Raw genomic sequence first — 57671 nt, 5'->3', positions numbered from 1 at the left:
CATTCTTTTTTATCCAGATCTCCAGCAGAGCCAGTTTCATTTCAAAATCCTGGTTTTTATAGGTTCCGGAAACTTTTATTTTTCTTCTGATGCTTGCTGTTTTTTTATACCTCTTGATCTCGGAAAGTTCTGTCTGCTGAATCTCTTTGTAAATGACTTTCTTAGATAAAAAATCTTTTTTGAAATCTTCAAAGTTCTGTATCCAGCCATTGGAATGACCAAAAGATACATCAGGCCTCAAAACATCAATGATCTTCTCATCATTATTCTGTAGATAACTATCCAGAAGTCTAATACTTTCAAATAGCTTTTCATCTTTTTGAGAAGTGTTCACATTCTGGCAGTTCCAAAAAACAAATGAGAAGACCAGGATAAAAAAGGATATTCTTTTCACCTTATTTTCTGTAAATCGTTCTCGGCTCACTCTGTGCACTCGGATAAATAGTCATATCTGAAACCGTCACATGTTTGGGAGCATTCACACAATAAGCAATGGCATCAGCAATATCTTCTGCTTTCAAGGCCTCGTAACCGGCATATACGGTGGCTGCTTTTTCACTGTCTCCTTTGAATCTTACCAGAGAGAAATCCGTTTCCACGGCACCCGGCTGAATGTTGGTTACCTTGATTCCAAATTCGGTCAGTTCCAGACGCATTCCTTCAGAAATTACATCAACTGCTTTTTTAGTTGCACAATACACAGTTCCGTTAGCATAAGTTTGTCTTGCCGCCACTGAACTAATGTTTACAATATGCCCTGAATTACGGTCTTTCATAGAAGGGATGATGGTTTTGGAAACGTATAAAAGGCCTTTTACATTCCCATCGATCATAGAATCCCAATCATCTGTCTTTCCGGCAGAAAGAGGATCCAAACCGTGAGCATTCCCTGCATTATTGATCAATACGTCAATGTTTTTCCATTCTTCGGGAAGAGAACTGACTGCTTTTTCAACTTCATCCAGATTTCTCACATCAAATATTAAACTAAATATTTCGGTATATTGAGAAAGTTCAGATTTTAAAGATTCCAAGACCTCCTGTCTTCTCCCACAGATAATGATTCTGTTTCCCTGTCTGGCAAGAAGCTCCGCAGTAGATTTTCCTATTCCGGAAGTAGCTCCGGTGATGAGTATTGTTTTCATTTTGTTGTAAAATGTATAATTGTACATTGTACAAAGTACCTTCATACTTTATACTTTTTTAGTTGGCATCAAACGCTTCAAAAGCATCAGTTATATGTTCAATCGTGAGTTTCTTTTTATCGTCCGGAAGGACAGAAATAATATCAAACCTCACTTCATTGTTCCTGTTAAATTCTTCAAGATAATGATTGGCTGCAGTAACAATAGATTTAATTTTTGTTTTGGTAACGGCTTCCTGAGGCAGCATAAAAGCATCTGTAGAACGTGCTTTTACTTCTATGATAATAATGAGATCCTCTTTCTCAGCAATGATATCGATTTCAGCTTTCTGAAACCTGAAATTCCTCGTCAGGACTTTATAGCCGTTCTTTTGCAGATATTCAGCTGCAAGATCTTCTGCTATTTTACCGAAATCATTATGAGTGGCCATCTTTCAAGTTTGAGGGTTTGAGAGTAGAAGTATGGGTGATTTTTAAAACTCAATCTTAACCTTATCTCCAATCTTCATCGTAACTTTTCCACCAATAATCAAAGGTCTGTTATCTTTAATATGTCCATTCGGGAATCCGAAAGCAGCAGGGAATTTATACTTTGAAATCCTGTCTGAAATCAGTTGATAGGCAAATTCATCGAAGCTTTCTTCATAGCTTTTATTCTCTTTTTCATCGCCCATATTGGTCATTCCTCCAATGATCAATCCTTTAATCTTTTTGAAAACACCAGCTAATTCCAGGCTCATGATCATTCGGTCAAGAGCATAAAAGTTTTCTCCGATATCTTCAATGAATAGAATTTTATCTTTGAAATCAAAAGAATAAGGGGTTCCCAGAAGGGCATAGATCAGGGCTAAATTACCCCCAACCAATTCACCTTCAATATTACCAGGCTTATTAAATTGATGAGATTTTAAAGCATATTTAGGGCTTTTCCCTTTTAATATATCAAAGATCATATCATAGCCTTCATCTGTCACTCCAAAACTGGATGTTTTGATGGTCTGACCATGGATGGAAGCAAAACCTTTCTTTAATAAATAGCTTTGAATAACGGTATTATCCGAATAGCCGATATACCACTTCGAGTTGTCTGTAAAGTTTTTAAGCTTTAATTGCTGAACCAGATGCTGACATCCGTAACCGCCTCTTGAAGCCCAGACTGCTGAAATTTCTTTATCGTTTAAAGCCCAGTTGATATCTTTTAATCTTTCCTTTTCTGTTCCTGCGTAATTGTATCCGTTTGAAAATTTAGTGTAGAGATGTTCACCCAATACAGGTTCAAAACCTCTGCTTTTTATCATTTCTATTCCCTTTTCAAGTTGGGAAACATCTACAGCTCCGGCAGGGGAGATTACAGCTATTTTAGCACCTTTTTTAAGGGCTTTTGGAAAGATTATTTTTTTCATTCTGTCTTTTGTCCTGTTTTTTGGTATTTGATTTCTTTTTTCTCAGCTTCCTCTAAACGTCTGTCGAACTGATTGAATTTCTTAAAGCTCTGCAGAAAGATAAAGAAACTGAAAACAATAAGAATCCCGCCCACGATCCTTCTGATCTGGTTGGCGAGTTTCTGAGTAAGCTTATCGTGAAACTGTTTTGCTAAGAATATTTTGGCCAGATCAATGCACAGATAAGTGGCAATGACGATACCAACGTAGAGAATAAAACTGCTGGTATCAGGGTACTGATTTCTTACGGAAATGACGGTAACCAGCCAGAAGAGAATCACTCCTACATTTAAAAGATTAAAGAAAAAACCATTGAAAAACGTTTTAAAATAGTTTTGGCCAATGATTTTTTCTTCACCGGGCATGTGCATTTTGGTCTTGGTGACCATCATCACGATGCCGTATACAAAAATAAGTATAGAAGTAATCCTGTAAAAACCGGGATGTTTATCTATTAATGTGACGATATCTGCACTTGCATAATAAGCAGCAACAATGCATAATATATCTGCCGTAATAACTCCGAGATCGAGTGCCAGAGCGTGTCTCGGTCCTCTGGAGAAGCTGGTTTCAATTAAAAGGAAAAAAATAGGTCCTATAAAAACCAGGCTCAGCATAAATCCTAAGACAACGGCAGAAAGTACGAGTTCAAACATTCAATAGTATTTTAAATGAAAAAAAAATTTCATCCCATTAAATACAAAGTTATACTTTATGATTTAATTAATCAACAATCTTAAAGTCTAACTGCTTTTGAATAAGGTTTGCTTTCACTACTTTGATCTGAACCTGGTCTCCCAACTGATGCTTTTTACCGGTTTTGTTACCGTAAACAGCATGGGTTTTCGCATCGTAAGAATAGGAATCATCTACAAGGTCTCTCAATTTGATTAAACCTTCAGCACCGTTTTCAGGGATTTCTACCCAGAAACCGAATTCCGCAACACCGGAAATAACGCCTGTAAATGTTTCTCCAAGGTGTTTCTCCATAAATTTCACCTGCATGAATTTGATAGAATCTCTTTCTGCATCGGCAGCCAGTCTTTCCATAGAGCTGCAGTGTTTGGCTTTGTCTTCCAGTTCCTGCTTGCTTGGCGATTTACCTCCGTCAAGATAATGCTGTAAAAGACGGTGGGCCAAAAGGTCAGGATAACGACGGATAGGAGAGGTAAAGTGGCTGTAATACTCGAAACCTAAACCGTAATGTCCGATAGGCTCTGTAGAATAAACCGCTTTGCTCATACTTCTCATGGCCAGCGTTTCGATCATATTTTCTTCTCCTTTTCCTTTGACATCGAAAAGAAGTTTATTCAGTGATTCCGCTACCTTTTTGGTATTGTCCAGATTCATTTTATATCCGAAAGTAGAGACAAAATCTCTCAATGCTTCCAGTTTTGCCGGATTCGGATCATCATGGACTCTGTAGATAAAGGTATTATTGGTTACACCGCCTTTAGTATTCAGTGATACAAATTCGGACACTTTTTTATTGGCTAAAAGCATGAATTCTTCGATCAGGTGATTGGAATCCTTGCTTATTTTAAAGTACACTCCGATTGGCGAATTATTTTCATCCAGATTGAATCTTACTTCACTTCTGTCAAATGTAATTGCTCCGTTTCTTACACGTTCATCACGCATGATTTTCGCAAGTCTGTCCAGTGTATTGATTTCTTCTGCAAGATCTCCCTGGCCCGTTTCTATACGTTCCTGAGCTTCTTCATAGGTAAATCTTCTGTCTGAATGGATCACCGTTCTTCCAAACCACTGTTTCTGGATTTCTGCTTTATCATTCAGCTGGAAAACTGCTGAGAATGTATATTTATCTTCATTCGGACGAAGCGAGCACACATCGTTACTCAAAACTTCCGGAAGCATCGGAACCACACGGTCTACAAGGTATACCGACGTCGCTCTTTTGTAAGCTTCATCATCCAGCATTGTTCCCGGAACTACATAATGGGAAACGTCTGCAATGTGCACCCCGATCTCCCAGTTTCCGTTTTCTAATTTTCTTATGGAAAGGGCATCATCAAAATCTTTTGCATCCTTAGGGTCAATGGTGAAGGTACAGATATCACGCATATCCCAACGCTTCGCAGCTTCTTCATCGGTGATTCTTCTGTCGATTTTATCAGCATCCAGCTCAACTTCCTGTGGGAATTCATACGGAAGACCGTATTCTGCAAGGATAGAGTGGATCTCGGTTTCATGCTCACCCGGAGCACCCAATACCTGAGTGATTTCTCCCTGAGGATTTTTGTCGCCCGGTCTCCATTCTGTCATTTTTACGACCACTTTATCACCGTTTTCAGCACCTCCGAATTTTGCTCTTGGAATAAAAATATCAGTGTTGATCGTTTTTTTATCACACACGACAAAACCGAAGTCTTTGTGAGCAACTACCTGGAATGTTCCTACAAACTCAGTTCTTGTTCTTTCCAGAACTTCCAGTACGGAGCCTTCCAGTTTTTTACCTTTAAAATGATATGTTACAATCAGAACTTTATCGCCCTGCAATGCATCTTTTACGTTTTTAGAATGGATAAAGACGTCATCTTCCATACCTTCTACGCTTACATAGGCGTTTCCGGACTGGTTGAAATCAATTGTTCCACTCAAAGTTCCCGCAATCTTCAGATTAACGATATACTTTCCTTTTTCCACTTCTTTCACCTTCTCAGAACCCTGAAGTTTGTGAAGGGCCTGAATTACCAGCTCTCTCTGACGTGGATTTTTATAATCAATTCCTTCTGCGATCTGCTTATAATTGTAGATCTTCGTGGAATTAGTATTCATGAAACGCAGGATCAGTCTTCCGATCTCTATAAGTTTCTGTTCGTTTTTATGGCTTATATATTTACCTTTTCTTGGCATTTTTAATATTATTTAATTGTTGTTAATTATAATAATCCAGAAGTGATTCTTTTAAGATCTATGGTCTGGATTATCTGTTTTTTTCATCATTTGTTAAAGGCATCTTTATTCATTTATTTTATGAGTAAGGGAAAAACTCTCTAATAATCCGAATGCCTTAATCTTCATATATTTTTATTTTTTGTTCTTCTTCTTCTTTTGTTTCCATCGCCTTCCAGTCGTTACCAGCATACTGATAGGTGGTATAAACTTCTTTTTTACGGAAGGGTTTGGCTTTATTTATAAGGGTATAAGTATAGTGAACTTTTACAATATTCCCCAATTCATTGGTAAATGTTATCATCAACATTCCATAATGATCTGTAAAACTCTCAGTAGGGCTTCCTTTCTTTAAAGTCTCAAGATGCTTCATCTTCTTTTTGTAAGCAAATTTTGAGATATTTTTTAAACCTAACTCAGCATTATATTCAATATCTATATCCGGCGAAGAAAAACTCTGGTAAGCTGAACCCAATGAGATGTTCTTTTTTAAGAGATCTGAAATTTGGTTAATCGAACCCATTGTCCAAAAGTTTTTACCTTGATAAACCGGTGCCGGGTTTTCACGTCTGCAATCTCCAGCTCTTGCTTCAACTGCGAGAATATGACTGGTAAGAACAATAAGATCTTTATCCGGGTAGAAGTTTTTATCAATCCCCAAGATAATCTTATGGGTGAGCTTTTCAAAATTGACATCCTTAGATTCATTTTTAAAACGCTCAAGTCTCTGCTCTTCTTTTTTATCAGCTTCCGAACAATTACTATGATAGCAGCCATTGGTATTTCCCGTAGGACATGGATCATCTTTATCAGGAATACCATCACCATCCGTATCCGGCCATGGGCAGCCATTATTTTCTGCGGGTCCGTTTACTGTGGGGCAGGCATCATCCTTATCTATAGTACCGTCACCATCGGCATCCGGCCATGGACAACCTTTATTGTCCAAAAGTCCCGCTACTTCAAAACAATGATCATCCGTATCAGGAATACCATCACCGTCTGAATCCGGACATCCTTTAAATTCTGCCAATCCCTGCACGATGGGACATTGATCAAGATAAAACAGAACGCCATCGTTATCTTTATCAGACAGGCAGGTTCTCCGGCTGTTTTCCCTTCTGCATTTTTCAAAGGCATCTTTATCCGTTATTTCCTGGGCATGGAAACAACTTATAACAAAAAATAGTACAGCAGATGCTTTGATCTTCATTCAGTTTGAAATTTCTTTATTAGTCCTACAGCATCAATTTTCTTTCCAAATATTTTTCAATGGAAACTTTAGTTTGTATAAAATTACTACAAATATGGAGAAGAGGGGAGAAAAACCTTTGATTAATATCTTTTAAATATATAAGGTTAGGTATGGAAATAATAGATGGGTAATTTCTATCAGCTGGTGCAAATGTACAAAATAAAAAATAAATAAGGCCTGTAATTTGATTTACAGGCCTTTATATTTTTAACAAACAGCAATTTTATCAACTCTGTTTTGGTGTCTTCCACCTTCAAAATCTGTGGAAAGAAACTTTTCTGCAATTTCTATCGCCACTTCCTTAGAGATAAATCTCGCAGGCATTGAGATCATATTCGCATCATTATGCTGTCTGGCAAGCACTGCAATCTCCGGCATCCAGCAAAGCGCACATCTTATCTTCTGATGTTTGTTGGCCGTGATCTGTACTCCGTTTCCGCTTCCGCAGATCAAAATTCCCAGTTCGTTCTCTCCGTTTTCTACAGAGGTTGCGGCAGGGTGTACGAAGTCCGGATAATCCACACTGTCTGTGGAGAACGTTCCAAAATCCTGTACTTCAAATCGTTCTGAAAGAAAGTTCTTAACAATCTCCTTGTATTCATAGCCCGCATGGTCTGCAGCAATAGCTATTTTTCTTTTCATAATACCTGTATTAAGTCTTTTTAGATTTTATTTCAAGACAAAGGTAAGAATAATAACAAAGTCTGTTAGTTAATCGGGGGTAATTTGTTAAAAGGTCTGTGAATAACTGTGGAAAACTTTTTCCAACTTTCTATTTTTAAAGATGAATTTATTTCGTAATGGAAAATCTATTTCAAAATTTTAGCCACAACTTTCAAATTCTTTTCTTCACTTACTCCCAAGTTTTTCCATAATTAAATAACTAATAATGGATTTGTGGGAAAGTTATTCACATCTGTTAATAAGTGTGTGAAAAAGCAGATTTACAATATCTTACAATGTGAATTAAATATGAATTGAATAAAAATTAATTGTTACCAATTATTTTGATAAAACTTATCCCCGAAACTAACAATACTCAACAACAACTACATTATTCTTTTCTTTAAAGAGAAAAAAATTGTTGATTAGTGGGTGATTGGGTTGGGGGAAAGTTTTCCAAAAGTTTTGTTTTAGGAGATCTGTTGAAAAAGTTTAAAAGCTTACATTTGTGAAACGAAAATTCAACGATACTTATGAAAACAATCAATGATTTCAATTTTAAAGACAAGAAGGCTCTGGTAAGAGTGGACTTTAATGTTCCGCAGGATGATCAGCTGAAAGTGACAGACAATACAAGAATCACGGCTGTAAAACCGACGGTTGAAAAAATTCTTAATGACGGAGGTTCTGTGATCCTGATGACACACCTTGGAAGACCAAAAGGTGAAGTGAAGGATGAGTTTTCTCTTAAGCATATCGTAGATGAAGTTTCCAGCGTTCTTGGAAAGGAAGTGAAGTTCGTGGATGAATGTATCGGAGAAAGGGCTGAAAAGGCTGCTTCTGAGCTTCAGCCGGGAGAGATCCTGCTGTTGGAGAACCTGCGTTTCCACAATGAGGAAGAGAAAGGGGATGAAGGATTTGCTGAGAAGCTTTCTAAGTTAGGTGATGCTTTTGTAAACGATGCTTTCGGTACTGCACACAGAGCGCATGCTTCCACAGCTGTGATTGCTCAATATTTCGAATCAACTAAATTTTTCGGTTTACTAATGGCTAAAGAGCTTCAAGCTATTGATAAAGTTTTAAGAAAAGGAGAAAGACCTGTTACTGCGATACTTGGAGGTTCTAAAGTTTCAACTAAAATTACCATTATAGAAAATATCCTTCCTGCGATAGACAATTTGATCATTGGAGGAGGTATGGCGTTTACTTTTATTAAAGCTTTAGGCGGAAAAATTGGAAACTCATTGGTAGAAGAGGATAAACTTCCTTTGGCTCTTGAGATCTTAGGAAAAGCAAAAGAGCACCAGGTAAAAGTATATCTTCCTTCGGATGCTATCATTGCTGAAGGTTTCAATAATGATGCGGAAAGAAAAGAAGCAGACATCTATGCAATTCCTGAAGGATGGATGGGACTTGATGCCGGTCACAAATCAAGAAATCAGTTCAATGATGTTCTTCTAAATTCCAGAACCATTCTTTGGAATGGTCCGATCGGAGTTTTTGAAATGTCCAACTTTGCAGGCGGAACAATTGCTCTTGGAGACAGTATTGCTGAAGCTACAAAATTGGGTGCGTTTTCTCTAGTAGGAGGAGGTGACAGTGTTGCTTTTGTGAAGCAGTTCGGTTACGGAGAAAAAGTGAGTTATGTTTCTACCGGTGGAGGAGCGATGTTGGAAAGTCTGGAAGGTTTGGAACTTCCCGGAGTTGCTGCCATCAACAAATAGATTTTAATTTTTATTATATAGGAGACCGTCAGCAATGACGGTCTTTTTATTTTTATCTGTAGCAAATTTTTACACTGATCTTTTTTACGGGAATTTTAAATTAACCTTAGCAAGGGAAAAGACATTTGCGTTCATAATGAGTTTAGGGCAAAAGTTTTCATTTGAGCAGTATTAATCATGTCAAGGTTCAAAACCTTGACATGATTAAACAAGACTTAGATATTTTTTAATTGATCTTTTTTCTGATAATTTTAAATTTTATCAGAAAAAGAGGTGATTTCTGAAAATCACTACCTAATTTCAGAATTTGTTAGGAAGATGTGGATATCGGATATTTTTTATTAAATCTTGAAAATTAATTCAAAAAGAGAAATCGTAAATTTTTTTTTGCGTCTTTATTTTTTCACGTGACAGTTTTTTTTGAATGTATCCTAAATTTTAAAAAATTGAGTTGAGTTGCCAGACTTTTGTAAATTTCTATAATTTCCGTCAATTAACTATTTTTCCAATTTATTTTTAAAAATGAAAATTTCAGAAAATATTTAAAAGTCTATAAATTAGAGAAGTCTAATTTTAATTTTATAATTTTTTATAGAGAATGGAGTAGGGGAGTTTTATTTTTTCTTGCCTCAATTTTTTTAGCAAAGCTTAAATGTCAAAAATAAAACCCGGAAAAATCTCCGGGTTTTTGTTTTTTATGTCAAAATAGATGAAAATTGGCCTTCAGAAATGGCTCAAAAATCGATTTTCTATCTTTTTTCGATAATGTATATCAAACTTGAAAATTCGTTCGAAAAAAGCGCCTTTATGTTAGAAATCGTTCCGTAGATGACTGCTTTTAGCCAAAAAAGAGGGGATTTCTTGTATTTTTCGCTCAACATAGAGATGTAAAAGGAGTCCAACACCAAAGGTTTAATTTTTCTCATTTTCCAATCGGGTTTCTTTGAAATTAAATTTTCCATACCATTTTTGGAGAAATGATAAATATGTCGCGGTACATCGTACGCTGCCCAATATTCTTTGTAATGTTTGGCATCATAAGAAGTAGGGTTGGGAACAGCAATTATTAAAAGTCCTTTGTCTTTTAATTTCCCGTGAAATATTTTCAGCATTTCATCCTGATTCTCTACATGTTCAAAAACATGCCATAAAGTGATGGCATCTAAGCTTTGATCAGGAATGGTCTGGATATTATCAATAACTGTTGCTTTAGCTATTTTGTTGAGAGCAGCTTTTCTAGCATCAGCGTCAGGTTCGAAACCAAAAGTTTCAAAATCTTCTTCTATATACTTTACAAATTCTCCGGCTCCGCAACCATAATCCAAAACTTTTGCTCCTTTTTTTATTCTGTCGGCAAGAATATTTTTCTTGTATTGCAGATTAAAGGACTGCAGAAATTTGTATAGTTTTTCTTTAAAGCTTCCTGAATCCTGGTGGTGGGAAATATAATCTTCGCTTTCATAATATTTGGAAATATTGGATGGAATAGGAGTGGTCTTGAAAACTCCTTTTGTTTCTGTTTCTTTTATTTCAAATATTTCCTGTGAAAGAAAATGATCCTTTATTCTCATTGAATTGATATCTTGATATTTTAAAATTAAGGTATTTAGAGATCCGATTTAACGCATATAAATACCTTAATTTTTGCTTTTAATTTACAAATGTTTCACGTGAAACATTTTTGATTTAACGTCCTAAATAGACTAGTAAAACGTTTATATCGGCCGGAGAAACACCACTGATTCTTCCTGCCTGTGCAATGGTCTTAGGTCTTACATTAGACATTTTCTGTTTTGCTTCTGAAGAAAGGCTTGAAAGGCTTTTATAATCAAAATCTTCCGGAATTTTTATATTTTCCAGACGGTTAAGCTTAGCTACATTCTCCTTTTCTTTTTCAATATACCCTTTGTATTTGATATTAATCTCTGCCTGCTCTCTGATTTCATCGTCGTATTGAGAAGAAAACTCCTTAATGGTATCGATGGCATCAAGCTTATCCAGTGTAATATTAGGTCTGGTAAGGAATTGTGCAGCTCTGTAAGCCTGATCTACGGGGTTACTGTCGATAGTTTCCAGAATTGGATTGATAACACCTGGCTTTAAAGAAGTTTCTCTTAAAAATGACTCAAGTTCCTGACTCTTAGTTACTTTCGTTTCAACTTTTCTTAATCTGTCTTCTTTTGCAAGGCCTAGATGGTACGCTTTTTCAGTTAATCTGATATCAGCATTATCCTGTCTTAGTAAAAGTCTGTATTCTGCACGGGAAGTGAACATTCTATAGGGCTCTTCAGTTCCTTTTGTAATCAAGTCATCGATCAGTACGCCGATGTAGGCTTCATCTCTGTTCAGGATAAAATCTTCCTTATCGTGTACTTTATTATGAGCATTGATTCCGGCAATTAATCCCTGGCCTGCAGCTTCTTCATATCCTGTAGTTCCATTGATCTGTCCGGCAAAATATAAATTGTCGATCAGTTTGGTTTCTAAAGTATGTTTTAGCTGAGTAGGAGGGAAGTAGTCATACTCAATAGCATACCCCGGACGGAAAACTTTTACATTTTCAAAACCTGGGATATGTTTCATGGCTTTGATCTGTACATCCTCAGGAAGAGAAGAGCTAAATCCGTTTACATAGATCTCTACAGTTCTCCATCCTTCCGGTTCTACGAAAAGCTGATGTCTTGTTCTTTCTGCAAAACGGTTGATTTTATCTTCGATACTTGGACAGTATCTTGGGCCTAAACTTTGAATCGTACCATTAAACATTGGGCTTCTATCGAAACCTTCACGAAGAATATCATGTACGGTTTCATTCGTATAAACGATATGACAGCTTAACTGTTTTGTTAATTTAGGAGTATCCGTATAACTGAACTTCTGAGGATTTTCATCTCCTTTCTGTTCTTCCATTTTAGAATAATCAAGACTTCTTCCGTCTACCCGGGGAGGAGTTCCTGTTTTCATTCTTCCGGCTTCGAAACCTAAACTTACCAATTGTTCGGTAATTCCGAATGCTCTTGGTTCGCCCATTCTTCCTCCGCCTAATTGTTTATCTCCAACGTGAATCAATCCGTTTAGAAATGTTCCATTGGTGAGAACAACTGATTTACTTTTTATCTCAATTCCTAAAGAAGTAATAACTCCGGTCACCTTATTATTTTCTACAATAAGCTGTTTCACCATGTCCTGAAAAAAATCAAGATTAGGTGTATTTTCTAATGCCAATCTCCACTCTTCTGCAAAAAGCATTCTGTCATTTTGAGTTCTTGGAGACCACATCGCGGGGCCCTTTGAAAGGTTCAGCATTTTGAACTGGATGGCAGATTTATCTGCTATAATTCCGGAGTATCCTCCCATAGCATCAATCTCTCTTACGATCTGTCCTTTTGCGATTCCTCCCATTGCCGGGTTGCAGCTCATCTGTCCGATGGTCTGCATATTCATGGTAACAAGTAGGGTCTTTGAACCCAGGTTCGCGGCAGCTGCAGCAGCTTCACAACCTGCGTGTCCGGCACCTACTACGATTACGTCATATGTATCTGAAATCATTTTTATATTGCTTATTTAAAGCCTTTAATTTTAATATTTTCCATGAATGTTTCACGTGAAACATTTTTAGAGAATGCACTACAGGTGAGTTGTAATTCTATCTAGCTTTAAGCACTTTATGAATTGCTTCTTAAGTGATTCTTCAATTTATTCAGGATTTAAATCTCTGAATTTAGCCAGATAAATATCTTCCATTCTGCGCATCTCTTTCTCCTCTTCTTCTGTCTTATCCTTATATCCTGCGAGGTGAAGAATGCCATGGGCCAGGACCCTTTTTAATTCTTCTTCGTAATCTCTGGATAGAGTAGAAGCGTTGTCTGAAATTCGCTGCAAAGATACGAAAATCTCTCCGCTTATTGTTTTGCCTTTTACATAATCGAAAGTGATGATATCGGTATAATAATCATGCTGCAGATAATCCTGATTGATCTTAAGCAGATATTCGTCATCGCAGAAAATATAATTGATTTCGCCTGTTTTTTTTCCTTCTGAAAGAATGATATCTTCCAGCCATTTTTGATAATCTGTACTGACAGATTTCTGTAAGTTTTCGTAAAAAAATTGTATCATTGTATTAAAACCAGTGTCCTAAAATAACACTGAATATGCCTTTTTGATTGTTTTTAAGTGAATGGCTGAAGTTGACTTTAATCTGCCCGAAAGGAGATTTGTATCCAGCCGTAAGTCCCACTGAGCTATAATTTACTTTAACAGCATCTTCAAATTTGATGTCATCCGAAAGATTGGCAAAGCTGAAGTTTCCACTGATAAAATAGCTTTTATTAAATTTAAACTGAAGATCGTTGGAGATCAATATAACGTTATTAGTGTTCAACTGAGCAAAATAAAAGCCTCCAAAACTCTTGAAGTTAATAAGGTTCTGTTCAAAGATTCCACCCAATCTATACTGGTAAAACTCCGGAAGATTGTCTCCGATCGTAATTCCTCCATAAAGATTCAGACGATAGGTGAATTGCTTTGAAAGCGGAACATTAAGTCGGATATCCGCTTTAACCTGGATGATCCTTTTATCAACTTCAGATTTCAGAAGATCGATAACTTTACCTTCAGCATTGATATAAATCCCTCTGGAAGGGAAGTCTTTGTCGTCCTGGGTATCACTTTTTAAGAATACATACGGGTTTAAGAAACGCATATATCTCTCATGTACACCGTTTATTTCAGCGCCAAAGTAATCGTGGCTTATTCCACCTCCAATGGCGAATTTATCTCTCCATACGGACTGTATATAGGCTTCATTTCTGAACCATTCCCACTTGTCTACGATATTATTGTCTACATTTTTAAGATCGAAGCTCATTCCTGAAGAATAGATACCGAAACCTGGAATATATCCATTATCAATAAAATAGTTCAGATAATATCTTGGTTTATCTCCGACAACTACATCCAGTGAAAGATTTGAATTCTTAAATAAAAGACGTTTTCCCGAATAATTTAAAAGAAGTCCCGTTTTGAAAACTTCATCATAATGCAGTCCGACTTTTAAAAAGTGACGGGCATCGTCTTCCGTAACGTAGAGTTTCAGATAATTCGCATCATTTTCCGGAATGATATCATAATTGATAAAGCGGTAGTTATTGGTGGCTACAAGCTTATCAATTTTCTTATTGATACTGCCATAAGTCTGCAAAGAGGGGAGACGCAGTCCCATTTTCCCCAAAACGTAGTTTTTACCGTAAATACGGCCTCCATCCAAAGAAATACTGTCTATCTTGTATACATTGGAATATATAGGATTTACGCGCTCCCTAAGGCGGTCAAACGAACGTTTTGGCAGCTGATCCAATACGGCGGTATATTTCATGCCTTCTGCGTAGCCGCTGTCGAGAATTTTCTTTTTATCGTCGTAGCTGGTTGCCGTCATTCCTTTCAGATTCGGCTTGATATTAATATCTGTGTATTTGTACTGTTTTCTGGTATCTCTTTTAATTCCGAAATCAATAACCTGATTAAGGATGGATATAATATTGCTTAAATCCTCTCTCGTCGATAAATCCTGATTAAGGTCCACACCGATCACGATATCGATTCCTTTGTCCTTTAACGGCTTTGAAGGATAATTGACGGTCATCGCCCCGTCAATATAAATACTGTCCCCGATTTTTACCGGATCCATAAGAGAAGGGAAGGCCGAGCTGGCCATAATAGACTGTACCAGATCTCCTTTTTCGAAAATCTGCATATTGCCACTTTCAAGATTGGTAGCGACGCACATAAAAGGAATAGGAAGTTTGGAGAAATCGTCAATATTGGAAACGTTTTTGAAAAGTTCTTTGAGAAGATAAACATTTCTCTGTCCTGAACTGATAGAGGAGGGAAGTGATATTTTCCCGTTTTTTAAAGGAATGGATAAAAGATATTTATCGACAGACTTATTAAAGAAAGAAGATTCCTGTCTGGATTTCGGATCCATGATGAGTGAATAGAAATCGGTATCCATCACGATCTTTTCTATTTCTTTCCCGGAATATCCCGAAGCGTAGAGACCACCTACAATGGCACCCATACTGGTTCCGGAAATATAATCTACTTTTACTCCCAATGAGTCTAACACTTTCAGTACTCCTACATGTGAAAAACCTTTGGCACCGCCACCGGCAAGGGAAAGTCCTATTCTGGGATTTTTGGGTATGACCAGATCCTTTTTCACTTGTGAATGGATCATCAGGAGTTGGAATACGAAGAGAAGGATCAGGAGTTTTCTCATAACTAGTCTTTTATATATATCCGTTTCACCCGGGGTGAAATGGATGTTAGCACTTCATAAGTGATTGTTTTGCAGTAGCCTGCGAATTCTTTTAAACTTGGTTTTGCATTAAAAACGGTGACCGTATCACCTTCTTTAACATTGGGGATCTGGTCTACGTTGATCATCATCATATCCATACAGATATTGCCGACAATCGGGGCCAGAATCTTATTAACACCTACATTACCTACCTGGTTTCCGATCAGTCTCGGAATTCCGTCTGCATAGCCTACAGGAATCGTAGCGATCTTTGCGGCATGATCAGGTTTGTATTTTCTGCTGTAACCTACAGATTCTCCGGTATCTACTGTTGATATCTGCGAAATTACAGTTTTAAAGCTTACCACAGACTGAAGTTGTTTCTGTATTTCACTACATGGTGATTCACCGATCATTCCTATTCCGATTCTTACCATGTCATACTGCTGTTCTGTATAACTTGTTATTCCTGAGGAATTTAAGATATGACGGATAGGAGCGTAGCCCAGTTTTTCAATCAGATAACTGGAATTTTTTTCGAAAACTTCAAACTGTCTGAGTGTAAATTCTTTTTCCTCAGGCATGTCAGATGAAGACAAATGACTGAATAGGCTCTGCACTTTTACATTTTTGCTGCTTAAAGTTTCGCTGAGCTGGTCCAATTCAAAATCTTTAAAACCAAGACGGTGCATACCGGTTTCCAGTTTAATGTGAATTGGATATTTTTTATCATAACCGGACTTCTGAACCGCTTCATAGAATAATTCCAAAACTCTGAAACTGTAAATTTCAGGTTCTAAATTATATTCAATAATCGCTTCATAGCTGTGCTGCTCAGGATTCATAACCACGATAGGAGTGGTGATTCCTTTTTTACGCAGTTCTACACCTTCATCAGCATAGGCAACACCCAGATAATCAATATGATGATGCTGTAGAAATTCGGAAATTTCATAACTGCCCAATCCGTAAGCATTTGCTTTTACCATAGCCATCATTTTGGTTTCTGGCTTCAGGAGGGACTTATGATAATTAATATTATGAAGAATTGCATTCAGATTGATCTCCAGAACGGTGTCATGCTTTCTGAGTTCAAGAATATCTTTAAGCTTCTCGATTTCAAATTTTCTGGCTCCTTTCAGAAGAATAATTTGGTTTTCAATGTCTGTAAGACGTTTACTGTCAATTAATTCTTTTGTATTGACGAAAGTAGAAGTTTTAGCTTTAAATAATTCACTGAAACTTGATATTTCATCCCCGATTAAGAATACAGAATCGAAATTCTGATCATTCACCAGTTCGGAAACTTCTTCATAAAGTTCCTGTGAATTGGAATTAACCCCTACAATGTCAGTTAAAACCAGCGATTTTTTAGATTTCTTATATTCATTCAGAAACTGAAGCGCGGTTTTCAAAGAATCCAGATCCAGATTAAAAGAATCGTTGATGACGATATTATTTTTAATGCCTTCAATGGCTTCCAGACGCATTTCCACAGCCTTTAAAGAATTGATTTTTTCGATGATCTTTTGATTATCGATATTCAGTTCTTTTAAAACGGTGATCAAAGCCAGAGCATTCGTCAACGTAGCTTCATCTCTCTGATGAACAGGGAAGGAGATTTCTTCATCAAAATAAACAACCGTAATTTTTTCATCCTTGGAAATACCTTCTTTGATGAAAACCTGGTTGTTCTTTTTAAATCCGTAAGAAATTAATTTTTTAGTGGAATATAATTCCTTTATTTTCTGGTCAACCAATACATTGTCGCCATTGTAAATAATGACTTCAGAACCTTTAAAAAGCATGATCTTTTCATCGATCAGCTCTTCTTCAGATTGAAAATTGGCTGCGTGGGCATTTCCGATATGCGTAAGCAGTCCGATCTGCGGATGGAATATATGTTCCAGTTTTTCCATCTCACGCGGCTTTGAAATTCCTACTTCAAAAATTCCAAGTTCATAGGAACTGTTGATTTGAAGCAGGGAAAGCGGAAGACCGATCTGAGAATTAAAACTTTTCGGACTTTTTACGGTTGGAAACTCATTCCAGAGGCATTGGTAAAGCCATTCTTTTAAAATAGTTTTCCCGTTGCTTCCTGTAATTCCGATAGATTTAAGGTGAGAGTTTTCGAAATGGTACTTAGCCAGTTGCTGAAGAAAATCCACCGAATTTTCAACAATGATCCATGTAATATGGTCAAACTGCGGATACTGATGCTCAGAAATGATCACAGCAATACCGCGATCTATGGCAGATTCAATGAATTTTTCACCGGAATTCTTGTGCGTATTGATCGCTACAAATGCCGTATTTTTCGTTGAATAAATAATTCTGCTGTCAAACGCTATATTTCTGATCACTAAATCCTGATCTCCAATGATCTGTGCATTGGTGATGTCTGCAATTTGTTTTACTGTATAGTTCATTGGTACCCCTTCTGCTTTATTTTGATCTCACTGATGGTAAATTTGGGGGAAGCTGAAACTTTGCCCATTTACCTTTACAAGTTAATTTATTTTTTCTGGACCACTGCAAAGGCGCAAAATAATTAATACAGATACTTTTGTACATGCAGAAATAACTTTGCGCCTTCGAGATCATCCATCCGCTGTGCGGTATTATTTTTTCTTTCTTAAAAGCATTTCGTCAATAAAAACGCGTCGGCTTACTGCTTCATAGCTTTCCGTTTCGCCAAGCTCCACCAGATCATTTCCCTGGGAAATTCTCATAGAGTAGTTGGCCAGATTCCCTGTTCTCTTGCAAATAGCATGCACTTTTGTGACGTATTCTGCAGTCGCCATTAAATTAGGCATCGGTCCGAACGGGCGGCCCAGGAAATCCATATCAAGTCCTGCCACAACCACTCTTACGCCGCTGTTGGCAAGCTGATTGGCAATATCTACAATGCTTTCATCAAAAAACTGTGCTTCATCTATTCCCACCACATCGCAGTTTGAGGCCAGCAGAAGAATTTCATTGGGATTATCTACTGCTGTACTGCGGATTTTATTCTGATTGTGAGAAACAACGTCCTCTTCAGAATATCGTGTATCCAGTCTCGGTTTAAAAATTTCCACGTTCTGACCCGCCATTTCTGCTCTTCGCAATCTTCGGATCAGCTCCTCGGTTTTTCCCGAAAACATAGAGCCACAAATAACTTCCATCCAACCACTTTGTTTGGAATGATTAATTGTATTTTCTAAAAACATTTGTTAAATTAGCCGTATATTTTTAAGATCAAAAGTAAGCAATTTTAATAAGATTCTTATTATGCAGAACATCCAAGATTTAAAGGAAAAAATTTTTTTTGAATCCAAAAATATCATCGATATTTTGGAGAAAATAAACAACGTAGATGAATTACTTTCCAAGCAGGATCTTGTAGATGAGCTTGCGAACAGGATCTCTTTTTTAAGGTTGCTGGAGAAAAATATCGAGTACTTTATTACCGATCATTCTCAGCAGAATACAGAGAGCCAGTACATTTCATCCCTTTCTGATGACGGACATGAGTCTAATCATGAAGTGACGGAAGAGGAGGCGATCTTCAATAATGAGTTCAATGAAATCGATGAAAACGAAGGTGAAAATTATTCAGCTGCATTAGTAGATGAAGAGGAAAAATTTAATCATCAGCTCGATGAGATCGTAGAAAATGAATTCCATGAGAATATCGTCAGTTTTGCAGAGGAAAACTACGGACAAACTCCTGCTGACGAGGCTCAGATAAAAGTTTCTCAGCATGATCTTACGGAAGAAGAAGCCGTTTTTAATAATCAGCTGAACGAAATTGATGAAAATGAATCTTTCAATCCCAATGAAAAAGTCTTAAGCTTTGTGGATGAAGAAAGAATCCTTGCCGATGCGAAACCTGATAATGATGAAGATCTCAATGAAGATTTATTCATCACCGAAACCACAGAAGAGGAGGCGGTTTTCAATCATCAGCTAAATGAACTGGACGAAGATGAAGACAACGTTTCACATGAAACAAATGCTTCAAACGACCCTGAAACAGAAGAACCGGAGCTGCATACTCCTGAAAAAACCAAAGAACAGACTGAAAGAATTCCAAGTATTTTCGACACTGAAATGCTGGAAGACGAAATCCTGATCGAGGAAAACGAAGAACAGTTCATTGCATCCAATGTAACCATCGAGCAGGGAGAAATGCTTACGGAAACGTCTAATGTGGAAGGTATTTTAAGCGAAATAAAAAATGATTTTCCTTTGGAAGAAAAGGAAGAAACCATCCTGGCGGAAGTCTATGACAGAAGAAAAATTGTCGATATAGATAAACCGTTCCCGGAAACAGAAAACCAAAAACTCGCCTCTGATGAGAGCTTCGAAGATCTCGATGCCTATCAGCAGGAGAAAAAAATAAAACTGGCCAATATCAAAGGACTGAAAGCTATACAAACCCTTTTTGACGACGATCATCTGGAAAGGGAAGTGCCACAAGAAAAACCGGCGCCTGAAGTAAAAGAAGAGCAGGGAAGCATTCTGAAAACCAACATTCCTACCCAATTTATGGAGGCTGATAAGGTAAAACCTGAATTCAGACTGGACCTGAATGACAGAATTGCCTTTTCAAAAACGCTGTTCGGCGGAAGCCAGACGGATCTGAACGAAACGGTAGCCCGGTTAAACAGTTTCAGAAACCTGGAAGAAGCAAAAGAATATCTCAGCGACCTTTATTACGACAGAAAGTGGAGTAAAGTAGATGAATATGCCCAGAGACTCTGGATATTGGTAGAAAATAAATTCTTATAATTTTGAGCGGAATCCTATATTTTGTTCCCACACCCGTCGGGAACCTTGAAGATATGACCTTCAGAGCTGTAAAAGTCCTCAAGGAAGTTGACTATATTTTATGTGAAGACACAAGGACATCAGGAATACTTTTAAAGCATTACGAGATTTCGAAACCTTTAAAATCCTATCACCTTCACAACGAGCATCAGGCGACTGAAAAAGTGGTTGCCGATCTTAAAAGCGGTCAGAATATCGCGATCATTACCGATGCCGGAACACCCGGAATATCGGACCCTGGCTATTTATTGGCAAAAGCAGGAGCAGACAACAATATCGAAATGATTTGTCTTCCCGGAGCAACAGCTCTGATTCCGGCACTTGTGGTGTCCGGACTTCCAAATAACGAATTTCTGTTTGCAGGATTTCTGCCTCAGAAAAAAGGAAGACAAACGAAGCTGAAGCAGCTGGCAGAAGAGAAAAAGACAATTGTTTTATACGAAAGCCCGCATAAGATCAATACCACTCTGGAGCAGATCAAAGAATTCTTCGGTGAAGAAACAAAAGCCAGTCTGAGCAGGGAAATTTCCAAAAAATTTGAAGAAACCAAACGTGGAACAATCAATGAATTAATTGAATTTTCCAAAAGCAAAACTTTAAAGGGAGAGATCGTTCTTATTGTCAACAATTCTATTTAAATTCATTGAAAAACTTAGTTTTCGCACTGTGTTCGTCAGTGTGTATGGCCCAGACCAATCAGTATACCAAGATCCTTTTGTCCAAAAAGATAGGGATGGAGGTTCATTCCTACTCAGAAGGCTACGGAACGGTTTATGATTCGAAAAATAAAAAAGAAAGTATTGTAGATTCATTGGGAAATATTACGTTTGAATCTGCTCACAGTATTTCGCATATATTTAAAAACCGGTTCATTCTTACCTCAGGAGAATCCGGTTATAAAACCAAATCTGCCATCATTGATGAAAAAGGAAACGAATTGCTTCCTTTAGACGATCAGAGCTTCAACACACCATGGCTGAGTAAAAAGCGTATCATCTCTTCAAAAGAGGGAAAAGAAGCAGTTTATGACTATCAGGGAAAAGAAATTATTCCTTATTCTGAGAGAATCCTGTTTGTGGCGGAAGACCGTTTTTTCGTGAAGAAAGATAAAGTATGGTTTTTATATGATCTGGAAGGAAAACAGGTCAGTCCCCGTGAATTTAAAGAGGATTATCACTTTGAAAATGGTAAAGCACTGATTATTAATGAAGATAATCAAAGCGAAATCATTGGAAAAAACGGGCAGACTCTTCATAAGTTCTCGACGCAGATTTACAGTTTAGCTTCTTATCCGTATCTGATCACAAAGAGCAGAACAACAGGGAAGTATGGTTTAGTAGATGCCGAAGAAAACATTCTTGCTGAAGAAATCTATGATGATGCTTCACCGGAATATTTTGGAGCGAAAGAGTATGTTTATCTCAGAAAAAAAGGAAAAGCAACCGTTTTCAATAAAAAAGACAGGAAGCTTTATCCAAACAATTTCAAGTATTTAACGCCACTGTTCAACGATTTGTTTAGTGTTTACAGTGATAAATCAAAGAAAACGGGAGTGGGGAACCTTAATGGAGAGATCGTCGTTCCTCAGGAATATGATTTCGTACAGAGCTTCAGCATTTCAGGAAAAGACTTTATTTACCTTAAAAAAGGTCAGGAAGAGCAGTTTCTGAATCAGGATCTGAAGAATATTCTGGATCAAAATACACAGGTCATCGCCTTCTATCCCGACCAGCTGATCATTAAAAAGCAAGACGGTTACTATCAATTTTCTGTCCTCAACAGGTCAACTTCTGTGCTTAAGGACATTGTTGCCATTAAAGAACAGGAGCCGGATTTTTTCAATATTTTTAATCTATATTCGAAACCGGTAGTTTGCAGGAACGCCAGTAATTTATACGGAATCATTGATGGAAAGGGGAAGGAGATCGTTCCTTTTATCTACGATGACATTATTGCATTTGAAAATTCTGAGAATGAAATTGTCGTGAAGAAGCAGGATAAATACGGAGTTGTGAACTTTCAGAACGAGCCACTGAAGGATATTATTTATGATAAATATTATTGGCAGAAGGAAGTTTTGAAGCTGGATAAAGACAAGAAAACGGATATTCTTTATTTTACAAGGTTCAAAAACAGCGGCAGCCGTCTTTAGAATATGATAAAAAACAGCGAAAAATTTTAAGTAATTTGATGATTTGGAATGCATTGAATAACAATTTATAATATCTTTGCGGACTGTTTAATTTGTATAAAATTAAATATACTATATTGCCGTTTTATCAAAAACGGAAGTATTTACTAAGAATATAATTATCAAGAGATATGATGAAACTATTAGAAGGAAAAGTAGCACTAATCACCGGAGCTACAAGAGGAATCGGAAAGAAAATTGCTGAAATGTATGCTGAACAGGGCGCACAGGTAGCATTTACCTATGCCGGCTCTGTAGATAAAGCTCAAGCATTGGAGGCAGCTTTAAGTTCTGTAACGAAGATCAAAGGATATCAGTCTGACGCATCAGATTATGATGCAGCTCAAAAGTTAATCGATGATGTAATGGAAGAGTTCGGAAAGATCGATATTCTGATCAACAATGCCGGAATCACAAGAGATAACCTGCTGTTGAGAATGTCTAAAGATGACTGGGATCAGGTAATGAGAATCAATTTGGATTCAGTATTTAACCTTACAAAAGCGGTAATCAAGCCGATGATGAAGGCTAAATCAGGATCTATTATCAATATGACTTCTGTAGTTGGGATCAGCGGAAATCCGGGACAGTCCAACTATGCAGCTTCTAAAGCCGGAGTAATAGGATTTACTAAATCTATTGCACTGGAATTAGGATCAAGAAGTATCAGATGTAACGCAGTGGCTCCAGGATTCACTGAAACAGAAATGACTGCAGATCTGGATGAGAAAACCCTTCAGGCATGGAGAGACAGAATTCCAATGAAGAGAGCAGGGCAAACAAAAGACGTTGCCAATGCCTGTATCTTCCTGGGAAGCGAAATGTCTTCTTATATCACAGGACAGACCCTGAACGTAGACGGCGGAATGCTGACTTAATCATAAAAAAATAACAGGCTGTACAAGTAATGTACAGCCTGTTTTATTATGTAATTGGATTAAAAATCTGCAGTATCTGCAAATCGGAGTGAGATTTTTTTAATCCTTAAAAACCTGGTTTTCCTGCTCCTGAACCCTTATAAAGGTTGTTCTCTTAGACAATTCTTTAAGTTGGGAAGCTCCCACGTAGGTACAGGTAGAACGTACACCACCCAAAATATCTTTTACAGTCTCCGAAACGGGACCCTTATAAACAGCCTTTACTGTTTTTCCTTCCGAAGCACGGTATTCTGCAACGCCTCCGGAATGTTTATCCATAGCCGTTTTGGAACTCATTCCATAAAACAGACGGTATTTTTTTCCGTTCTCTTCGATGATTTCACCACCACTTTCATCATGACCGGCAAACATGCCACCCAGCATCACGAAATCTGCGCCTCCACCAAAAGCTTTAGCCACATCTCCCGGAACCTTGCAGCCTCCGTCGGCAATAATATGTCCTCCAAGACCGTGAGCAGCATCAGAGCACTCAATAATGGCAGAAAGCTGAGGATAACCAACGCCGGTCTTTACTCTGGTTGTACACACCGAACCAGGCCCGATACCTACTTTGATGATATCTGCTCCTACAAGGAGAAGTTCCTCCACCATTTCCCCGGTCACTACATTTCCTGCGATGATGATCTTATCAGGAAAATTAGCCCTTGCCTTCTTCACAAATCCAACGAAATGCTCAGAATAACCATTGGCTACATCAATGCACAGAAACTCGATTTTTGGGTGCTTTTCAAGGATCAGTCTGAGTTTTTCCTCATCCGCTTTTCCGGTTCCGGTGCTTAAGGCAATATATTGATGAATGCTTTCCGGCTGGCTGTCCAGAAACTGGCTCCATTCTTCAGGAGTATAATGCTTATGAACGGCTGTAATAATCTTGTCTTTGGCCAGTTCTACCGCCATTTCAAAAGTTCCTACCGTATCCATATTGGCTGCGATAAGGGGGACACCTCTCCATTTCTTTTTAGTATGCTTGAATGTAAATTCTCTTTCAAGATTCACTTCTGAACGGGATTTTAATGTAGAACGTTTGGGACGGAACATTACATCCTTGAATCCAAGCTTTATATCATATTCTATTCTCATAATCTGGAAAAAATTAATAAGAATAAATGTAGGGAAAACTTTTAAGGGAAAATTGAAAAGAGGAGGTTTTATAGATTTTTTAACCTGGAAGAGAACTAAAAAGGCTTGAAGATGGAAGCACGAAGAGGGAAGTTCCCGAAGTCAATATAAAAGAGAAGTTTCCACAATCATCTGTGTAAATCTGTGCAATCCGTGGTTAAAAAAAGCTAAACCAACCAGATGAAATCGCAGAGATGAATAACAGGCAGGAACTATTGAGATCAGAAGATGCCCAAAAGAAAAAATTCCATACACCTTTCCGAAAAGATGCAGTAATTTAATCATCAATAGGAGCGGGTTTTAGACCGCTTACATAAGAATCCATATTCATCCGGCTTTAGCCAAACCTTGTATTTAAACAGAAATCTCACAAATCTTTTTCACAAATAACACAATCATCTGTGAAAACCCATACAGACTTTGGGTAAAAAATAAAATAAAAAAGGGCGGAAAATCATCTTTTCACGCCCCATAAGTTTATAGTTCCCCGATGCATAAAACCGAGCTTTTCATATAGTTTTTTCGCGCCTGTATTGCTTTCCGCGACATGAAGAAAAGGTGTTTTCCCGTCTTCAAATATTTTCCCGGAAACAAAAGTCACCAATTGTTTAGCTAAACCTTTTCCCAGATAATCCGTATCTGTGATCACTGCGCTTACCTCCGTCATATCATTCATCTGCATTCTTTCACCTGTAACGGCAACGAGTTTATGATCCTTAAAAATGCCGAAATAACGACCGAGTTCAGGCGTCCTTGCTCTAAAATAATATGGATAGAACTTCATCACAAAAGCCAGAAGCTCTTCATGGTTTTCTTCTTTTAGCTCAATAATTTCTTCAGTCAGATCAAGCTGATTAGGATTTTCCAGAACATACTGATCACAGACAAGTCGTGACAGCTCTGTTTTAAAATTTCCAAGATCAGGTTTCGCTCCGAAAATCAGAAAATCATCACAGATTTTTGTATATTCTGTGATGTCTTTTTCTCTTGAAAGCTGTGCTGCACCGCCAAAGGAGGCTACTTCGGGATTATAAAATTTCGTGTCCCCAAAATTAAAGCAGAACTTTTCATGATATTCATTAAGTGAATGGTAAACAGGATTGTCTAGCTTTCCGTACATCAGTCAAAATTCATTACTTCCTCCAGCGTCTTCATGTATTCATAAGCTGTAAGATCGAACTTCACAGGAACGATTGAAATATATCCGTTTGCCAATGCCGTTTCATCAGCATCTTCAGACTCATCCATATTGTTGAAATAGCCGGTTAGCCAGTAATATTTCTTTCCGTGAGGATTCACCCTTTCGTCAAAGCTTTCTTCCCATTTAGCATTAGCCTGCTTACAAACTTTTACCCCTTTAATTTCTCCGGCGGTCAGTTTTGGAATATTCACGTTCAGAACAATTCCTTTAGGCATTGGGTTTTCCAGGGTTCTTTTTACGATATTCTGGATATATTCTTTGGCTTGTGTAAAATCGGCTTCCCAGCTGAAATCCATCAGTGAAAATCCAATGGCAGGAATTCCTTCCACACCCGCTTCTACAGCGGCAGACATCGTTCCGGAATAGATTACATTGATCGAAGAATTGGCTCCATGATTGATTCCTGAAACCACGATATCCGGTCTTCTTGTCAGAATTTTGTCAAGAGCCATTTTTACGCAGTCTACGGGTGTTCCACTGCATGAAAAATCAGTCTGCGGTCCGTCAAGCGTTACTTCTTCGAAGCTTAAAGTAGAATTGATTGTAATTGCGTGGCCTTTTCCACTTTGGGGAGAGTTGGGTGCTACCACAATAACGTCTCCGATTTCGTTCATAAATTGTATAAGGTTTCTGATACCAGGTGCGGTGATTCCATCATCATTAGTAACCAGAATAAGCGGTCTTTCCATAAAATCAGTTTAATTTAAGAAGGTATAAGGCATTAATTGCCAGTTTGAAAACTGCTCTTTTGTCATTTCAGACATCAGAAAAAAGTTCTCACTCTTCAAATTTAGCTAAAAACTTTTGAAGATAAATGCAATTCAAAAAATATAAGTTTGGGTTCAGGAGGTAGAATTAAACTATTAAAACGCTATGATTCGGGTGATTGTGTAGTTTCCAACGGAATTTGATAGGATATGAAAGCTTTAGTAGGAAAGGATCTTGAAAAGTGACTACAATTATTCTCAATATTGAACCTTTGAGCAAACAAAATAGAGCTTTTCAGCAAAGTATGATTATATTACATTACCGAAATTTGATTAAGCAAATTTTAGAACATGTACATATTGGACATAAAAAACAGTGAAACTTTAATCCAATGAAGAGATTTTTAAGAATACTTAGGCGTACACTAATCTTTCTTTTGTGCGTGATTGTTGTTTTGGGCATTGCAATCTATTTTTATATGAAGCAGCCACAATTCGGAGCTCTGCCGGAAGGAAAAAGGCTGGAAATGATAAAAAGATCTCCTCATTATAAAGAGGGTAAATTCAGAAACCTGGTAGAAAAACCCACCCTGTCGGAAGGGTATAGCTTTACCGGGGAAATCTGGAAAGCACTCACGAAAAAGTATCCCCGTACTGAACCCATCGACGTATTACCTTCTGTAAAAACAAATCTTAAAACAATTCCCGCAGACCGTAATGTCATCGTTTGGTTTGGACATTCATCTTTCTTTTTGCAGGTAGATGGCGTTAAAATTCTGGTGGATCCTGTCTTTAGCGGAAGAATGACACCACTTCCCGGAAAACCCGATGCGTATAGAGGAAGCGATATTTATTCCGTTAATGATATGCCTGAGATAGATTATATGTTGCTTTCTCACGACCATTATGACCATCTGGACTATGAAACGGCTAAAGCATTGCAGCCAAAAGTAAAGCATGTAATTTGTGGTTTAGGAGCTGGGGCACATTATGAAAGATGGGGCTACACAGCACAGCAGATTGTAGAAAAAGACTGGGGAGATCGTGTAGATGTGAAACCCGGATTTGCCATTTTTGCTGAGAATACCCATCACGATGGAGGCAGAGGATTTAAAAGTTCTCAGGCTTTGTGGCTTTCGTTTTTTATAGAATCACCTGCTATGAATATTTATTACAGTGGTGATGGCGGGTACAGCAGTCGTTTTAAAGATATTGCTAAAAAACATTCTCAGATCGATTGGGCCGTTATTGAATGTGGTCAGTATAATAAAGCCTGGCAGTCGGTTCATGAGCTGCCGCAGGAAGTAGCACAGGCAACTACGGAACTGAACGCAAAGAACATGATTCCGGTGCATCATTCGAAATTCACACTGGCAAAACATCCCTGGAATGAGCCATTGAATGAGATCACAAAATATTCTCAGAATAAAAATTACAGGCTGGCGACACCAATGATTGGTGAATTGGTAGACCTGAACGACAACAAACAGGTCTTTAAACAGTGGTGGAAAAATATCAGATAAAAACCATTTGATCTGAACAGAATAAATATCTTAAAAATTTATTTTAATATTCTGATTATTAATGGTTTAATTTAATGTAAGAGAATAGGTAAGAAATAGGCTATAATGCTTTTAGTAAAAAACATTTAAAACTATCCGATAATTGTAAATAAGGTATTAAATTTGATAGTTTGTAACAGCGAATTAATTGCTGCTACTAATTGTAGTATATATTTTTAAAAAAATCAATAAATAAAGACAGTTTATGTGGAAAAATTTCAAACTGAATAAATTTTTACTCCTAATTCCATTGACAAGTCTAATGTTTTGTTTCAACTCGCCAAAGAACGACGACGAAAAGATGCAGACGATCATGGTGAGCGTAAAGAATACACTTTCTTATTTACATTACAGCCCGAAACCCATCAATGATGCCTATTCCAAGGACGTTTATAAACATTATTTCGAACTGGTAGATCCTGCAAAAAGATATTTCCTGCAGTCGGACATGGATGAATTCAACAAGCATGAAACAAAGCTTGATGACTATATCAGCCAGGGAGATCTGACATTCTACAAACTTACGATCGACAGATTGTACCAGAGAGTAGACGAGATCGATAAGATTACTCAGGATATTTTCAGCAAACCAATTAATCTTCAGGAAGATGAATCACTGACGCTGGAGCCGAAGCTTAAAAAAGTACCTGTTAACAAACAGGAACAGTATAATGAGTGGAGAAAGTACATTAAATACAATATTCTTCAGGAAATTGAGTCTATGAACAGCAAAGAGGAAGCTCAGAAGGAGAAGAAAGATTCTGTTCAGAAATATAATTTAAAAGACACGATCAAATATCAGCCGTTAAATCAGGATCAGAAGATCAAAAAAGCAACGGATGAAGTGAAAGACCTTGTAAAAGATACATTTACAAGATTCAAAAAGAGAAAGAAAATGGATTGGTTTACCGTGTATATGAATGCATATACCGAGGTATTCGATCCGCACACTAACTATTATTCTCCAAAAGATAAGGAAGATTTTGATACGCAGTTCACCGGAAAAGTGATTGGTATCGGAGCGCTTATTCAGGAGAAAAAAGGAAATCTGTTCTTAGGAGCTTTAACGATTGGTGCGCCGGCATGGAAGTCTAAACAGCTTTCAGAAGGAGATAAGATCTTAAAAGTAAAATCCAAACCGAAAGAAGATGCGGTAAATGTAGTTGGAATGCTTTCTGATGAAGCAGTAAGACTGATCAGAGGGGAAAAAGGAACACCTGTAACACTGACGGTTCAGAAAAAAGACGGAACGATTAAAGATGTAACGATGATCCGTGAGGAAGTAGCTATTGAAGACACTTTTGCAAGAAGTATCGTGGTGAATTCTCCAAACGGAAAGAAATACGGATTTATCAACCTTCCAAGTTTTAATGCTGATTTTGAGGATGCTAAAGGAAGAAATGCTTCCGATGACATCAAAAATGAAATCATTAAGCTAAAAGAACAAAACATTGAAGGAATTGTTCTTGACCTTAGAAATAACGGAGGTGGATCATTAACTGAGGTAGGGGATATCATGGGACTTTTCATGGAAGCAGGACCTTACGTTCAGGTGAAAGACGGAAACGGAAAGATCCAGACTTTAAAAAATAAAAATGAAACTCCGATTTGGACCGGACCATTAGTGATCATGCAGAACGAGCTTTCAGCTTCAGCTTCAGAAATCCTTGCAGGTGTAATGCAGGATTACGGAAGAGCGATGATCATCGGTTCTCCGCAGTCTTTCGGAAAAGGAACCGTACAGACTTTCGTAGATCTGAACAGATTCTTAAATACCGAAGATGATTTCGGATCTTTAAAACTGACAATCCAGAAGTTCTACAGAATTACGGGAGAATCTACGCAGAGAAAAGGAATCGTTTCTGACATTCAGATGAAAGACTTCTTTACCTATGCAGAAGTAGGAGAGCGTTATGATGATTACGCTTTGGCTTGGGATAAGATTCCTGGAACGAAATTCCAGAAACTGAATTATTTCAACATTCAGGCTCTTGAAAAAGCGAGTGCAGACAGAATGGCTAAAAACAACAACTATCAGCTATTGCTTGAATCTGCTCAGTGGAGAGAAAAATTGGATAAAGAAGAGAACATCACTCTTAATATCAATAAGTTCAATGAACTGATGAAGCAGAGAAAAGCTCAGATCGAGAAATTCAAAGCTTTAAGCAAGTTTGAGAACGGTCTTAAGTTCATGATGTATCCGAACGAAATTGAAAGAGAGAAAAAAGACGAAGCTTTCAAGAAGAAATCTGAAATGTGGATCAAAAATCTTAAGAAAGATCCATATCTGCAGGAAGCAATGAATATCGTTTCCGATATGGGAACTAAATCATAAAACAACAAAAAGGGCGCTGATCGAAGATCAGCGCCCTTTTTGTTGTTTTAGAGAATTACTTAATTTCTACACATCCCACTCTTCCGCCAGCATTTCCTGTAGGCTGAGTATGGAAATCATCTGCGGCAGCATGCACGATAAGCCCTTTCCCGATGATGTTTTTAGATTCATCTGTACAACCCAGACACCATTTAGTCGTTTTGAAAGTCAGAACGGCTTTTCCGGTTTGGTCAGCGGTTAGATTTCCGATATCTCCCATGTGGAAATGTTCGGCGCCCCATTTTCCGTGATCGTCTTTAGCCGGGTTCCAGTGGCCTCCTGTAGAAGTTCCATCGGCTGCAGAACAGTCGCCTTTTTCATGGATATGTACTGCGTGGATACCGGGAGTAAGATTTGTTACTTCAAGCTTCATAACAACCTCGTCTCCTTTCTGGGTGAACTTTGCCGTTCCGCCAGTCTGTGTTCCGCTCTTAGCGTTAACGGCGTACGTTTTTGTTGTGCAGCATGAAGCCGCTAAAAATGCACCCCCCGCCAGTAATGCTATTGTTTGTACTTTCATTTTTAAATGATTTAAAGTGATTATACCGTTAAATTTATAAAACATTTTCCGAAAGACTTTATGATTTCAATCCTTTTTTCGAAAACAGCAATATATGACAAGTGAAATACAGCGTATCTTGATACCTTTACCGATGCACATTCATTAACCATGGAAGAACATAAAAAAAGAATCATAAAAGCCATCAGATACATTGATAATCACCTGGATGCAGACCTTTCTCTGGAAAATATTGCAGAAGTAGCGATGTATTCTCCCTTCCATTTTCACAGGATATTTAAGCTCATTACCGGTGAAACCCTCCAGAACTATATCATCAGGAAGAAAATTGAAAAAAGCGCGTTTTACCTGGCTGTAAAGAAAGAAATGGAGATCAAAGAAATTTATCTGGATCTTGGATTCTCCAATCATTCTGTTTTCAGCAAAACGTTTAAGAAATATTATGGAATAGCACCCTCAGTCTTCAGAAATTCTGCTCCGGAAACTTTTCACAGGATTTTACAAATAGAGAGCAAGAACGGACAACCCGATGCCGTTTTCAGCCAGTACATTTGCCATGTAGAAAATCTGTTAAACTGGACAAAAATGAATTTAAAAATTGAAGTAAAAGAACTGCCGGAAATGAATCTGGCTGCAGTAATGAGTTTGGGAATTGACAATGTGGAACCTTCCTATAATGTCCTTATTGAATGGGCAAAAAAGAAACAGTTGTTCCCCCGCGAAAATGTCAAAATGATCTCTGTTTATCATGACAGTTTCAAAGTGACTCCGCCGGATAAAGTCAGAATTCATGCATGTATGCTTCTGGATGAAAAGCTGGATGGACAAGATGGATTAGTTTTTTCAGAAACGATTGATGCCGGCAAATTTATCGTAGGAAGCGGGGAAGTGACCCTTCAGGACTTTGAACAATGCTGGGTATCCCTGTTTTTATGGATGAATGAACACCATTATTCCATGAGAAAAGCATTTCCGTTCGAGATCTATCATTCGAACTTTAAAGAACATCCGGAGGGCAAGATGATCGTGGATTTCTGTATCCCGATTCATTAATTTCCCATTCAGTAGTCAAAGTATGCCTTTCAGTTAAATTTATTTTAAAGGAAGGCATCTTCCGTATTATTTTTGATCCGAAAATAAAAACCATGAAAACACAGGGAACAAAACTTTTATTACTGATCGCCTTTCTGTCCTTTGTCGCAGGATATGCACAGGTCAGGATCTCAGGAAAAGTCACTTATAAAAATAAAGGAGTCAATGAGATCAATGTCACTTTAAAAGACACCTATGATGGTGCCACCACGGATGCACAAGGTAATTTCTCCTTTGAAACCTCAGAAAAAGGAAATCAGATCCTGACATTTACCCATCCGAAGTATCAGAATATAGAAAAAGCAATTGTCATTGAAAACCAGGATGTTTCTGTCAACGCAGAGCTTAAGGAGGAGATCAGCGAGATCGACGCGGTGGTGGTTTCTGCAGGTTCTATCGAGGCCAGTGATAAAAAGAGAGCAACGGCACTTTTGACACCTATTGACATTTATACTACAGCTGGTGCAGACGGGCAGATTTCTTCAGCTTTAAACTACCTTCCCGGCGTTCAGAAAGTGGGCGAGTCGGAAGGCCTTTTCATCAGAGGAGGAACGGGAACAGAATCCAAGATCTTTATGGATGGAAGTTTGATCAACAATTATTTCTCAAACTCAGTTCCGGGAATTGCAGGAAGAGACCGTTTTAATACTTCTCTGTTTAAAGGGAATATCTTTTCAAGCGGTGGTTATTCTGCCTTATACGGACAGGCACTTTCCGGTGCACTGATGCTGGAAAGTGTGGATCTTCCGGACCAGAGTTCGTTGGATTTTGGAATTTCACCCATATTTTTGAGTGCAGGATTTCAGAAATTGGGAGAAAATAAAACCCATTCTTTTGGAGCTACTTTAGGCTACTCACTCCTGAGCCTTATGCAGAACGTTTTTAATTTTAATACAGATTTTATTGATGCTCCGCAGGGGTTAAACGGTGATTTTAATTTCAGAATCAAAACAAAATCTGGTGGTTTTCTGAAGTATTACGGAATGTATGATTCCAATAAAATGGGAGTGAAAACAGAGAGTTTAGAACCGGGATATGATTCTGCCCTCGTAAGACTGAAAGGAAATAATACCTATCACAATCTTTCTTTTAAACAGAAATTCGGGAAATACCTCCTGAATGCTGCCACTTCTTACTCCTACAACAGATCTGATCTTAATTTTTCTACAGAAACCAATAATTTGGAATCAGATCCATCGAAGCTTTTAACCAATGGAAATTACCTTAATTTTAAAGCGGTTGTTGAAAGAAAAATCAATAAAATAAGTGCCATAAGAGCCGGTTTTGAATTAAATAATACGGATGAAAAACTCAATTTTGGGGAAGTGCAGAAACATTACACAGACTTGATCTCTGCGGTTTTCGCGGAAACGGATCTTGGTTTCAGCAATGCATTATCAGCGAAAATAGGAGTAAGGGCAGAAAACTCTTCCTTTTTAGGGAAAACCAATTTTGCACCCCGTTTTGCACTGGCTTACCGTCTGGCAAAAGACTGGACGACTTCCTTTGCCTACGGATTGTTTTATCAGAATCCTGAAAGCAGATACATCAACGGACCTGCAGATCTGGATTTTCAGAAATCACAGCATTATATTTTCCAGGTTCAGAGAGCGTCAGAGGGGAGAAGCCTGCGTTTTGAAGCGTTTTATAAGAAGTATGACCAATTGATCAAAACATTCAACATTACCCCAAACAATGAGCAGAATCAGCAGGTACAGACCGCTTTGAACAATAATGGAGATGGATACGCCAAAGGACTGGAGCTTTTCTGGAGAGATAAAAAGACTTTCAAGAACATCGATTACTGGTTAAGCTACTCTTTCCTTGATTCTCAAAGAGATTTCATCAATTATCCCATGAGTTTAAAACCAAATTTTGCCTCCGCACATACGCTTTCTGCTGTCGCCAAAAGGTTTATCCCAGAATGGAAATTGGGCGTGAATTTATCCTACACCTATGCAAAAGGACGGCCTTATTATGATATTGCAACGAAAACCGAGAACAGCAATGTGGTCAATTACATTAGAAACGAAGGAAAACTGAAAGACTACAACGCCTTGAATATCAGCTTCAATTATCTTCCGAATTTAGGGAAGAAAGACGCCAAAGCATTTACTGTATTTGTATTGAGTGTTTCGAATGTATTAGGATCTAAAAACGTCTATGGATATAATTTTTCCCTTGACGGATCCAGAAGCTCATCAGTAGTTCCACCAGTCAATACCTTTGTGTTTATAGGCGCTTTCATCAGTTTTGGAGTAGACAGAACCCAGGATGCCATTAACAATAATTTATAAATAACCGCGACAGATATCACAATCGTGGCAAAATACATAACTTCGGATAGACAATTAACTCACTTAAAAAAATTGATAAAATGAAAAAATACCTATTAAGCTTTGCTTTAGCTTGTATGAGTTTAACAGCTTTTGCACAGGCAGATTACGAAAAAATAATGACTGAAAAAATCGCGAAAACAGAGACCTGCAAAACGCCGGAAGAGTTTCAGACATTGGCCAATGATTTCCAGAGGATCGGGAGCAAGGAAAGCTCAAAATGGCTGCCTCCTTATTACGCAGCATTTTCCCAGATTCAAAAAGGAAGACTGATGATGAGAAACGGGAATATGCAAAGTTTGGATGAAACAGCAGGAGAGGCCGATAAATACCTTGCGATGGCACAAAACCTTGCAGGGGCAGACAATGCTGAGATCCATTTGCTGAGAAAAATGGCCGCATCTTTAAGAATGATGGTTAATCCTGCGCAGCGTTATATGACAGATGGAGCGAAAGCCACTGAAGAGATGGGGATCGCAGAAAAACTTGATCCTTCCAACCCGAGAGTTGCGCTTATCAAAGCAGAAGACGTGTATTTTACACCTGAGCAGTATGGGGGAAGCAAAACCAAAGGTCTGGAAATGTTCAAAGAGGCACTGGCAAAATTTAATGCCTATAAACCAAAAACAAGCTTAGATCCGAACTGGGGCAAAACAGAAGCGGAATATTTTCTGAGTATGCCGGCAAAATAATAATGAATTCAAGCCTTCCTGACACGGAAGGTTTTTTTTATTCCATTCGGATAGGAAAATCTGCCCTTCGGTAAATAATAATTTTTGATACCTTTATTAAAGACTAATTTTGAACCAGGAAAACTGCTCATGAAACGTAAAGGAATTATCATATTATTTTGGGTCTCGCTGGGAACAGCGCTATTTTTCTTCTTGTTTTTTACGAAAGAGAAGAACATTCACAATTTTTTGATCACTCTGTTGATCTCTACCATGTATTCCTTTATTCTTGGATTTGGAAATGCTTTTATCAACGACTTTCTCAATAAGAAGTTTCCATGGTCTGAAACTACCGGGATCAGAACCGTATTAAGTGTTGTCTCCATCATCATAGGGAACTTTATTCTGGTCTATTTCTGTAATTATATCAACTACGTACAGATCCAGAAAGTAGCCACCACAGAAGCTTTTTTCTCTAAAGAATATGCAACGACCAATTGGTTCATGATCAATATTGCGCTTCTGATTTCAGCCTTTCTCCATGCCAAAAGTTTTATGGAAGAAATGAAGAAGACCTCCAGAAAAGAAGTGGTGGAGCAGAAGCTGATCGCCAAGTCGGCCAACGCACAGTTTGAAAGTCTGAAAAACCAGCTGGATCCGCACTTTCTCTTTAATTCTTTAAATGTATTAAGCGCTCTGATCGACGAAAACCCAAATCAGGCGCAGAAGTTTACCGCTTCAATGTCAAAAATTTACCGGTATGTACTTGAACAGAAAGATAAAGAACTGGTGACGGTGGAAGATGAGATTGAATTTGCTAAAACCTATTGTGAACTTTTAAAAACCAGATTTGAAGACAGTGTGGATTTTATTTTCGATGTTAAAAAAGAGGAATATAGAAGATATGTAGTCCCGCTTTCACTTCAGCTTTTACTGGAAAACTGTATCAAACATAATTTTGCAACATCTTCGAAGCCTTTAGTCATTAAAATATTCTCGGAAAATGATACGCTATGCATTGAAAACAATCTGCAGGCCAGAGAACAGATGAAAGAAAGTGCAGGAATAGGACTTGCCAATATTGTTCAGCGTTATGCACTGCTTACGAAGAAGAATGTTTTTATTGAAAAATCGACGGATTATTTTAAAGTGAAAGTTCCGATACTTTCCAATAAACCCAACACAATCAGTGTAAAACCTGAAGATGATAACGGATCTTACGAGAAAGCAAAGAAGCGGGTAAAGGAATTAAAAGGCTTCTACGGAAATCTCATTTCTTACTGTACCATCATCCCTTTTCTGATGATCATCAACCTTATTACTTCTCCTAATAGTCTTTGGTTTTACTTTCCCATGTTAGGTTGGGGAGTGGGAGTAGTTTCTCATGCATTCCAGGTTTTTGGAGTCGGAGAATCCTGGAAAGAGAAGAAGATCCGCGAAATCATGAATAAACAAAAAAATAGAAATAATGGAAACCTATGATGAAGAAAACGTCCGCTATGAGCAAGCCAGAAGGCAGGTCGAGCGATTAAGAGGATTTTACGGGCACTTATTCGCTTATATTGCGGTGAATGCCATGATTGTGGTGTATAATATTAAGCATTTAGAGCCGGGAGAGAGCTATTTTCAGTTTAAAAACTTCTTTACGGCGACCTTCTGGGGAATTGGTCTGGTAGCTCATGCTATAGCGATTTATTTGCCCAATATTGGCTTTATAAGTGATTGGGAGGAAAAGCAGATCAGGAAACTGATGGAGAAAAAGAAAAAATAAATCGTTACAAATGATTGAGCTAAAATCAAACTGAATTTTAACCTTGTCGGTTATGAGTTTTAAGTTATGAGTTACTCGTTTCAGGGATAAGAGATCCAAAACAGGATAAGAGATCAAGTTTTTCAACGCAAAGATTGATTTAGGAAGCGCATGATTTTGAGGAAGGCAAAGAGTTCGACTGCGTTGCTGATGAAGCTGAAGGATATAATAACGCCCGCTTCTTCGAATCAATCAGAGATTGATTCTATGCTTTGCAACCCTCAAAACTATACGGTAATAGAATAAAACTTTGCGTATAAAAACCTCTCCAGTTTTGAAGTTAATTCAGTATATCCACGTAAAAGGCTGTTCCTGATCTGAACCACAAAACCCGCATCCCGAAACATCCTGAATTTATTATAAAACAAATACCCTGATCCCAAAACAATACAAATATGCATCCTCTACAAGTCTTATTTTCCATTTCAATGGTTGCCTGGTTTATCACGGAGTTCCTCTACAAAAACATGCTGAAATCCGGCAAAGAGGACAAAAAAGATAAGGATAAGTCTACACTGAACATCTTATGGATGGCCATTCCGTTTTCCATAGCCACTTCAGTAGCCGCTTCGTATATGACAAGATTTCCAATCACAGGAGGAGTATGGATTTTGTATTTGGGAGAAGCATTAATTCTGACCGGAATTATATTCAGATTTATCATTATCAGATCTTTGGGGAAATACTTTACAGTAGATGTAACGATAAAAGAAGATCATCAGATCAAAAAAGAAGGATTCTATAAATACTTGAGACATCCTTCGTATGCATTTTCACTGTTAACTTCTTTAGGATTAGGTTTGTATCTGAATAACTGGCTTTCACTAGTTCTGGCTTTTCTGCCACCATTTATCGCGTTCACTTACCGGATCAAAATCGAAGAACAGGCGCTTGTAGAACAGTTCGGGGAAGAATATATACAATATCGTAAGAAGACCAAAAAGCTGATTCCTTTTATCTACTGATCTATATTTACTCGAAATAAGTATCTGCTCAATTAGCAAAATCTGCGAGAGATTATAAAAACAAAATTCCAACTTATTTATATCAATAACTAGCTGAAAATCTTTGGTTTTCTAGCGCCTTACATATTCTCAATTCTGGAAAACTTTGCGTCTTTGCGCTTATCCAAAACAAGTAAACAGATTTTTTTACGATTCAGAAAGCATAATCTACCACTCAGTCATATAAAGTTGATTGAAGCCCCATTTCTGACCTACCTTTGATTCAACAAAAAAACAAACTCACCTTTTAACAATAAAAATTATGGAAACATTAGGATACACAAAAGAAACGCAGGCTTACAAAAAAGCAGCTAGAAGAGTAAAAGAACTGAAAGGATTTTACGGAAACCTGACTTCATACTGTCTTGTTATTCCTTTCTTACTGGCACTGAATCTTCTTACCTCTCCCGGTCATTTATGGTTTTACTGGCCAATGCTTGGATGGGGAATCGGAATTGTAGCGCATGCTGTGAGTGTCTTCGGGATAGGAAAAGAATGGGAAGAAAAAAAGATCAAGGAACTGATGGATCAGGACTCGAGAAACATAAAAACACTATAATTAACCATAAAACTTTAACGATCATGGATTACGATAGCGCATACGAGAGAGTAACTCAACTGAAGAAATTTTACAAAAGCCTTCTCTGGTTTGGAATAGTAGCCGGAATTATCTTCTTTAATGATATTTTTGAAAACGGGACGTTCGATTTTTCTTTATTTGATGGATCTGTTATTTTGGTCATCTGGGGGATTTTCCTGACCATAAAAGCTGTAAAATTATTCCTTCTGGATTCAGAATGGGAAAAGGGAATTATAGAAAAAGAGATGAAGAAAAACAAAAAGAGCATAGATTTTTAAACTGTTTATTTTTTATCTAATTTTATTCCCGATTTAAACTAAAAACTGGAACTCAATGATCAAGACTGTCATTATCGAAGACGAAAAACCTGCTTCAAGGAAACTGGAAAGAATGCTGAGTAATTTTCCTGAAATAGAAATAGTTGGCAAAATAGAATCAGTAGAGGAAGGAGTTGCCTGGTTCTCTGAAAACGAACACCCGCAGCTGATCTTTTCGGATATTGTTCTTGGAGACGGCCTGTCTTTCGATATTTTTGAAAAAGTTCCCACGAAAGGGTTTATCATTTATACGACAGCTTTTGACCAATATACTTTGAAAGCATTTAAGCTGAACAGCATCGATTATCTTTTAAAACCTATTCTGGAAGAAGATCTTTCCGGAGCGGTGGAAAAATTTAAATCATTTATTCCTGCCAATAATACCACGGGTTCTGAGGACATCAAACAGCTGATCCGAAAGGAAAAGTCTACACTGTCCAGAGTTTTGGTGAAGATCGGATACAATCTGAAAATTGTTCAAACACAGGAGATTAGCTGCTTTTTCAGTGAAAATAAGATTGTTTATCTTCAAACGGAAGAACGTGTTTATCCATCAGATTTTACCCTTGATGAACTGGAAGATATTCTGGAAGAAAAGAAATTTTTCCGGGTCAACAGACAGTTTATCATTAATTCAGATTATATAAAAAACATCCACACTTCACCATACTACAAAGTGGATATGGAATTTCAGCCACAGGAAGAAATCACCGTAAGCCGTGACCGGGTGAAGGATTTTAAAGAATGGCTGGTGGGGTAGAGGAATTAGATGCTAGATTTCAGACATCAGACATCAGACATCAGATTTTTAGGTTGAGGCTAAGATTGAGAAATGTGAATGGTCAATTTTGCTTCGCAAGTGAAAAGTGAAAAACCTCAGTTCCAAGGCCGCTTTAAATAACTCATCACTCATAATTTATCACTCATAACTTGCCAAAAAACTCTCACTCTAATACCCTCAAACCCTGAAACTCAAAACCGTGATTATCTGTAATCTATCCTGTTAGACTCAGTGTCTTCAAGCTGTTTTAGAATAGAAGCAGGAATTTCATCACTGTCAATTGGAAAGCTGATAGAGTCTGAAATAAAGGTTTTCCGGTCTGCTTTCTGAAATATTTCGAACAGGGCTATCGGCTCCTGATTAAAACTGATACATGTACTTATAAAATGAACCTCATGGAGCTTGTATTCTGGATTTTTAAGCTTTTCCTTGATATCTTTTATTCTTGAGATAAAATGACGTTGGCGGATAAACGTATTGCTGTTCATGATGATGAATACGTAATCAGAATAGGCTGTCACTTTCCCAAAATATTTATGATGATCGCCGCCGCTTCGCTCGATGAAATATTCACCGGTGGTTTCGGATTTATAAATCTCCATGGCAGAACGCCATATACGCTCGTCTCTTGCCTGTAAAGGATTCTCCGGAAGATTTCTGTTATACGAATACCAGCAGCCCACCAAACGGTCTAAAAGGGCTGTATTCTGCTTCACATTATTCATGTCGATCCTGAGATCATTGAAATTGAATGCTTCCGTGTTTGAATTAACAAAATCAATATAATTTGAATACCCCAGAACTTTGACGATCTGGCTTAGTTTAGCAAGATTCGGTCTGCTTAAAGCAGTATTTTCATTCTGTTGATATTTCTTTAATTTATTGATGATCAGATGTTCGTAAAGGTAATTGGAGCCTAGAAGGTCTGGCTCTTTCTTAATTTCTTTTTCTGAGTGATCATTCGTAATCAGTTCGTTCAGTTCTGCACTGATGTAGGACCATTCTGTCTTGGTGACATCTTCCCACCTGTTTTTCTTCAAAAAATGCTGACTCAGAAAATTCATTAACTTCTCAAGGTGTTGAATATCTTCCTTTTTCATCTGGTTTCAATTTTATAAGACTAATATAAGATTTTTATACATCCGAATAAGATTTAGGAAAGACTTTTATATTATTTAATCCATTCATATTTGAGTAGAAAAATAAATGGTAACACAATGGAAACTACAATCTTATTAAAAGACGAAACCCTTTGGAGCAGGATACAGAGTTTTTCACTCGATGCTTCGGATGCTGATTTTCCTTTTTCGAAAAAACTGGCCAAAGAAGAGTACTGGACCTTAGATTTTGCTCAAAAAGCGATTCAGGAGTATAAAAAATTTGTCTATCTCTGCTGCATCCTTCCCAATGGTGCTTCTCCAAGCGAAACGGTAGACAAAGTGTGGCATATGCACCTGATTTACACACAGAACTACTGGGAGGAATTCTGCCCGAATATCTTAAAAAGAAAGCTCCATCATCACCCTTCAAAAGGAGGTATTTCTGAGAAAAAGAAACATCAGAACTGGCATCATGACACCTTACATCATTATAAGGAAATCTTTCAGCAGGAGGCGCCGGAAGAGATCTGGACAGATCAGATAAAGAAAAAAGATCAGCAGACTTTCTGGAAAAAGGGATTTAAATTCCTTTCGCTGGGCAGCCTCTTATTTCTGGTGTATTCCTGCTCCGGAGGTATTTTTGGAGGCGTGTTCATCACTATTTCATGCATCATTGGCTTTTTCTTCTTCATGGGGTTTATTTCATGGATTTTCGGAGGAAATATCAACAAGGAACAGGATAAAAATGTCAGCAGCAATTCGGATGGAAGTTCAGGCTGCAGCAGCGGCTCCAGTTGTGGAGGAGGTGGCAGCTGTGGCGGTGGATGCGGAGGAGGCTGTGGCGGATGCGGCAGTTAAAAAATAATAGCTATGAAAAAAATACTGTTCTACTCAGTCCCGCTAATGATAAGCATGATCTGGCTTATTCTTACACAAGAGACCATTAACCCTATCTCCATAAAAGGTCCAGCATTTCTGAAATTTTATTTGATTCTTGTGCTTGGTTTTTATGCTTCAGTGCTGATTTTGCAATCTTTTAAAGGAAACAGCTCAAAAACAATGTTTTACTTTATGATTCTAATTCTTTTGCTGGGTATTGTAAAGCTGATAAAAGGCTTAATTATCGGGAAACCAGTCGGATATCTTGTTGTGATATTGATTATGGAAGGAGTGATCATCCTGTGTCAGCCAGGTGTACAATCCAATCCAAAACATAAACCTATTTAAAACCAATATCATGACCAGGAAATTCACGGAAGTTGAGAAAAATATTCTATACAAAAATATTCCTTTGCAGAAGCAGGGTTATTCCGTGGGCTGGGAGCCGGTTTTGTTTATTATCCTGACCATACTCCTGTTTATGTTTGGAATTAAAATACTCCTGTTTGATTATAATCCGTTTTTTGATGATGAAAAAGAGACTTTGGGCTCTTTTCTCTATTTTATGACAGCGTTTATTCCTATCGGGGTAGGGTCTTTTGTAGGCGTTGCCGTTTTATTTACGCTCGTGAAAAATATGATTTTGTATCCGACTTATGGAAAATATGCAGTAGAAAAGTCATTTGATGTGTCAGACATTAAGATTGTTCAGGGAAAAGGATCCGAAGATTTTATCATCCGGATTTTCAATACAGAAGGTGGGAAAACAGAAATAAAAATCGAGCTGAAAATAGCTGTAGAATCCTCTTTAAAAGGGGACTTTCTCAAAGCAATTGAAAAATACAGAGTTAAGGATTCTGAAAACATCAGTATTCCGTTTATGAAAATCCTGCGTATTCTTGAAACGAAACCTTTTTCAGGAGTGATACATCTAAGATTAAATGATTTTTCTACTGATATGAAACTGGATTCCAGCCATCTGATCTATTCTTACGATGTTTTTTTCAAAACAAAATATAAGGTAATCTCCAGTTTCAAAACAAAAGAACCTCTTTTTATCAATTTCTACGGAGATACTTTTGAAAAAGAAATCAATTTTACAATGAACGATGTGGAAAGTAAAATAACTTACTATTTTGTTGAAGATTATCTGCTTTAGATGGAGCTGTATTTGGTTGGTCAAGTCCGGAAAGATAAAAAACAACCCCAAAACAAAATGCTTCGGGGTTTTATAGATATCAATTAAGATGATTTAATTATCTTGTTTTTCCTTGGTCGGTTTGTAACCGTATTTGCGGACCATTACAGAAGTGATCACTGCAAGAATAAGAGTGGCTGCAATATTTGAAGCTTCCGTATGTACAATCATCTGATAAAGATTATACCCAAAAACGGCACCTACAACAGGAATTAAAAGCAGGTTGACAAAAGCATACTGGTTTTTTGAAGTCGTTTTCATAGTGATATTTTTTATTGTTATTTACTGAGTAAGTCTAACAACTTAAAATTCGTTACAGAAAAATTTCAAAAACTTTTTCTTTAGGCAATAACACCGCTTCCAATCAGCTCTTCATCAATATACCATGCTGCGAACTGTCCTTCTGCAATTGCTGACTGTGGCTCTTCAAATGCAACATACAATGCATCCTCGAACTGATAAAGTACTGCTTTCTGCAATGCCTGTCTGTATCTGAATCTTGCCATGACTTCCATAGATCCTCCATTCTCCAGCTTCATATCCTCACGAACCCAATGCACTTCTGCATTATCAATTTTCAATGCTTTTTTGTGCAATCCCGGAGAACTGTGACCTTCGCCCACAAAAATAATGTTGTTTTCCATGTCTCTGGAGATGATAAAACAGCTTTCTTTATGGCCGCCGATACCAAGTCCTTTGCTTTGTCCGATCGTGAAAAACTGAGCACCCTGGTGCTTTCCGATTACTTTACCGTCAGCTTTTTTATAATTAATTTTCTGCGCTAAAAACGCCAGCTCTTCTTCTTTTGAAGAAAATTCAGGTTTTTCTACCGAGAATAATGGTGAATCTTTAAATATTTCCACAATTTCTCCTTCTTTAGGAACCAATTGCTGTTGTAAAAACTGAGGAAGACTTACCTTTCCGATAAAACACAACCCCTGAGAATCTTTTTTATCAGCAGTCACAAGCCCGATTTCTTTAGCGATTTCTCTTACTTCCGGCTTTGTGAGCTCTCCGATAGGGAACAATGCTTTTGATAACTGATCCTGGCTCAGCTGACACAGAAAATAAGACTGATCTTTATTGTTATCCTTTCCAGCTAAAAGATGGAAGATTTCTTTTCCGTTTTCATCAAAAGTGGAATTCACCTGAGCATAATGCCCAGTCGCCACTTTATCAGCACCTAAAGACATCGCTGTCTTCATAAAAACATCAAATTTTACTTCTCTGTTACACAAAACATCCGGATTCGGCGTTCTTCCTTTCTGGTATTCATCGAACATATAATCTACAATACGCTCTTTGTAAAGCTCACTCATATCAATCACCTGAAAAGGGATTCCTAATTTCTGAGCCACCATCAGGGCATCGTTACTGTCTTCAATCCATGGACATTCATCCTCCAGCGTTACTGAAGCATCATTCCAGTTTCTCATAAACAGAGCCACCACTTCATGACCTTGCTGCTGTAATAAATACGCTGTGACACTGGAATCTACACCTCCAGATAATCCTACTACTACTTTCATTGTATTTCAATTTTACGAAACTCTTAACGGGAGTTCTTAGTTTGACCCGGCAAAAATACAATTAAAAAGATTCGCAAAAAAACCATAATTTTAAACATCGATAAAAACAATATTAATATGAAAAAACTCATTATTCCTTTATTTATAATAATTTCCGGATCAGTGTTTTCGCAGGTTTCGGTAGGCACGGATTCACAGGACAATAATAAATGGACCTTCGGAGGAGGAATCGGGTTAGGGTTTGGAAGCAACAGTGCATTTTACCTGCAGGCTTCTCCCAGAGTGGGATACAGGCTGACCGATGATCTTGAGGCGGGAGTAATAGGAAGTGTTTCCTGGCAGACTTCCAATTCTTATAAATCTACAATGTTTGGAGTTGGGCCTTTTGCCAATTATTATTTCGCAAGATCCTTTTACGTAGGCGCAAATCTTCAGCAGTATTTTATCAATTATAAAGACAAACTGTATGATTATAAATCCAATGAACAGGAAACGGCTCTATATCTCGGAGGTGGCTATATGCAGAGGATAGGAGGAAACTCTTTTATGCAGCTGGGATTAATGTATAATGTACTTTGGAAAGAAAATTCAAGTATATTTTCAAGCGGCCTTGTCCCGAATATAGGCTTTGTGGTAGGACTGTAGAATCTATAAACAAATTAAACATCAATAGGAACGGGCTTTAGCCCGTTTTATTTTTACCCATATTTGAGAACGGCTTTAGCCAAAACCTAAAAAAAACAAAAAAGCACCGGAACATTCCGGTGCTTTTCATTATGATGATATTATTTGTTTACGGTTGAGAAGACTTTTCAGTCGTCTTTTTCGGTTTTGAAGTTTTTCCGGTCAGGCCGTCTTTAGCTTCATTCACGTCAAGAACTACCGTTTCTCCTTCGTTTAATTGCTTGTTCACCAGCATTTCTGCCAATAAGTCTTCAATATATTTCTGGATAGCCCGTTTCAAAGGTCTTGCTCCGAAATCTTTATCCCATCCTTTTTCAGAAATAAAGTTTTTCGCATCTTCCGTTAACTCTACTTTATAACCTAATTTTTCAAGTCTGCCATAAAGCTTGTTCAGTTCGATATCGATAATTTTCTTGATATCGTCCTGTACCAAAGAGTTGAAGATCACGATGTCATCAATTCTGTTTAAGAATTCAGGCGCAAATGCTTTTTTAAGAGCATTTTCAATCGTGCTTCTCGCTCTTGTATCTGAACCTGTTTTCTTAGCTGAAGTTCCGAATCCTACACCATCTCCGAAATCCTTAAGATCTCTTGTTCCGATGTTTGAAGTAAGGATAATGATTGTATTTCTAAAATCAATTTTTCTTCCTAAACTGTCCGTAACGTGTCCTTCATCTAAGATCTGCAACAGAATGTTGAATACATCAGGGTGAGCTTTTTCAATCTCATCCAGAAGAACCACAGCATAAGGTTTTCTTCTTACCGCTTCTGTTAATTGTCCTCCTTCTTCGTATCCTACGTATCCCGGAGGCGCACCAACCAATCTTGAAACCGCAAATTTTTCCATGTATTCACTCATGTCAATTCGGATCAGAGATTCATCAGATTCGAAAAGTTCTCTTGCCATTACTTTAGCAAGTTCAGTTTTACCAACCCCTGTAGTACCAAGGAAGATAAATGTACCAATCGGACGGTTCGGATCTTTAAGACCGGCTCTGTTTCTTTGAATTGCCTTAACAACTTTTTTCACAGCGTCTTCCTGACCGATCACTTTTCCGTTCAGTTTGTCATCCATCTGAGCTAGTTTGTCAAGCTCGTTCTTACCAACTTTCGTTACCGGAACTCCACTCATCATAGAAACCACTTCCGCTACATTTTCTTCCGTTACGGTTTCTTTTTTCTCTTTTACATCTTTGTCCCACTTGTCCTGAGCTGAATTCAGTTCCATCTGAAGACGTTCCTCTTCATCTTTAAGCTTTCTTGCCTCAAGATAATCCTGAGCCTTAACCGCTTTCTGCTTCATTTCTTTGATATCCTCGATTTTCTTTTCAAAATCAATGATTTCAGTAGGAACTTTCATGTTCTTGATATAAACACGGGAACCTGCTTCATCCATGGCATCAATAGCTTTGTCCGGTAAGAAACGGTCTGTAATATATCTCGCTGTCAAATTGACACACGCCAGAATGGCTTCCGGAGTATACACTACATTATGATGTTCTTCGTACTTGTCTTTAATCTGATTCAGAATCTGAATGGTTTCCTCAATATTGGTAGGTTCCACCATTACTTTCTGGAATCTTCTTTCCAAAGCACCATCTTTCTCAATATACTGACGGTACTCATCCAGCGTGGTTGCCCCGATGCATTGAATTTCGCCCCTTGCCAAAGCCGGTTTGAACATATTGGATGCATCCAGACTTCCCGTAGAACTTCCTGCACCTACAATAGTGTGAAGCTCATCGATGAATAAGATGACGTCTCTGTTCTTTTCCAGCTCAGTCATGATTGCTTTCATTCTTTCTTCAAACTGACCACGGTATTTGGTTCCGGCTACTAAACTCGCCAGATCCAAAGTAATAACGCGTTTTCCATAAAGAACTCTCGATACTTTCTTCTGCTGAATTCTTAAAGCAAGTCCTTCTGCAATCGCAGATTTACCAACTCCCGGTTCACCAATAAGAAGAGGGTTGTTCTTCTTTCTTCTCGATAAGATCTGAGAAACACGCTCAATTTCTTTTTCACGACCAATTACAGGATCCAATTTTCCGTCTCTTGCCAAAGAAGTAAGGTCTCTACCAAAGTTATCCAATGTAGGCGTTTTACTTTTTGCAGAGCCTAAATTTCCTGAAGGCTTCCTCATCTGCTCAAATTCCTCGCGGTCATCATCATCGTCATACGCACTCATCTGTGGTGCCTGCCCGGAATTTTTAAGCATCGTCTGGTATTCCTTTGAAACTCCTTCGTAGTCGATGTCATAAGCTCCTAAAATGTTTGAAGTAGGGTCCTCATATTTGTAAAGAATGCCTAAAAGCAGATGAACGGTATTAATTTCATTGCTTTTATACTGTCTGCATTCTAACTCTGCACGTTTGATCGCATGATCTGCCATCTTGGTGAAAGAAATATTAGTAACCTCCTCAGAAATAGGATTAAGACTTGCTGTATTTAAAGTTTCAATTTTTCTTCTGATTTGTGTTAAATCCGCATTAAGGTTTTGAAGGATTTCTTTTGCAGAGTTTTCCGTTTTTATAATACCTAAAAGTAGATGTTCTGTATTAAGAAATTCACTTTTCAGCCGTTTAGCTTCGCTTTTGCTTTGTTTGAACACCTGGCTCAAACCTTGTGAAAACTTATAATCCATAATATATCTCATTAGAATAATAGCAACAGTGCCAATTATTCATTATCTAAATTACAAATATTTTACCAAAAATCAATTAATGACTTTATGGCAGAAAAAATTTTATTATCTTATTGAAAATGATTAAGTTTGTTCTCCTTTAAAATTTCCCCATGAATCCCGAAATTACTACTTATATCGGATATTCTGCATCAGTTTTCATTGTATTGAGTTTCATATTGAAAGATGTAAGAAAAATTAGAATTGTCAATATGATAGGCTGTATATGTTTTGTCATTTATGGTATTTTCAATGGTTTACTTTGGCCGGTTATCATCCCGAACGGGCTGATTTGCCTTATTCAGATCTATTATTTAATATTTGGCGGAAAAAAATAATGAAGAAGAAAATATTGGTTTCTGCCTTTAGCAGCCTCTATACAGACCAGAGAATAGAGAAAGTCTGTAAAACCCTTTTTGACAATGGTTATCCTGTAGAACTTATCGGAAATGACTGGGGTGGTAACGAAAACATGGAACGTCCTTATCCTTTTTCCCGGATAGAATTAAAATCAACAAGTTTAAAAACAGCTTATTTTGAATTCAACTGGAAATTATATAAGCAGCTAAAGAAAAAGGCAGATCAAAATACGATTCTTCTCGCCAACGATATTGATGCCCTTCTTCCCAATTACCTGATCGCAAAAAAACTGAATATTCCGCTGGTTTTTGACAGCCACGAGATTTTCACGGAAATGCCGGCGGTACAAAACAGGTTTTCACAGAAATTCTGGAGACTGCTGGAAGGAAATATGGTTCCTAAAATACAATTCATGATGACGGAAAGTCAGAGTTATGCCGAATGGTTTCATGAAAAGTATAAGGTAGACGCTGTGGTGGTAAGAAATATTCCAAGAAAAATCCTTTCTATACCCGACATTCCAAATAATGATCCTAAAATAATACTGTATCAGGGTGCCGTAAACCAATCCAGAGGGATTGATAAAGTGATTCTGGCGATGCATTCTATTCAGGATGCTGTTTTAAAAATCGCAGGAGACGGTCCTTTAAAGAAAACGTATGAGGATCTTGTCATTCAGGAAAAACTGCAGGAAAAAGTAGTTTTTCTGGGTAAACTGAAGCCGGAAAACCTTAGAGAAGTAACCAAAACAGCAGACGTGGGATTCAGTCTTGAAGAAAATAATGGAGTAAGTTATTTTTACTCTCTTCCCAATAAAGTATGTGATTATATTCAGTCCAGAGTGCCGCTGGTCATGATCAACTTTCCTGAAATGCTGCGGATTAAAAACCAGTTTGATATTGGTGAAATCGTTACCGATCATCAGCCTGAAACAATCGAGAAAGCAATTAACAGAGTACTCAAGAGGGGACGAGGAGATTACAGAAACGAACTTGATAAGGCAGCCGAGGTTTTTTGCTGGGAAAATGAAGAAATGAAAATTTTACAGCTTTTCGAAAAAGCATCTTCATAAATTATCTTTATAAAATTGGTTATCTTTGCAAAAGATAATTGTTAAAAAATGACCATTAAAGAAAAACAGCAGGAAATAATTGACGAATTCGCGTTTCTTGATGACTGGGAACAGAAGTATGAATATATTATTGATCTTGGAAAAGAATTAAAAGGACTGCCTGAAGACAGAAAAACAGATGATAATCTCATCAAAGGCTGTCAGAGTAAGGTTTGGATCGATGCTGAATTCAAAGATGGTAAGCTTTTTTTCGATGCTGATTCAGACGGTATTCTTCCAAAGGGAATTGTTTCTCTTTTGGTAAGTATTTACAGTGGTCATTCTACCCAGGAAATCTTAGATTCTGACTTTGAATTCATTGCAGAAATCGGACTTCAGGAGTTTCTTTCTCCTTCAAGAGCCAACGGATTAATGGCAATGACTAAGCAGATTAAATTTTACGCAGTTGCTTATCAGTTAAAATCTTAGACTTGACCAGAATTCTAGCATATCGTTTTTCCGCTTTCGGTGATGTCGCTATGACAGCGCCTGTCTTCAGGGAGTTTCTGGAGCAGAATCCGGATGTGGAAATTATCATGGTTTCCAGAAAAAATTTCGAAAGCTTATTTGCTGATATTCCAAACGTTATATTCAAAGGAATTAACCTTGATGAGTATAAAGGATTCTTTGGACTGCGAAGGCTTGCCAATGAACTGATCAAAGAATTTAATCCTGATTTTATAGCGAATCTTCATGACGTGATCCGAACCAAGATTCTGGATAAGATCTACAGAAGAAAAGGGCTTAAAGTCTTTAAAATCAATAAAGGAAAAGAAGAAAAGGAAGAACTCACCGATGTATGGAATCTGAATAAAGTTCAGTTAAAAAAGACGGTTGAGCGCTATGCGGATGTATTTCGTGCCATGGGCTTTAAAGTTGAACTTTCTCATAAACTAAGGCCTACACCAGGAGAAAAATCGGGGATTGGTTTGGCTCCTTTCGCACAGCACAGAGGAAAAATGCTTCCTTTGGAGAAATCATATGAGTTAGCCAAAATTTTAGCTCAAAAATACAAGATATATTTCTTTGGAGGCGGTAAAAAAGAAACCGAAACCCTTGAAAAATGGGAAAGCGAAATTCCTAATACAAAAAGCCTTTCCGGAAAATTAACTCTTTCGCAGGAACTTCAGAAAATATCAGAACTTGAGCTGATGATCTCCATGGATTCGGCTAATATGCACCTTGCCAGTCTTATGGGAACCAGATGTGTTTCTATATGGGGCTCTACGCATCCATATGCGGGGTTTTTAGGCTTTGGACAGAGTGAAAATGATGTGGTTCAGGTGACTGATCTTACCTGCAGACCTTGTTCGGTTTTTGGGGATAAAGAATGTTATCGTGGTGATTGGGCCTGTCTTGAAGAACTGAGTGTCCAGAAGATAGTAACAGTTATCAGTCTTTAAAAATAATTTTAACCATTTCTTCCGCTTTAGCATCATCAGAATAGTTCTTTTCCAGAACTTTTCTTCTTGTGTCATTTTCATCATAGCTTTTTGTAGCTATTTCAATAATATGTTGGCGGATTTTATCTGAGCTGGAGCCTAAATGGCATAAATCCATTAATGCCCTGTCATCAGTTATGTTTTCATTAATAATAACAAATCTGCTGTTATACAATGCGTTAAACAGTTTTACTTTTGTGCCGGAATTCTGGTAGGAGAGGAGAATATTGGCATGTGCATTTTCAAAAAGGCGGTGTAAATTTTCTGTTGTTTCAATAGGAACCAGGCTGACATTTCCGATATCGCTGATTTTCTTTTTTAAATCCTCACCGGCACGGTCAGATGCAACAACAAGCTGGTGTTGAGGAAGGTTTTTAAACATGCCGATGGTTTCTTCTAATGCTTTTCTGTTGTCTGATATGCTGAGGTCGCCATGAAAAAGAAAATAATCTCCTTTTTTGTCCAGATGTTTTACGGATCCATTACCATGAAAGATATGGATGAGGTGCGCGTTTTTCGAATATACATCTACTTCATTAAATTCCTTCTCAGAAAGGCAGAAAACCCCTTTAAACTCCTTTAACGTTCTTTTCTGATAATCTGCATACTTTAAAGATTCGATCTTATAAATAAGTTTCTTGAAAACATTTTTTTCTGAAGAAGAAAGTCCTTTGTAATACTCCGTTTCATTATTGTGGAACCGGAGATAAAGATTGTCGTTTTTGTCCTTTAATTGACGGATAATGCGGGTCGTCTGCAGTCCTTCAAACAATATGGGAGCTTTTATGCTCATCAGGTTTTGAAATAGAGCATCAGAAGTTCTTATAGAGGCTGCAAAAGGAATTGTCGAAAAATATTGAAACGGGTTTTTCTTTTTCCTGTAAAAGAAAACATTTTTGGTAATGCTTTTAATCTCCTGATCAATAATCTCCGGAATCTGGTCTACAAAACAGTGCAGATGGATCTTAATGCCTGTATCCGACAATGCTTTGATCTTATAATAAACATCGATAATGCCTCCGTAAGAGGGAGGATAGGGATAATTGAACGATATAAGATGAAGTTCCTTCAAAAACAGTGTACTTGTGACTAAGACCGCAAAGGTAAAGAATATAATATCTATGAATGGTGATAAACAAAAAAAATCTCCCAGAAAACTGAGAGATTTTGTGGGCCCTGAGGGATTCGAACCCCCGACCCTCTGGGTGTAAACCAGATGCTCTGAACCAACTGAGCTAAGAGCCCTGAACTTTTTTTTGAAAGGCTTCAGTTACCTTTGTGTGGGCCCTGAGGGATTCGAACCCCCGACCCTCTGGGTGTAAACCAGATGCTCTGAACCAACTGAGCTAAGAGCCCCTATACTTGTTTCCTCGTTTAGAGTGGTGCAAATATACGACTTATTCGGAAATCTCCAAATTTTTTTCTAAAAATTCTCCAACTACAAAGTTACTTCCGCCGATGAAAATCATTTCTTCTTTTGTACATCGCTCTTTTGCAGAAAGATACGCTTCCTGTACAGAATCGAAAATTTTATAAAAAATTTTTGCCTCCCGCAGAAGATTTTCATAGTCTTCGGGGTGTCTTCCCCTGTTGATAGATGGTTTTGCAAAATAAAACTCAGAATTCTCAGGAAGGAGAGCCATCACTTCATCGATCTTTTTGTCATTAACAAAGCCCAAAATGACGTGCTTGTGACGATCTATAGAGTTAAGCTGAGAAAAAACATACTCCAATCCGGCCTGATTGTGGCCCGTATCACAAATGGTAAGCGGGTCCTGAGAAAACTCAAACCAGCGACCGATAAACCCAGTATTTTGATGCACATGAAGTAATCCGTTCTCTATATTTTCATCAGAAATACTGATATTCAGCTTTTTTAATTCCTCAACTAATGCAAGAACAACGCGGATGTTTTTCTTCTGGTAATTTCCTTTAAGATCAGAAACCAGGTTTGTTTGTAGAGTTGTAGCGTCAATAAAGGGCGCATTTTCAAGTTCAGCCTTCTGTCTGATGATATTTTTAACCGTATCCGTTTCGTCTCCTGAAATAATAGGGATGTGAGGCTTGATGATTCCTGCTTTTTCTGCTGCAATTTCCTCAATAGTGTCTCCTAAAATATTCTGATGATCCAATTGTACATTGGTAATAGCTGCAACAAGAGGCTGAATAATATTTGTAGAATCCAGTCTTCCGCCAAGGCCGACTTCAATAATGGCAAAATCGACACCCTGCTGATAAAAATATTCAAAAGCCATGATGGTGGTAAATTCAAAAAAAGAGGGAAGGATATCCTCGGGAAGCGTTTTTAGTTTTTGAATAAATCCAAAGACAAATTCCTTATCACAGTTTTTTCCGTTGACCTTGATGCGTTCCGTGAAGTCGATAAGATGAGGAGAATTGTATAAACCTACTTTATAACCGGCATCCTGCAGCACAGAAGCCAGCATATTGCTCGAAGATCCTTTACCATTGGTCCCTCCGATATGGATGCATTTTATCTTTTCCTGAGGATTGCCGAAAAAATCACACAACTTTGTAATATTGTCTAACCCAGGTTTATAGGCCTTCAGCCCGTCGATCTGATAGTTGGGAGCCTGTACGAAAAGCCAGTCTACAGCTTCCTGATATTGTCCGTTTGTCATGATGCAAAATTCACAAAAGTTTTTTTAAAATAAAATATTAATTATTAAAACTGTAACTTTTTTATATTTGGCTCGTCTAATATTGAAAATTATTAATATGAAAAAAGTTTGGATTATCGTTTTTGGATTAAGCTATCTGGGACTAAGTGCTCAGAAGAAATGGTCCTTAAGAGAATGCGTAGACTATGCCGTGGAGCATAATCTTCAGGTTATCCAAAATCAATATTCTAAACAAATCCAGGATTCTAACCTTAAAATAGCAAAAAATCAATATTTGCCATCAGTATCCGGAAGTATGTCTAATAACGTGAGTTTCGGGCAGACTTCATTTGGTACAGGAAGTTTGAGGAATGACAGGTTCAGCAACAGTGCTAATCTGGGAGCGGATATCTTACTGTATAACAATGGGAGACTGGAGAAAGCGATCAGAAAAACCCAGTTTGATGTAGAAGCCAGCCAATATGATGTGGAAACGATTAAAAATGACATTTCCCTTCAGATTGCACAACAATATCTGACAACCCTACTCAATAAAGAAATTGTAAAAATCTCGGAAAGCGCGGTTGAAAATGCTCAAAAGCAATACGACAGAGCTAAAATAACAACGCAGGTCGGAACGACGGCTCAAACTATTCTGGCGGAAGCAGAAGCAGCATTGGCGAGAGAAAAACAAAACCGTAAGACAGCTGAAATTAATGTGGGCAGAAGTCTTTTTGCCATGGCACAGCTCTTACAGCTTCCCGATTATAAAGATTTTGATGTTGAATATGTAGACGTTCCTGACCAACTGGAACAACCCTTAAAATCGGTGGATGAAGTTCTTACCACGGCTTTTGAAAATCAACCTCAGGTAAAAGCGGCACAAAGCAGAATCAATTCTGCCGTAGCGCAAACAGAAGTAAGTAAAACGGCTTTCTGGCCGACGCTTACAGGAAGTGTGGGAATAGGAAGTTTTTACAACAACCTTTTAACCACTAATACCACAGGTGTTGATGCGGCTGGGAATCTTGTAATGGAAAGAAATTTATTCGGTCAGTATAAAGATAACTTTGGACAGAATGCCAGTGTTTCACTGAATGTTCCTATTTTTAATAAAGGAATTACCAAGCTGCAGGTAGAACAGTCTAAAATAAACGAAAGCGTTGCTAAGATTACTCTTGAACAGCAGAAGCAGACGGTAAGACAGAATGTGCAAAAGGCACAGTTTGATGTAGATGCCAATTATGAAACCTTCCTTTCAGCAGTAGAAACGGAGAAGAGTACAAAGCTTGCTTTAGAATTTGCTGATAAAAGTTATACGGCAGGAAGAACCACTATTTACGATGTGAATGTAGCCAGAAATAACTATGCAAACGCACAGGGATCTGTGGCTCAGGCGAAATACAATTATCTTTTCAGTCTTAAATTGCTGAATTTCTATGCAGGAATTCCATTAACTTTGTAAAATGTCTATCCAGTCATTAGAAAAATATTTACCTCAAAATACACTAAAATACTTAAGGATTTGGTTTGCAGATTACTTTATTCACATAAAAGTTACACGCAGCCGAAATTCCAAACTGGGAGATTATAGAAAACTTCCTGATAACTCCCATGAAATAACGGTGAATTCAACATTGACTCCACCGCTTTTTTTCTTTGTGCTTACCCATGAACTGGCCCATCTCATCGCTTTTGAAAAATATGGGCGCAGAATTTCACCACACGGCATCGAATGGAAAGAGACCTTCAGAAATATGCTTCTTGAAAGTCTTGAAGTCTATGATGAGGATCTGAAGCCGATCATCATTAGATTTTCAAAATCCCCAAAGGCTAATTTTATGGCCAGCCCAGATCTTGTAAGATATTTTCATACTGAAAAACAAGATGATAGGCTGCACTTTATTGAAGAACTTCAAAAAGGAGAATTTTTTATCTACCGGAACGAGAAGTATTTATTAGAAGGTCTGATTAAAAAAAACTATCTTTGTAAGAACCTGGCTACGGGAAGGAAGTATTCTTTCAAGCCTCTGGCAAGGGTTGAAAAATGTAGGCAAGAATGTTAAAATCAGATAGATACTGTGTCATCATGGCGGGAGGAATCGGCAGCCGGTTCTGGCCTATGAGTACACAGAAATTTCCAAAACAGTTTCAGGATATTTTAGGAATCGGGCGTACTATGATTCAGCAGACGTATGACAGAATCAGCCGGATCATTCCTAAAGAACAGATATTCGTGATCACGAATAAAGAATACGTAGCGCTTTCCCATCAGCAGCTTCCGGAAATTCCTGAAGAAAATATTGTGGGCGAACCTCTGATGAAAAATACAGCGGCATGTAATCTGTACATGGCCAACAAGATTGCTGAAATTAATCCGGATGCAACGATGATTGTACTTCCGGCGGATCATTTGATCTTAAAGGAAGAAGTATTTCTGGAGAAAGTAGAACTTGCTTTTGACCTTGCTGCCAAGCATGACTACCTGGTAACTTTGGGAATTACGCCTACCAGACCGGATACCGGATACGGATATATTCAGTTTGTAGAAAAGAAAAGTTCAGATTATTTCAAAGTAAAAACGTTTACGGAAAAACCTATTCTTGAAATTGCCCAAAGCTTCCTTGAAAGTGGAGATTTTCTATGGAATGCAGGGATATTTATCTGGAATGTGAAAAGCATTCACCATGCATTTGAACTCTATCTTCCTGAAATGATGCAGCACTTTATGGCCTGCGAATACAATTCTGAAAAGGAAGACAGCTGCATTGAAACCATTTACCCGAAAGTACAGAAAATTTCGATTGATAACGGAATTCTTGAAAAGGCCAAAAATGTATATGTAATTCCCTCCGATCTGGGCTGGAGTGACCTTGGAACCTGGACTTCCGTATACGAAAATACTGAAAAAGATAAAGACGGAAACGCTGTAAAACTGAAGCATTTCCTCAATTATAATTCCAAAGGGAATATCATCAGACTGAAGAACAATAACAAAGCTGTCATCATCGACGGCCTTGAGGATTTTATTATCGTAGACACAGATAAAGCATTGCTGATCTGTCCGAGAGACAATGATCAACTGATTAAAGACTATGTTCTTGACCTGAAAAGTTTCAAGAAAGGAGATAAGTTTATGTAAAAATTAATGGCTAACTTTCTGCTGATTTTTGAATTATGATAAAAACCGCAACACGATCAACCATTTTTTTGTTTCTGCTCTTTGGATTTCTGGGATTTTCTCAGAACAAGAAAAATTTTTCCAGTATCCCGAATATTTTACAGCAAATTATTCCCAATGACAGAATAGATTCCTGGGTTTTGGTGTACAACAGCTACGGGAAAAATCAGGAGATCAGGACTTCAGGCGGAAAGAAAGATTATACACCACAGTTTTCCGGCTTTAATCTATTCCCCACAGAAGACAGCTTTTATTATATTGCTTATGCTGCAGGCGGAAAGATGAATTACATCACAGATCTTGAAGGTTTGAGAAAGTTCGTTGGAAAAATTGATAATGCGGAAGAAGCGGCTATTGTTCTGACGGCTGAAGGATACATGGTAGACGAGGAATTTAAAGACGTTGCCGGCAATTATTATGAAGATACAGCCAATTACTATCTGGATCTCGGAAAACTTACCTCAAAGGAATGTCCTTACCAGAAAACGCATTATGCACTGACTGTCAGTAAGTCCTCAGGAGATGTTTCCAAAGTGAAAGACAACGGAACCTACATTGAACTTTACAATAAAAAGTGCGCGAATAATCCAAGGCTTTTAAAAATTCAGAAAAAAGAAGAACCCAAAGATGACCCAAAGAAATCTACTAGACGAAAATAGCGTTTACGAAACAGAAAGACTGATCATCCAGCCTGTATCGGTGGATGACAGAGAATTTATTTTTGAACTTTACAACAGACCGAAGTTTATTCAATACATTGGAAATCGTGGGGTAAACAGCATTGCTGATGCTGAAAACTATATTATAAACAGGTTTCTTCCCCAGTTTGAAAAATCCGGTTTCGGAAACTATGTGGTCGTAACAAAAGATAAAGGCGAAAAAATAGGCGCAGTAGGAATTTTTGAAAGAGAAGGCCTTGATGTCGTGGATATAGGTTTTTCCCTGCTGGAAGAATTTGAAGGGAAAGGATATGCCTATGAAGCTGCTGAGAAGGTTAAATCTATCGGGATGGATATCTACGGCTTACTGAAAATCTCCGCCATCACCTCAAAAGATAATTTTTCATCTCAAAGCCTCATCAAAAAACTGGGACTGGAATTCAAAAACTATGTGACCCTTCCCAATGACGATGAAGAGTTGATGTACTTTGAAACAAATTAAGTTTTAATGTCAGGAAGCCCGATGCTGCTTAAATTCTGACGATCCGGTTAACCATGTCAAGGTTTTGAACCTTGACATTCTATGTTAATTGCCAACTTTTAAAAGTTAAAATATTTATATTTTATTAATAATTGTGTTGATATTGTATTCTATTCTTTAAAATTCCGAAAGCTTGTCTTAAAAGTTTATTGCATACAGCAATTAATGCTACTTTTTTACATTTCTTTTTTTCCAGAATTCTTTCATAAAGAGCTTTGCA

At 37.7% G+C, this 57671-nt stretch carries 52 protein-coding genes, 2 tRNA genes and 1 pseudogene (1 of these 55 running past the window's edge); 29 read left to right on the top strand and 26 right to left on the bottom strand.

Translation table 11 applies throughout. From position 1 onward, the window contains the following. The 8 genes and pseudogenes from BM143_RS22195 to rpiB form a co-directional block, all read right to left on the bottom strand. Positions 1 to 394, bottom strand: partial view of a nuclear transport factor 2 family protein gene (locus BM143_RS22195; RefSeq protein WP_090027414.1) — the 5' portion only. It extends 47 nt beyond the left edge of the window; the window shows 394 of its 441 coding nt (coding positions 1-394); it begins with the start codon at positions 392 to 394; its stop codon lies beyond the left edge, outside the window. A gap of 1 nt (position 395) precedes the next feature. Beyond that, positions 396 to 1145 carry an SDR family NAD(P)-dependent oxidoreductase gene (locus tag BM143_RS22190; RefSeq protein WP_090027559.1) on the bottom strand — a complete coding sequence of 250 codons (750 nt, stop codon included), beginning with the start codon at positions 1143 to 1145 and terminating at the stop codon, positions 396 to 398. A gap of 58 nt (positions 1146 to 1203) precedes the next feature. Beyond that, on the bottom strand, positions 1204 to 1575 hold the full coding sequence (locus BM143_RS22185) for a YraN family protein (protein ID WP_090027413.1): 372 nt from the start codon (positions 1573 to 1575) through the stop codon (positions 1204 to 1206). A 42-nt stretch (positions 1576 to 1617) separates the two neighbouring features. Continuing rightward, entirely contained in the window at positions 1618 to 2547 is a 930-nt protein-coding gene (locus BM143_RS22180) for a S66 peptidase family protein (RefSeq protein WP_090027412.1), read from the bottom strand. Then, the gene (locus BM143_RS22175; protein ID WP_034724462.1) at positions 2544 to 3242 is read right to left on the bottom strand and encodes a LysE family translocator; all 699 of its coding nucleotides are present in this window, start codon (positions 3240 to 3242) and stop codon (positions 2544 to 2546) included. The genes BM143_RS22180 and BM143_RS22175 overlap by 4 nt, the downstream gene beginning before the upstream one ends. 67 nt (positions 3243 to 3309) lie before the next feature. Then, positions 3310 to 5463 (bottom strand): ribonuclease R, encoded by a 2154-nt coding sequence (gene rnr / locus BM143_RS22170; protein WP_090027410.1) that lies wholly within the window; start codon positions 5461 to 5463, stop codon positions 3310 to 3312. Positions 5464 to 6292: 829 nt separating this feature from the next. After that, positions 6293 to 6592 (bottom strand): annotated as a pseudogene (locus BM143_RS22165) (OmpA family protein); the annotation flags it as partial. A gap of 372 nt (positions 6593 to 6964) precedes the next feature. Continuing rightward, positions 6965 to 7399: a ribose 5-phosphate isomerase B gene (gene rpiB / locus BM143_RS22160; protein WP_034724458.1), complete on the bottom strand. Its 435-nt coding sequence runs from the start codon at positions 7397 to 7399 to the stop codon at positions 6965 to 6967. A 554-nt stretch (positions 7400 to 7953) separates the two neighbouring features. Between rpiB and BM143_RS22155 the strand changes: the two genes are divergently transcribed. Further along, the gene (locus BM143_RS22155) at positions 7954 to 9144 is read left to right on the top strand and encodes a phosphoglycerate kinase (protein WP_090027408.1); all 1191 of its coding nucleotides are present in this window, start codon (positions 7954 to 7956) and stop codon (positions 9142 to 9144) included. A gap of 749 nt (positions 9145 to 9893) precedes the next feature. Here BM143_RS22155 and BM143_RS22150 read toward each other — a convergent pair. From BM143_RS22150 to BM143_RS22125, 6 genes are all read right to left on the bottom strand, one after another. Continuing rightward, on the bottom strand, positions 9894 to 10715 hold the full coding sequence (locus tag BM143_RS22150; RefSeq protein WP_090027404.1) for a class I SAM-dependent methyltransferase: 822 nt from the start codon (positions 10713 to 10715) through the stop codon (positions 9894 to 9896). 115 nt (positions 10716 to 10830) lie between these two features. Continuing rightward, complete coding sequence (mnmG, locus tag BM143_RS22145; protein WP_090027402.1) at positions 10831 to 12693, bottom strand: tRNA uridine-5-carboxymethylaminomethyl(34) synthesis enzyme MnmG; 1863 nt, start codon at positions 12691 to 12693, stop codon at positions 10831 to 10833. A gap of 147 nt (positions 12694 to 12840) precedes the next feature. Beyond that, the gene (gene ybeY / locus BM143_RS22140) at positions 12841 to 13263 is read right to left on the bottom strand and encodes an rRNA maturation RNase YbeY (RefSeq protein WP_090027400.1); all 423 of its coding nucleotides are present in this window, start codon (positions 13261 to 13263) and stop codon (positions 12841 to 12843) included. A 4-nt stretch (positions 13264 to 13267) separates the two neighbouring features. Further along, positions 13268 to 15424: a patatin-like phospholipase family protein gene (locus tag BM143_RS22135; RefSeq protein ID WP_090027399.1), complete on the bottom strand. Its 2157-nt coding sequence runs from the start codon at positions 15422 to 15424 to the stop codon at positions 13268 to 13270. A gap of 2 nt (positions 15425 to 15426) precedes the next feature. Next, a complete protein-coding gene (locus BM143_RS22130) occupies positions 15427 to 17874 on the bottom strand; it encodes a bifunctional UDP-N-acetylmuramoyl-tripeptide:D-alanyl-D-alanine ligase/alanine racemase (RefSeq protein WP_090027385.1) in 2448 nt (815 codons plus the stop codon). Between the two features lie 192 nt (positions 17875 to 18066). Further along, positions 18067 to 18657, bottom strand: coding sequence for a thymidine kinase (locus tag BM143_RS22125; protein WP_090027383.1), 591 nt, complete (start codon positions 18655 to 18657; stop codon positions 18067 to 18069). A gap of 61 nt (positions 18658 to 18718) precedes the next feature. On the opposite strand from BM143_RS22125, the gene BM143_RS22120 reads away from it, so the two are divergent. The 4 genes from BM143_RS22120 to fabG all read left to right on the top strand — a co-directional run bounded on the left by BM143_RS22120 (position 18719) and on the right by fabG (position 23329). Further along, a complete protein-coding gene (locus BM143_RS22120; RefSeq protein ID WP_090027381.1) occupies positions 18719 to 20221 on the top strand; it encodes a hypothetical protein in 1503 nt (500 codons plus the stop codon). Between the two features lie 2 nt (positions 20222 to 20223). Further along, positions 20224 to 20898, top strand: coding sequence for a 16S rRNA (cytidine(1402)-2'-O)-methyltransferase (gene rsmI, locus BM143_RS22115; RefSeq protein ID WP_034724446.1), 675 nt, complete (start codon positions 20224 to 20226; stop codon positions 20896 to 20898). A gap of 5 nt (positions 20899 to 20903) precedes the next feature. Continuing rightward, entirely contained in the window at positions 20904 to 22412 is a 1509-nt protein-coding gene (locus BM143_RS22110; protein WP_139222094.1) for a WG repeat-containing protein, read from the top strand. Between the two features lie 173 nt (positions 22413 to 22585). Further along, positions 22586 to 23329 (top strand): 3-oxoacyl-[acyl-carrier-protein] reductase, encoded by a 744-nt coding sequence (gene fabG / locus BM143_RS22105; protein ID WP_034724743.1) that lies wholly within the window; start codon positions 22586 to 22588, stop codon positions 23327 to 23329. 99 nt (positions 23330 to 23428) lie between these two features. On the opposite strand, the gene BM143_RS22100 is transcribed toward fabG, so the two are convergent. The 3 genes from BM143_RS22100 to surE all read right to left on the bottom strand — a co-directional run bounded on the left by BM143_RS22100 (position 23429) and on the right by surE (position 26398). Continuing rightward, a complete protein-coding gene (locus BM143_RS22100; RefSeq protein WP_090027378.1) occupies positions 23429 to 24469 on the bottom strand; it encodes a GMP reductase in 1041 nt (346 codons plus the stop codon). 493 nt (positions 24470 to 24962) lie between these two features. Next, a complete protein-coding gene (locus BM143_RS22090) occupies positions 24963 to 25628 on the bottom strand; it encodes a GNAT family N-acetyltransferase (RefSeq protein ID WP_090027374.1) in 666 nt (221 codons plus the stop codon). After that, the gene (gene surE, locus BM143_RS22085) at positions 25628 to 26398 is read right to left on the bottom strand and encodes a 5'/3'-nucleotidase SurE (protein ID WP_034724441.1); all 771 of its coding nucleotides are present in this window, start codon (positions 26396 to 26398) and stop codon (positions 25628 to 25630) included. Before surE ends, BM143_RS22090 begins: the two co-directional genes overlap by 1 nt. 497 nt (positions 26399 to 26895) lie before the next feature. Here surE and BM143_RS22080 point away from each other — a divergent pair, with 497 nt between their 5' ends. Further along, complete coding sequence (locus tag BM143_RS22080; protein ID WP_228430936.1) at positions 26896 to 27939, top strand: MBL fold metallo-hydrolase; 1044 nt, start codon at positions 26896 to 26898, stop codon at positions 27937 to 27939. Between the two features lie 244 nt (positions 27940 to 28183). After that, positions 28184 to 30313, top strand: a complete 2130-nt coding sequence (locus tag BM143_RS22075; protein ID WP_090027371.1) for a carboxy terminal-processing peptidase — start codon at positions 28184 to 28186, stop codon at positions 30311 to 30313. A 55-nt stretch (positions 30314 to 30368) separates the two neighbouring features. Here the strand turns inward: BM143_RS22075 and BM143_RS22070 are convergent, their stop codons facing one another. Continuing rightward, a complete protein-coding gene (locus BM143_RS22070; RefSeq protein WP_090027557.1) occupies positions 30369 to 30872 on the bottom strand; it encodes a superoxide dismutase family protein in 504 nt (167 codons plus the stop codon). Between the two features lie 150 nt (positions 30873 to 31022). Here BM143_RS22070 and BM143_RS22065 point away from each other — a divergent pair, with 150 nt between their 5' ends. The 9 genes from BM143_RS22065 to BM143_RS22025 all read left to right on the top strand — a co-directional run bounded on the left by BM143_RS22065 (position 31023) and on the right by BM143_RS22025 (position 39442). After that, on the top strand, positions 31023 to 31925 hold the full coding sequence (locus BM143_RS22065; protein ID WP_090027370.1) for an AraC family transcriptional regulator: 903 nt from the start codon (positions 31023 to 31025) through the stop codon (positions 31923 to 31925). Positions 31926 to 32017: 92 nt separating this feature from the next. After that, positions 32018 to 34261, top strand: a complete 2244-nt coding sequence (locus tag BM143_RS22060) for a TonB-dependent receptor (RefSeq protein ID WP_090027369.1) — start codon at positions 32018 to 32020, stop codon at positions 34259 to 34261. 80 nt (positions 34262 to 34341) lie between these two features. Then, positions 34342 to 34992 (top strand): hypothetical protein, encoded by a 651-nt coding sequence (locus tag BM143_RS22055; RefSeq protein ID WP_090027368.1) that lies wholly within the window; start codon positions 34342 to 34344, stop codon positions 34990 to 34992. Positions 34993 to 35121: 129 nt separating this feature from the next. Next, entirely contained in the window at positions 35122 to 36453 is a 1332-nt protein-coding gene (locus BM143_RS22050) for a 2TM domain-containing protein (RefSeq protein ID WP_090027367.1), read from the top strand. Next, positions 36440 to 36742, top strand: coding sequence for a 2TM domain-containing protein (locus BM143_RS22045; RefSeq protein ID WP_090027366.1), 303 nt, complete (start codon positions 36440 to 36442; stop codon positions 36740 to 36742). The genes BM143_RS22050 and BM143_RS22045 overlap by 14 nt, the downstream gene beginning before the upstream one ends. Before the next feature lie 434 nt (positions 36743 to 37176). Further along, a complete protein-coding gene (locus BM143_RS22040) occupies positions 37177 to 37746 on the top strand; it encodes a methyltransferase family protein (RefSeq protein ID WP_090027365.1) in 570 nt (189 codons plus the stop codon). Between the two features lie 301 nt (positions 37747 to 38047). Then, positions 38048 to 38344 carry a 2TM domain-containing protein gene (locus BM143_RS22035; protein ID WP_090027363.1) on the top strand — a complete coding sequence of 99 codons (297 nt, stop codon included), beginning with the start codon at positions 38048 to 38050 and terminating at the stop codon, positions 38342 to 38344. 23 nt (positions 38345 to 38367) lie between these two features. Continuing rightward, the gene (locus BM143_RS22030) at positions 38368 to 38643 is read left to right on the top strand and encodes a 2TM domain-containing protein (protein ID WP_167375334.1); all 276 of its coding nucleotides are present in this window, start codon (positions 38368 to 38370) and stop codon (positions 38641 to 38643) included. A gap of 55 nt (positions 38644 to 38698) precedes the next feature. Next, on the top strand, positions 38699 to 39442 hold the full coding sequence (locus tag BM143_RS22025) for a LytR/AlgR family response regulator transcription factor (RefSeq protein ID WP_083544247.1): 744 nt from the start codon (positions 38699 to 38701) through the stop codon (positions 39440 to 39442). A gap of 224 nt (positions 39443 to 39666) precedes the next feature. Here the strand turns inward: BM143_RS22025 and BM143_RS22020 are convergent, their stop codons facing one another. After that, entirely contained in the window at positions 39667 to 40563 is an 897-nt protein-coding gene (locus BM143_RS22020) for a hypothetical protein (protein WP_090027358.1), read from the bottom strand. A gap of 117 nt (positions 40564 to 40680) precedes the next feature. On the opposite strand from BM143_RS22020, the gene BM143_RS22015 reads away from it, so the two are divergent. Genes BM143_RS22015 through BM143_RS22005 form a run of 3 tightly spaced genes read left to right on the top strand, consistent with a single transcriptional unit; the run spans position 40681 to position 42601 of the window. Further along, a complete protein-coding gene (locus tag BM143_RS22015) occupies positions 40681 to 41421 on the top strand; it encodes a glycine-rich domain-containing protein (protein ID WP_090027356.1) in 741 nt (246 codons plus the stop codon). A 12-nt stretch (positions 41422 to 41433) separates the two neighbouring features. Continuing rightward, positions 41434 to 41790 (top strand): hypothetical protein, encoded by a 357-nt coding sequence (locus BM143_RS22010; protein ID WP_090027354.1) that lies wholly within the window; start codon positions 41434 to 41436, stop codon positions 41788 to 41790. A 10-nt stretch (positions 41791 to 41800) separates the two neighbouring features. Next, complete coding sequence (locus tag BM143_RS22005) at positions 41801 to 42601, top strand: hypothetical protein (RefSeq protein ID WP_090027352.1); 801 nt, start codon at positions 41801 to 41803, stop codon at positions 42599 to 42601. Positions 42602 to 42694: 93 nt separating this feature from the next. Here the strand turns inward: BM143_RS22005 and BM143_RS22000 are convergent, their stop codons facing one another. Together BM143_RS22000 and mnmA are read right to left on the bottom strand one after the other, a co-directional pair. Then, complete coding sequence (locus tag BM143_RS22000; RefSeq protein WP_090027350.1) at positions 42695 to 42901, bottom strand: hypothetical protein; 207 nt, start codon at positions 42899 to 42901, stop codon at positions 42695 to 42697. 80 nt (positions 42902 to 42981) lie between these two features. Further along, on the bottom strand, positions 42982 to 44169 hold the full coding sequence (mnmA, locus tag BM143_RS21995) for a tRNA 2-thiouridine(34) synthase MnmA (protein ID WP_090027348.1): 1188 nt from the start codon (positions 44167 to 44169) through the stop codon (positions 42982 to 42984). A 117-nt stretch (positions 44170 to 44286) separates the two neighbouring features. Between mnmA and BM143_RS21990 the strand changes: the two genes are divergently transcribed. Then, positions 44287 to 44814 (top strand): hypothetical protein, encoded by a 528-nt coding sequence (locus tag BM143_RS21990; protein WP_072924376.1) that lies wholly within the window; start codon positions 44287 to 44289, stop codon positions 44812 to 44814. A 148-nt stretch (positions 44815 to 44962) separates the two neighbouring features. Here BM143_RS21990 and BM143_RS21985 read toward each other — a convergent pair whose 3' ends face one another. Then, the gene (locus tag BM143_RS21985; protein WP_090027555.1) at positions 44963 to 47497 is read right to left on the bottom strand and encodes an ATP-dependent Clp protease ATP-binding subunit; all 2535 of its coding nucleotides are present in this window, start codon (positions 47495 to 47497) and stop codon (positions 44963 to 44965) included. A gap of 152 nt (positions 47498 to 47649) precedes the next feature. Here BM143_RS21985 and BM143_RS21980 point away from each other — a divergent pair, with 152 nt between their 5' ends. The 4 genes from BM143_RS21980 to BM143_RS21965 are packed head-to-tail and all read left to right on the top strand — an operon-like array spanning position 47650 to position 50410. Then, positions 47650 to 47874, top strand: coding sequence for a hypothetical protein (locus BM143_RS21980; RefSeq protein WP_034724413.1), 225 nt, complete (start codon positions 47650 to 47652; stop codon positions 47872 to 47874). Beyond that, positions 47874 to 48968: a glycosyltransferase gene (locus BM143_RS21975; protein WP_090027347.1), complete on the top strand. Its 1095-nt coding sequence runs from the start codon at positions 47874 to 47876 to the stop codon at positions 48966 to 48968. The genes BM143_RS21980 and BM143_RS21975 overlap by 1 nt, the downstream gene beginning before the upstream one ends. Before the next feature lie 48 nt (positions 48969 to 49016). Continuing rightward, positions 49017 to 49436: a SufE family protein gene (locus BM143_RS21970; RefSeq protein ID WP_034724410.1), complete on the top strand. Its 420-nt coding sequence runs from the start codon at positions 49017 to 49019 to the stop codon at positions 49434 to 49436. A gap of 2 nt (positions 49437 to 49438) precedes the next feature. Further along, entirely contained in the window at positions 49439 to 50410 is a 972-nt protein-coding gene (locus BM143_RS21965) for a glycosyltransferase family 9 protein (RefSeq protein WP_228430934.1), read from the top strand. Here the strand turns inward: BM143_RS21965 and BM143_RS21960 are convergent. From BM143_RS21960 to BM143_RS21945, 4 genes are all read right to left on the bottom strand, one after another. Continuing rightward, positions 50400 to 51521: a hypothetical protein gene (locus tag BM143_RS21960; protein WP_090027343.1), complete on the bottom strand. Its 1122-nt coding sequence runs from the start codon at positions 51519 to 51521 to the stop codon at positions 50400 to 50402. The genes BM143_RS21965 and BM143_RS21960 overlap by 11 nt on opposite strands. 98 nt (positions 51522 to 51619) lie before the next feature. Continuing rightward, positions 51620 to 51694: transfer RNA gene (locus tag BM143_RS21955), tRNA-Val, on the bottom strand. Between the two features lie 36 nt (positions 51695 to 51730). Next, positions 51731 to 51805: transfer RNA gene (locus BM143_RS21950), tRNA-Val, on the bottom strand. A gap of 41 nt (positions 51806 to 51846) precedes the next feature. After that, positions 51847 to 53091, bottom strand: coding sequence for a bifunctional folylpolyglutamate synthase/dihydrofolate synthase (locus BM143_RS21945; RefSeq protein ID WP_090027342.1), 1245 nt, complete (start codon positions 53089 to 53091; stop codon positions 51847 to 51849). Positions 53092 to 53188: 97 nt separating this feature from the next. Here BM143_RS21945 and BM143_RS21940 point away from each other — a divergent pair, with 97 nt between their 5' ends. Genes BM143_RS21940 through BM143_RS21920 form a run of 5 tightly spaced genes read left to right on the top strand, consistent with a single transcriptional unit; the run spans position 53189 to position 57412 of the window. Beyond that, the gene (locus BM143_RS21940) at positions 53189 to 54535 is read left to right on the top strand and encodes a TolC family protein (RefSeq protein WP_090027340.1); all 1347 of its coding nucleotides are present in this window, start codon (positions 53189 to 53191) and stop codon (positions 54533 to 54535) included. Position 54536: 1 nt separating this feature from the next. After that, on the top strand, positions 54537 to 55136 hold the full coding sequence (locus tag BM143_RS21935; RefSeq protein ID WP_090027338.1) for a SprT-like domain-containing protein: 600 nt from the start codon (positions 54537 to 54539) through the stop codon (positions 55134 to 55136). Further along, positions 55130 to 56212 (top strand): mannose-1-phosphate guanylyltransferase, encoded by a 1083-nt coding sequence (locus BM143_RS21930; protein WP_228430932.1) that lies wholly within the window; start codon positions 55130 to 55132, stop codon positions 56210 to 56212. The genes BM143_RS21935 and BM143_RS21930 overlap by 7 nt, the downstream gene beginning before the upstream one ends. A gap of 35 nt (positions 56213 to 56247) precedes the next feature. Next, positions 56248 to 56910, top strand: coding sequence for a hypothetical protein (locus BM143_RS21925; protein WP_090027336.1), 663 nt, complete (start codon positions 56248 to 56250; stop codon positions 56908 to 56910). Beyond that, positions 56879 to 57412 (top strand): GNAT family N-acetyltransferase, encoded by a 534-nt coding sequence (locus BM143_RS21920; protein WP_090027334.1) that lies wholly within the window; start codon positions 56879 to 56881, stop codon positions 57410 to 57412. The genes BM143_RS21925 and BM143_RS21920 overlap by 32 nt, the downstream gene beginning before the upstream one ends. Positions 57413 to 57671 lie beyond the last annotated feature (259 nt).

It is taken from the genome of Chryseobacterium oleae, assembly GCF_900115055.1.
GTDB classification, from domain to species: domain Bacteria; phylum Bacteroidota; class Bacteroidia; order Flavobacteriales; family Weeksellaceae; genus Chryseobacterium; species Chryseobacterium oleae.
This window is presented reverse-complemented; position numbering and strand designations above follow the sequence as displayed.

Coding starts and splice junctions, on each gene's coding strand:
- BM143_RS22190 (WP_090027559.1), bottom strand. CDS start 1,145: ATGAAAACAATACTCATCACCGGAGCTACTTCCGGAATAGGAAAATCT.
- BM143_RS22185 (WP_090027413.1), bottom strand. CDS start 1,575: ATGGCCACTCATAATGATTTCGGTAAAATAGCAGAAGATCTTGCAGCT.
- BM143_RS22180 (WP_090027412.1), bottom strand. CDS start 2,547: ATGAAAAAAATAATCTTTCCAAAAGCCCTTAAAAAAGGTGCTAAAATA.
- BM143_RS22175 (WP_034724462.1), bottom strand. CDS start 3,242: ATGTTTGAACTCGTACTTTCTGCCGTTGTCTTAGGATTTATGCTGAGC.
- rnr (WP_090027410.1), bottom strand. CDS start 5,463: ATGCCAAGAAAAGGTAAATATATAAGCCATAAAAACGAACAGAAACTT.
- rpiB (WP_034724458.1), bottom strand. CDS start 7,399: ATGAAAAGAAAAATAGCTATTGCTGCAGACCATGCGGGCTATGAATAC.
- BM143_RS22155 (WP_090027408.1), top strand. CDS start 7,954: ATGAAAACAATCAATGATTTCAATTTTAAAGACAAGAAGGCTCTGGTA.
- BM143_RS22150 (WP_090027404.1), bottom strand. CDS start 10,715: ATGAGAATAAAGGATCATTTTCTTTCACAGGAAATATTTGAAATAAAA.
- mnmG (WP_090027402.1), bottom strand. CDS start 12,693: ATGATTTCAGATACATATGACGTAATCGTAGTAGGTGCCGGACACGCA.
- ybeY (WP_090027400.1), bottom strand. CDS start 13,263: ATGATACAATTTTTTTACGAAAACTTACAGAAATCTGTCAGTACAGAT.
- BM143_RS22135 (WP_090027399.1), bottom strand. CDS start 15,424: ATGAGAAAACTCCTGATCCTTCTCTTCGTATTCCAACTCCTGATGATC.
- BM143_RS22130 (WP_090027385.1), bottom strand. CDS start 17,874: ATGAACTATACAGTAAAACAAATTGCAGACATCACCAATGCACAGATC.
- BM143_RS22125 (WP_090027383.1), bottom strand. CDS start 18,657: ATGTTTTTAGAAAATACAATTAATCATTCCAAACAAAGTGGTTGGATG.
- BM143_RS22120 (WP_090027381.1), top strand. CDS start 18,719: ATGCAGAACATCCAAGATTTAAAGGAAAAAATTTTTTTTGAATCCAAA.
- fabG (WP_034724743.1), top strand. CDS start 22,586: ATGAAACTATTAGAAGGAAAAGTAGCACTAATCACCGGAGCTACAAGA.
- BM143_RS22100 (WP_090027378.1), bottom strand. CDS start 24,469: ATGAGAATAGAATATGATATAAAGCTTGGATTCAAGGATGTAATGTTC.
- BM143_RS22090 (WP_090027374.1), bottom strand. CDS start 25,628: ATGTACGGAAAGCTAGACAATCCTGTTTACCATTCACTTAATGAATAT.
- surE (WP_034724441.1), bottom strand. CDS start 26,398: ATGGAAAGACCGCTTATTCTGGTTACTAATGATGATGGAATCACCGCA.
- BM143_RS22080 (WP_228430936.1), top strand. CDS start 26,896: ATGAAGCAGCCACAATTCGGAGCTCTGCCGGAAGGAAAAAGGCTGGAA.
- BM143_RS22075 (WP_090027371.1), top strand. CDS start 28,184: ATGTGGAAAAATTTCAAACTGAATAAATTTTTACTCCTAATTCCATTG.
- BM143_RS22070 (WP_090027557.1), bottom strand. CDS start 30,872: ATGAAAGTACAAACAATAGCATTACTGGCGGGGGGTGCATTTTTAGCG.
- BM143_RS22065 (WP_090027370.1), top strand. CDS start 31,023: ATGGAAGAACATAAAAAAAGAATCATAAAAGCCATCAGATACATTGAT.
- BM143_RS22060 (WP_090027369.1), top strand. CDS start 32,018: ATGAAAACACAGGGAACAAAACTTTTATTACTGATCGCCTTTCTGTCC.
- BM143_RS22055 (WP_090027368.1), top strand. CDS start 34,342: ATGAAAAAATACCTATTAAGCTTTGCTTTAGCTTGTATGAGTTTAACA.
- BM143_RS22050 (WP_090027367.1), top strand. CDS start 35,122: ATGAAACGTAAAGGAATTATCATATTATTTTGGGTCTCGCTGGGAACA.
- BM143_RS22045 (WP_090027366.1), top strand. CDS start 36,440: ATGGAAACCTATGATGAAGAAAACGTCCGCTATGAGCAAGCCAGAAGG.
- BM143_RS22040 (WP_090027365.1), top strand. CDS start 37,177: ATGCATCCTCTACAAGTCTTATTTTCCATTTCAATGGTTGCCTGGTTT.
- BM143_RS22035 (WP_090027363.1), top strand. CDS start 38,048: ATGGAAACATTAGGATACACAAAAGAAACGCAGGCTTACAAAAAAGCA.
- BM143_RS22030 (WP_167375334.1), top strand. CDS start 38,368: ATGGATTACGATAGCGCATACGAGAGAGTAACTCAACTGAAGAAATTT.
- BM143_RS22025 (WP_083544247.1), top strand. CDS start 38,699: ATGATCAAGACTGTCATTATCGAAGACGAAAAACCTGCTTCAAGGAAA.
- BM143_RS22020 (WP_090027358.1), bottom strand. CDS start 40,563: ATGAAAAAGGAAGATATTCAACACCTTGAGAAGTTAATGAATTTTCTG.
- BM143_RS22015 (WP_090027356.1), top strand. CDS start 40,681: ATGGAAACTACAATCTTATTAAAAGACGAAACCCTTTGGAGCAGGATA.
- BM143_RS22010 (WP_090027354.1), top strand. CDS start 41,434: ATGAAAAAAATACTGTTCTACTCAGTCCCGCTAATGATAAGCATGATC.
- BM143_RS22005 (WP_090027352.1), top strand. CDS start 41,801: ATGACCAGGAAATTCACGGAAGTTGAGAAAAATATTCTATACAAAAAT.
- BM143_RS22000 (WP_090027350.1), bottom strand. CDS start 42,901: ATGAAAACGACTTCAAAAAACCAGTATGCTTTTGTCAACCTGCTTTTA.
- mnmA (WP_090027348.1), bottom strand. CDS start 44,169: ATGAAAGTAGTAGTAGGATTATCTGGAGGTGTAGATTCCAGTGTCACA.
- BM143_RS21990 (WP_072924376.1), top strand. CDS start 44,287: ATGAAAAAACTCATTATTCCTTTATTTATAATAATTTCCGGATCAGTG.
- BM143_RS21985 (WP_090027555.1), bottom strand. CDS start 47,497: ATGGATTATAAGTTTTCACAAGGTTTGAGCCAGGTGTTCAAACAAAGC.
- BM143_RS21980 (WP_034724413.1), top strand. CDS start 47,650: ATGAATCCCGAAATTACTACTTATATCGGATATTCTGCATCAGTTTTC.
- BM143_RS21975 (WP_090027347.1), top strand. CDS start 47,874: ATGAAGAAGAAAATATTGGTTTCTGCCTTTAGCAGCCTCTATACAGAC.
- BM143_RS21970 (WP_034724410.1), top strand. CDS start 49,017: ATGACCATTAAAGAAAAACAGCAGGAAATAATTGACGAATTCGCGTTT.
- BM143_RS21945 (WP_090027342.1), bottom strand. CDS start 53,091: ATGACAAACGGACAATATCAGGAAGCTGTAGACTGGCTTTTCGTACAG.
- BM143_RS21940 (WP_090027340.1), top strand. CDS start 53,189: ATGAAAAAAGTTTGGATTATCGTTTTTGGATTAAGCTATCTGGGACTA.
- BM143_RS21935 (WP_090027338.1), top strand. CDS start 54,537: ATGTCTATCCAGTCATTAGAAAAATATTTACCTCAAAATACACTAAAA.
- BM143_RS21930 (WP_228430932.1), top strand. CDS start 55,130: ATGTTAAAATCAGATAGATACTGTGTCATCATGGCGGGAGGAATCGGC.
- BM143_RS21925 (WP_090027336.1), top strand. CDS start 56,248: ATGATAAAAACCGCAACACGATCAACCATTTTTTTGTTTCTGCTCTTT.
- BM143_RS21920 (WP_090027334.1), top strand. CDS start 56,879: ATGACCCAAAGAAATCTACTAGACGAAAATAGCGTTTACGAAACAGAA.